Source organism: Bacillus sp. FJAT-27445 (assembly GCF_001510665.1).
Taxonomy (GTDB): Bacteria; Bacillota; Bacilli; order Bacillales; family Cytobacillaceae; genus Bacillus_D.
Map to the genome: position 1 here is coordinate 156328 of NZ_LMTI01000002.1, position 56871 is coordinate 213198.

The following is a 56871-nucleotide window of genomic DNA, read 5'->3' on the forward strand; positions in this document are numbered from 1 at the left end:
GATTTTCGAGGAGTCGCCACCCTCCATTTCAATCAACTGAAATTTCCTTAATATAAAGGACACTATATATGGGGTGACCTGCCATGATGACCAAAAATCAAGCCAATGATGTGAACAATTGGAAGTAATTCTTAGGTTTAATTTAACCTGGTTCTTCACCATAAGCGCTGGTTTATAATTAATATGCCTAACTTTTATGTTGATTGGAGCGGAGGGCACCGACTCCAGCGGGATGCAGCGGCAAGGTGGAGACCCCGCGAAAAGCGAAAGCGCCTTGGTCAGCCCCGACAAGCGCTGGAGGGCCTGAAGGCGAAGTCGGTCTTTGACTTCACCTGAAGGACCGAAGTGACCTCGAGGGGCTAGGCGCTGTAGCTGGACAAACAGGCGCTAGCGCCGAGGAGGCTCCACTGATGCCCCGCGGAAAGCCTGTGCCCGCAGCGCAAATCAACACATTCGCTAAAACCACTTTTGTGAGGAAGAACCTTTAACTTTCGTAATTTCCATATAAATTACAAAAGACAGCGAGTGGGTAACCTCTCGCTGTCTTTTGTCGACAATCCTAAACCATGCGGATTCAAAGATCCATATGGTTTTTCATTTGCTGCAATATTTTCTTTTCAAGCCTGGAAACTTGTACCTGAGATATTCCCAGCCTCTGGGCTACCTCTGATTGGGTTTGATCCTTGTAATACCTCAAATAAACAATCAGCTTCTCCCTCTCATCAAGTTCACCAATAGCTTCTTTAAGAGCTATTTTATCAAACCACTTTCCATCATTGCCGTCATCTATCTGGTCCAGAAGGGTGATCGGGTCACCATCGTTTTCATATACGGTCTCATGGATTGATGCCGGGGCGCGGGAAGCCTCCTGGGCCATGATAATTTCCTCAGGGGCCAACCCTAGGTGGGCGGATAATTCATTTACAGTAGGCACCCGTCCGTAGGATTTGGATAACTCATCCTTCGCCCTTCGGATTTTATTCCCTGTTTCCTTAAGTGAGCGGCTGACTTTAACTGTTCCGTCATCCCTAATAAACCTTTGGATTTCACCGATAATCATCGGTACGGCATAGGTCGAAAACTTTACATCGTAGGAGAGGTCGAACTTGTCGACCGATTTTAACAGCCCTATGCACCCAATCTGAAAAAGATCATCCGGGTCATATCCACGGTTTAAGAACCTCTGGACAACCGACCAGACAAGCCTCATATTTTTTTCAACAATGATATCACGGGCCTGTTCATCGCCCTCATGGCTTCGTTTTATTAATTCCTTTACCTCATGGTCTTTAAGAAACGGCTGGGTACTTTCTTTCTTGACCTCGACGTCCATAGGCGCTCTCCTTAATTGCAAAGCATCTTGCTTCGGGATAAATTCTTCCTTAACCTGATCTCAGTGCCTTTTCCACGTTCGGAATGAATATCAACTTCATCCATGAAGTTTTCCATGATTGTGAATCCCATTCCGGATCGTTCTAGCTCCGGCTTGGTGGTGAATAGCGGCTGGCGTGCTTCCTCTACATCGGCAATTCCATTCCCCTTATCCTTAATTGTGATTTCAACTATTTCGGCTTCAATGGCCACATCGATATACACAATTCCAATTGGATCATTGTCGTAGCCGTGGATAATCGCATTTGTAACAGCTTCGGATACAACCGTTTTTATTTCCGTCAGCTGATCCATTGTGGGGTCAAGCTGGGCGATGAAGGCGGCGACCGTTACCCTGGCAAACGATTCATTTTGGCTTAGAGCGCGGAATTGAAGGCTCATTTCGTTCCTCATCAGGCAACCCCCAGTCGCTGTAGCGCATAAGCCTCGGTCGGTTCCATCCTGATAATTTTGAATAAACCTGACATATCCAACAAACGTTCAACTGCGGGGGAGACTGAGCAAACGACCAGTTCTCCGTGAAGTTGCTTTAGCTGTTTATATCGTCCCAAAATAACCCCCAGGCCGGAACTATCCATAAATGTCAGACCCTCAAGGTTCATGACGATATGGCGTATTCCATTCATTTCAATAGCATCTGTTGCCTGGGATCGCAGCCCGTCAGCGGTGTGGTGGTCGAGCTCACCGCTTAAGCGGATGCATAATACTTCGCTTATTACTTCCATGTCGATGTTCAGACTCACTGTCTCCGGCCTCCTAAATTGTTTCTCGGGCAATTGGCCGATTAACGGACCAATTAAGCCCGCCTTTTCAGGCGGGCTGCCTTACATTGAGTTGAATTCGATATCTGTAACAGCAATTCCTTCAACAAGTACAAAACTAGTGGGGATTCGCTAAAGGTAGTGGAAAAGCTTTTTATTTCGACAGTCTCTTATTTGCCTGACCTTGTAAACATTCCCATCGATCTTTTATATAACGTCCACCAGCCGGCCTCGCCTACATTCCTGTTGGCGACAAGATCCCTTTCCTGGAGGAGCAGGCCGTTTTTCATCAGCTTGATCGTTCCTACTTTATCCCCTTTTTGAATGGGGGCTTTCAGGTTTTTACTAATCGTAACCACCTTTTTGATATCGTCGATTTTCTCTCCCCTTTTAGTCAGGAGTGAAATTGGCTCACTTGTAACGGCTTCGATTTTTTTCAAGCTGCCCTTGCTGATTTCCGCTTCCCCGACTGCAATATTCCTTTGGTAGAGCGGATGGGTCTGGTATTGGCTGAACGCATAATCAAGCATTTTTGAAATCTGGGCATTTCTCACCTTCGATGTAGGCGCTCCAAATACAACGGCAATGACCCTCATTCCATCCTTTTGTGCTGTAGCGGTCAGACAATATTTCGCCTCGGCCGTGAATCCCGTTTTCAATCCATCCACCCCGGGATAAAAACGGACAAGTTTGTTTGTATTGACAAGCCAAAACTTTTTGTCCGTATTTTCCCTTAAGTAGGCTTCATACATGCCTGTATATTTCGTAATATCCTCGTATTTTAATAGTTCCTTTGCCATGATTGCCATATCTGCAGCTGTACTAACATGGCCATCTTCCGGCAGACCGGTCGTATTTTTAAAAACAGTATGTTTAAGGCCGAGTTCCTTTCCCTTATTGTTCATCCTATCAACAAATGCTTCCTCCGACCCCGCGATTCTTTCGGCCATCGCGACTGAAGCGTCATTTCCTGAGCCGATTGCAATTCCTTTCAGCATTTCTCTGGTAGTCATCTCTTCCCCAGCCTCGAGGAAAATCTGTGACCCTCCCATGGATGCAGCATACTCGCTTGCTCGAATCTTTTCATTAATGTCAAGCTTGCCTTCATCAAGGGCTTCCATAATCAGGAGCATGGTCATAACCTTTGTCATACTTGCTGGGGGAAGCGGTTCGTGGCTATTTTTTTCGTAAAGGACCGTTCCAGTATCCCTCTCAATCAGAATGGCCGATTTAACCTCCTGCGCCAGATCGGCAGTCTTGGCTTCCTGAGCGGATACCTCCGGTAAAACAAGGGTAAAAACAAGCAATCCAGCCAGTATAAGTGAACTCAATCGTTTCATATGCATAACCCTCCATTCTTTATAGCTTCCATTTTTTCCAAAAATGGTTTTTTTATACAGGCAATTGCGGTTGGCTGTTTTTTTCTTTGATCCGATTGAGCATGAAATAATTAAAAAAGAGACAATCCAGTTTACACTGGTTTGCCTCTTCGATTATTTCGTTATTTTGTTATTTCCTCGTAGATAAGGACGGGACTTTTCACTTCTGATGCTGAAATTTTGATGCTGCTATAAAGCATTTCCCTTACTTTGTCAATTGAATCAAAGTTGCTGTGGATAGCAGCAAGGGATTCTCCTTTTTTGACCTGGTCGCCAATCTTTTTCTTTAAAATGAGTCCGACTGCCAGATCAATTTCCGATTCCTTTGTAGCGCGGCCCGCGCCAAGGAGCATTGCTGCAGTCCCCACTTCATCGGCGATAATTTCCGAGATATAGCCATCTTCTTTGGCTTCAAGTTCAAAGATGTATTTTGCCTGCGGGAGCATTGAAGGGTCATCGACAATTGAAGCATCTCCTCCCTGCGCGCTGAGGAATACTTTCATTTTTTCAAGAGCTGTGCCATCTTCTATTGCTTTTTCAAGCAAGCGGCGAGCTTCTTCAAACGAACCAGCCTTGCCCGCTAGGAGAACCATATGGCTTCCAAGCGTCAGGCTCAATTCCGTTAAATCCTCCGGTCCTTCACCTTTCAATGTATCAATTGCTTCCTTTACTTCAAGAGCATTACCGATTGCATATCCGAGAGGCTGGCTCATATCGGAAATAACCGCCATTGTCTTTCTTCCAACATTGTTTCCGATGCCGACCATGGCTTTTGCCAGCTCCCGTGAATCATCAAGCGTTTTCATAAATGCCCCTGCACCTGTTTTAACATCCAGGACAATCGCATCGGCTCCGGCAGCAATTTTCTTGCTCATAATTGAGCTGGCAATAAGTGGAATGCTATTCACTGTAGCAGTTACATCTCGCAGTGCATAAAGGTTCTTGTCTGCTGGAGTCAAGTTGCCGCTCTGGCCAATGACAGCGATTTTATTTTTATTTACAAGGTTGATAAATTCGGAATTCTCAATTTCCACATGGAAACCGGCGACCGATTCAAGTTTATCGACTGTTCCGCCAGTATGGCCAAGGCCGCGCCCGGACATTTTTGCGACAGGAACGCCAACTGCTGCAACAAGAGGACCTAGGACGAGTGTGGTTGTGTCCCCAACGCCTCCTGTTGAATGCTTGTCGACTTTTATGCCTTCAATTTCCGATAAGTTAATTTGGTCGCCTGACTCCGCCATCGCCATTGTTAAATCGGCCCGTTCCTTTTCGGTCATCCCTTTAAAGTAAATCGCCATTGTAAGCGCGCTCATTTGATAGTCGGGTATAGAACCATTCGTATATCCTTTAATAATATGGTTAATTTCTTCCGTCGATAATTCCTGTCCGTCCCGCTTTTTTTCAATTAAATCTACCATTCTCATCGCAATCACCACTTATAATTTATTTTAGAAAACATTGAACAAAAAGGGGAAAGCTTTCAGAATCGAAAGCATTCCCTAAATCTTTATGAAAGACAGTCCAGCTACTTAAGCTCTCCGAGGAAGCTTTTGCCATGTTCAGGCATTGTAACGCCAAAGTTTTCGGCAACCGTTGCTCCGATATCAGCAAAAGTTTCGCGGATTGGCAATTCCTTGCCTCTGTCCATCCTTTTAGAATAAACGAGAAGAGGAACAAATTCACGGGTATGGTCCGTTCCAGGATGGACTGGGTCGTTCCCATGGTCAGCTGTAATAATCAGCAAGTCATCTTCCTTCATCTTCTCAAACACCTCTGAAAGCCGTACATCATATTCCTCAAGGGCTTTTCCATAGCCTATCGGGTCGCGGCGGTGGCCATAAAGAGCATCAAAATCGACAAGGTTCAAAAAGCTTAGGCCAGTGAAATCCATCTCGAGCGTTTCGGCAAGCTTATCCATTCCATCCATATTGGAGACAGTTCTAAGAGATTGGGTTACGCCTTCTCCATCGTAAATATCGGAAATTTTCCCTATCGCCAGAACGTCGTAGCCGGCATCCTTCAGTTCATTCATTACTGTGCGGCCAAATGGTTTTAGAGCATAATCGTGGCGGTTGGCAGTTCGTTTGAAATTACCTGGTTCACCCAAAAACGGCCTGGCAATAATCCGTCCAACCATATATTTTTCATCAAGGGTCAGTTCCCTTGCAATTTCGCAAATCCTATATAATTCATCAAGCGGGACAATTTCCTCATGGGCTGCGATTTGTAAAACCGAATCCGCCGAAGTATAAACGATCAACGCGCCTGTTTCCATATGCTCTTTCCCTAATTCATCAAGAATTTCAGTACCGCTTGCCGGCTTGTTCCCGATGATTTTCCTGCCGGTCCGTGCTTCAAGGTCAGCTAGTAATTCATCTGGGAATCCTTCAGGAAATACACGGAATGGGGTTTGGATATTCAGCCCCATAATCTCCCAATGGCCGGTCATTGTATCCTTTCCATTTGACGCTTCTTGCATTTTCGTGAAGTAAGCCAATGGCTGTTTCTGCTTTTCAATCCCTTTTATTTCACGGATATTGCTGAGGCCAAGCTTTTCCATGTTCGGCATGTCCAGGCCGTTCATCGCTTCGGCAATATGCCCGAAGGTGTCTGACCCTTTATCGCCGAATTTGTCCGCATCAGGAGCCTCGCCAATCCCAACGGAATCCATTACTACTAAAAAGATCCTTTTAAACGCATCAGTCTTACCCATTTCAATTTCCTCCTTCTTTATGGAGACAACAATAGCACTGCTAGTTTACCCTATTGATAAATCCTTTAATCACAGGGTAAATGTCAGAAGTCTGACATCTATATTTTACTAAATGAATGAGAAATTACAAGCAGAATAACGAAAAAACAATCATTCCCAATATAAAAACCGGGCTTTAATGCCCGGCTCTCTCATTCAATTATTCTTTTAAGCTCTTGGATGGAATTGACTGTACACATCCCTTAGCCGTACCTTTGTTACATGGGTATAGATTTGTGTGGTCGAGATATCTGAATGGCCAAGCATTTCCTGAACAGCCCTTAGATCCGCTCCATTTTCGAGCAGATGGGTTGCAAATGAATGACGGAGTGTATGCGGGGTTAAGTCTTTTTCAATTCCTGCCCCAGCAGCTAGCTTCTTGAGAATTTTCCAGAAGCCCTGGCGCGTCAGCCTTTTTCCTTGATGGTTCAGGAATAATGCTTCTTCCCTTGATTTCTTTTCCGCGAACTTTGGCCTTCCTGATTCCAAATATCGCTGAAGGACCTCAGCTGCGGTACGGCCAACCGGAATAATCCGCTCCTTGTTGCCTTTTCCAATGCATCTCAGGAATCCCATATTGAGGTGAAGGTCGTCCAAATTCAGGCCGATAAGCTCGCTTACCCGTATGCCAGTCGCATACAGAATTTCAAGCATCGCCTTATCCCTCAACCCGAAATGATCCTTTGCCACCGGTGCTTCCAGAAGGATTTCAACTTCTTCCATACTTAGCACCTTTGGCAGGTTCTTTTCGAGCTTTGGGGTTTCAATGTGGACCGTCGGGTCATGGCTTGTAGCTCGGTCCCTCAGCAAAAACTGGTGGAAAGAACGAATCGAGGCGATATGCCTTGCAATCGTCTTTGACGATTTCCCCTCATTTTTTAAGGCACCGGTAAAGTGCAGAATGTGCGCTCGCTGGATGTCATCAATCGCCTCAATACCCTGGACTGATTTCAGATGGCGTAAATAATTTTTCAGGTCCCGCTCATAGGATATCATTGTATTGTGTGATAACCCTTTTTCCACCATCAAAAAGTGGATGAAATCTTTCAAATGATCTTCTATCATGCTGCATTACTCCCCGCTCATATAAAACAATAACAGCCGGTCGAGCCAATCGGGGTTTCCGGAATCCGCTGATTTCGAAACCTTGACGGCAGTCCCTTGTGGCTTATCATACCGGTGGTAATTCTGATATTCTTCATGTATCCACATCATACCATAATAGAAGAGAAACGTGCAGGCAATGAAAAGGATCAGGACCTTTAACGCATTGTATACCGCCCGGCAAAATAAAAACATATAAGCTCCCCCATATCCGCAGGTTTTTAGTACAGGGTATGCCCAAATTGGACGATAATATACATGAAAAAGCAAAAAACCCTTCATTAATAGAAGGGTGGGTTTTATGAATGCTTCATTTCCTTTAAAGGATATCCGGCAGCCGGTCTATTCTTCAGACGTTTCTTCCTTGTCCTGGCATCGATGGCATATTCCATGAAACGTAAGCCTGTGGTCTTTAATGATAAAATTCCAGCGCTTTTCAACAATTTCTTCAACATCTTCGAGAAGGTCTTCCTGGATTTCATCAACCGCTCCACATTCAATGCAGACGAGATGATGGTGGAAATGGGCTGCCCCTTCCTGGCGCAGATCATATCTTGAAACGCCGTCCCCGAAGTTTATTTTATCAACAATTTTAAGTTCAGTCAGCAATTCCAAAGTCCGGTAAACAGTTGCCAATCCAATTTCCGGAGATTTTTCTTTTACAAGGAGATAGACATCTTCAGCACTCAAATGGTCTTCTTCATTTTCCAATAACACCCGAACGGTAGCTTCACGTTGTGGAGTAAGCTTGTAGCTCGATGAATGCAATTGTTTTTTTATTCTCTCAATCCTGGTTTCCATCCGTTCGTCCTCCCTCGCAACTGTCCTTTCTCATTATATCAGATAGGTTGCAAGAAGAAAACTGAAATAATTATAAATAACAGTTTATAATTATTATTAACTGGGATTGATTATCAATTGATTTTGTTGGCAATTGCCTTCATGAATCCCGGAGATAAATACGCTTCCATTCCTGATGCGAGCGCAAGTAAAACGACTGCGGCAGCCAAGAATAATACATAGCGCCAAAAAATGGGTACGATTGGCTGGCTATATTTTTTCGTAAATTGCCTGCTGATCATTTTGAACGAAAATACAATTGAAACGGCAGCCATCACGATAAATACGGGAATAATGATGATATTTTGCGGAAGGATTGATACAAATGCGAACGCAAATCCTTTCCAGCCCATTTGGCTGACAAGGAAACCCACTGTAAATCCGACGACCATCCCTTTAATAAAGAGCAGAATCAGGATGACCGGCAATCCGATTATCGAAATGCCAAGTACCCACATCAGCGCGATGAATTTGCTGTTATGCAGGAGGCTCTGTAGGAAGAGTTCACTTGATGATTCGGTTTTTCCATTGGCAACTTGGCTGAAAAATTGTGACAAATAATAAAACAAAGCTTCTTTTTGCCCTAAGCTCATGCTATTGACAATTATGGCCCCAAAAATGACCCCCATCATAAAAAGGATCGAGACGAACAGAAAAACTGAGGAGTGCTCGCCCAAATATGCTGCTGCGACGGACTGGTTCATACGTTTTTTCATGGCATTTCCCCCTAAAAACCGGTTTATACCATTGTATGCCTGTCCATTTTTGATATGCCTTAAAGAGCCTTCATTCTACCTTTCCCTATGCTCTACCTTTCCCTATGCTCTACTTTTCCGTATTTCCCTCCTCCACCGGCTTTAAGGAGCAATTTCCCTTCCCTTGCCTGAATAATCAGGCCCGCAATACGTGCGGGAATGACTTTTTCCATTACTTTTTGCGGGACCTCATGGAGGATGGCCATTTCTGTGCCGAAGTGCCACAGCAATTTTTCGAGCAGTTTCGGGCCCAATCCGGGAATAAACTCCAAAGGCACCTGATGAACGTATGGCGGCCGGTTTTCCGGTCCCTTGTCCGCGCTTGCCAGTTCGGATATCCGCTCAGAAACTCCCTTTACCGTTTTAACCGAGCCGCATTCCAGGCAAGGCTCCCCTTCTGCTTGCGCTGGGACCAGGCATTCCGCGCAAACCGTTCCATGGTATTTTCCAAGGAAGGGATCCAACCCGAAGTTAGCTGCTATTTTTCGGCCGCCTTCCCGTTTTAAAGCAAGGCCCAACTCTGTAAAGGATGGTTCGACCATTTCGATCACTTGGTACTCACGTGCAATTTTGGCCAGTGAATGGGCATCTGAATTTGTCAAAAACGGATAGCGGTGCAATTCCGCCAACCCATCTGCCATTGAAGTATTTGAGCTTAATCCAAGTTCGATGCCGTCAATTAACTCAGGATCGAACACTTCGGAAAGCGATTGACGGACTCCTTTGCCGTAAAGGCTTTTGAACGGTGTAAAAACATGGGCGGGTATGAATAGACCTTGAAGCTCTTTTACCTTTTGCTGAAGCTCAAGTCCACCCACGTAAATTCGCTGGGAACTGAGAGTAATATTTTTCATCCGTACCGAAAGCCAGGCGGAAAATTCCTTCATTACCTCAAGGCTCGGCATGAAACAAAGAACATGGATGGGGCCTTTGCACTTCTCATCGTAAATTTCAAGCTCAGAGCCCGGAATGACCGCCATTCCGCCATAAAGCAGTCCGCCGCCGGCCTGTTCGGCCATTTCCCCTTCAGCAATTAAGCTTTCCATTTCCGCAATCACTTCAGGTGAATGGCAGTCGATGATGCCAATCATATCAAGGCCTTTTTCATTCCTGGCATGGCTGATGATGTTTGAAAAGGTCAGCGATTTTGCCCCAGTAATTTTAACAGGCCTTCCGCTTCTTGTCCGGCCGATGTGGATATGCAAATCCGTGAAGTAGCGTGCCATTATTTCTTCAAGGCCTCCTGCAGCTGTAGGTATTGAATGGCATAAGCCGTCTTTGCGTCATAAATTTTCTTTTCTTTCACATATTTGAGCGCTTCATCAAGGGAAATCTCCTCAACGTTCACAAACTCATCTTCATCGAGGCCGGCCGCCCCCTGCTTTTGTGAAAGCCCTTTTGCCAAATAAAGATGAATGATTTCATCCGCAAATCCTGGCGAGGTATAGAAGGAAATAAGCCATTCCAGTTCCTTGCACTCGTACCCCGTTTCCTCTTCCAGCTCACGGCGCGCGCATTCAGCAGGGTCTTCACCTTTCTCAAGCTTTCCCGCAGGTATTTCCACAATCGTCCTTTCCATGGCTTTCCGATACTGCTCTACAAGGACGATTTTATTCTCATCTGTTACCGCAAGGACCGCAACCGCCCCAGGATGCTTGACGATTTCCCGTTTTGACGTTTTGCCATTAGGCAACTCTACATCATCGACCCGTAAAGAGATGATTTTGCCGTTAAAAATTTCTTTGCTGCTGATTGTTTTTTCCTCAAGTCCGCCCATCCAAAGCACTCCTGTTCTATTCCCATTTTATTGTTCATACATTTTATCATACTTTAACAGGGGGAGTTTACTCATGAAAGCTTACATATATGCGAATGGATTTGTCCTTACAGGGAAGGCTTCCGAAATCCGCTATATTTTAAAGGAGTGCGGAACAGTACACATGACTGTAGCCGACTTGGTTAAATCTCAGTTGGAGAAGCACGCGAGTTGCCGTTGATTCCCCCCTTTGGGTAGAATAGGACCCATAAAGGAGTGGATGGCAATGAGGATGAAGAATCTTGGTAACTCCGATTTGTCTGTAAGTGTGCTCGGGCTCGGCTGTATGTCGCTCGGTACAGATTTGGACAAGGCCCGTTCAATCATCGACGCGGCATTGGATGAAGGCATTAATTACTTTGATACAGCGGACCTTTACGATTTTGGAGAAAATGAAAAAATCGTCGGTGAATGCCTGAAGGGGCGCCGCGATAAAGTTATCCTCGCCACAAAAGCGGGCAACCGCTGGAGCGAAGATAAAACCGGGTGGAGCTGGGATCCGTCTAAAAAGCATATTAAAGAAGCTGTCAAAGGGAGCCTTAAGCGGTTGCAGACTGATTATCTTGATTTGTACCAGCTGCACGGGGGGACGATTGACGACCCAATCGACGAGACGATTGAAGCGTTCGAGGAATTGAAAGCGGAAGGCTTGATTCGTTATTACGGCATTTCCTCCATCCGGCCAAACGTGATCCAGGAATATGTGAAAAAGTCGGGGATTGTTTCCGTAATGGTGCAATACAGCATGCTCGACAGGCGTCCTGAAGAAGATATCCTCCCCGTCCTGGAAAGGGAGGGAATCAGCGCCGTCACCAGGGGGCCGGTTGCCAAGGGGCTTTTATCCGAAAAAATGCTCGAAAAGGCATCCTCGAAAGGTTACCTCGATTACAGCTATAATGAACTTGTGAGGATTCTGCCTCATTTAAAAGAACTATTTGCTTCCCGCCCGCTAGAGGAAGCCGCAGTCCAATACAACCTGGCGCACCCGGCAGTAGCCGCGGTGGTTGCTGGCGCAAGCAGCATCGAGCAGGTCCGGAAAAACGCCCAGGCTGCTAGGAGACAGGCATTGTCGGATGAAGAAATCGGTTTGATCAGAGAATTAACAAAAGCGAATGTGTATTCGGAGCACAGATAAACGGGGAGGCCTCCCTTATGGGGATGGCCTCTTTTTAGGTGTTTTGGCTGCAAAGGCAGTGCGGGTCCCGGATGCCGGCCCAGTCCAATGATTCCTTTTCAATTGCAAATACTGTTTGTTCTTTATAGGCGATGTATGAGCTGATGTCTTCCGGGAACATCACCGCTGCCATCTCCTTTACCTTTCCATACTCCGCGGCCCTTAAAGGATGCCGGCGCAAATATTCACGGAACACGAGGTGCCTCCTGATTTCCGGGCTGCCTTTTTCAAAAGCATGAAGGTGTACTAGCCTGTCCCCATTCGAATCATACTTAATGAAATAGCGGCGGCCGGAGATTCCTTTTTCGCCCCTCGCCTCATAGCCTGCCAAACGAAATATCTCTATTGCCCTATCAAAAATACTTAGCGATTCGGCCTCTGCCAAAATATCTATGATTGGCTTGGCGCTCAGCCCCGGCACCGAGGTGCTGCCGATATGATGAAATACCACATCGTCCGGCGCCATTGCTTCTATTAAAATTTCCGTTTCGCCCGAAAACCTTCTTGGCCATTCATTCGAATAGGGGACCACTTTGACTTTGCGTGGCGGCTTCACTGTTTAAATTCCTTCCAGTTCATGCCGCTTTCGTTCAAAAGCTCTTCAAAGCTTTTATTTTTTTCCTTTAGCCTGCGCTCCTCGCGTTTGCGTTTTTCTTCCTCTTCCGCTTTCCGCGCCTCCTCGGCTTTCAGTTCCTGTTGGCGGTTCTTCAGCTTGTTCACCAAATCCTGGTTAAGCATATCCCCAAGTGTTAGCGGTTTGTCCTCTTTCGTTTGCTTCGCCTTTTGCGGCTGTTTTTTCTTTGCCATCGATCATCTCTCCTCTAAGCAGATAGTCCCATTATACTACATTTTTTAGGAACAAAATGCGCAAGCGCCTTGGTCAGCCCCGACCAGATTAAGACGGGGCCCGCAGGATGGGCCTGCCCTCCGGAGGGAACCGGCTTAAGACCTCGAGGGGCTAGGCGCTCCTCGAAAAAGCTAACGCTTTTTCTTCGTGCGAGGCTTATGCTTCCGAAGCTTATTCTAGTGGAGCTGGATTACAAAAACTTATTTCGAGTTCTCCACAATGTTCTATTTTATAGTTTTGTTAGCAGACACAAAAAGGCGGAAGCGCCCTCAACCTCGCCTCCGCCAGTCTTTATTAAAATGAGTTAAGCACAACATCCCCGCTTGTATCAAGGTTTGCCTCAGTGGAATTAACCACATCTTCAATGCTGTAGCCCTCGGCCACTTCAACAAGCTTCAGGCCTGAATCGGTCACGTCCATGACAGCCCGTTCGGTAATGATCCGGGTAACAACCCCTTTACCAGTCAGAGGCAGGGTACATTCCTTAAGGACCTTGGACTCGCCTTTTTTATTTGTGTGTTCCATAATGACGATGATTTTCCTTGCTCCGTGGACAAGGTCCATCGCTCCGCCCATACCCTTGATCATTTTGCCGGGAATCATCCAGTTGGCAAGGTCCCCATTTTCGGAAACCTCCATCCCGCCGAGAATTGCGATATCGACATGGCCCCCTCGAATCATTGCGAATGACTCGGCGCTGTCAAAATAGGCGGCACCGGAAATCGCCGTTACCGTTTCCTTGCCTGCATTGATCAGGTCGGCGTCCGCTTCTCCTTCAATCGGATAAGGCCCAATGCCCAGCAGCCCGTTTTCTGACTGGAGGACAACCTGCTTATTATCAGAAATATAGTTTGCTACAAGCGTTGGCATCCCAATTCCTAGATTCACATAGAAGCCATCCTGAATTTCGCGCTCTGCCCTTATTGCAATCGTTTCGCGTACATTTGCTTTATCGTTGGACATACGTGTCTCTCCTTCCCTTATTTCCTGACTGTCAGCCGCTCAATCCGCTTTTCCTGGTCACCCTGGATAATCGCCTGCACATAAATGCTTGGCGTGTGGATCGAATTCGGGTCAAGTTCCCCGATTTCGACCAGGTTCTCGACTTCCGCAATTGTCACCTTTCCAGCCGCGGCAATCATCGGATTGAAGTTCCTGGCTGTTTTCCTGTAAACAAGGTTCCCCATTTTATCGCCCTTCCAGGCCCTGACCAGGCTGAAATCGGCAACAAGTGCTTCCTCAAGCAAATATTCCTTGCCATTGAATACCCGTATTTCCTTGCCATCCGCAATCGGGGTTCCAACCCCCGCAGGCGTATAAAACGCGGGAATCCCCGCTCCCCCTGCCCGGATTTTCTCCGCAAGTGACCCCTGCGGCAGCAATTCCACTTCCAGCTCGCCAGCCAGTACCTGCCGCTCAAATTCCTTGTTTTCACCGACATACGAGCCGACCATTTTTTTGATTTGCCTGTTTTGTAAAAGAAGGCCAAGGCCCCATTCGTCAATTCCGCAATTGTTGGAGATAACCGTTAAATCTTTTACACCCTTGTCTACGAGTGCGAGAATCAGGTTTTCCGGTATTCCGCAAAGCCCGAACCCGCCAACCATCAGAGTGGCTCCATCCTGGATATCCGCTACAGCTTCCTGAAACGAATTACAAATCCTTTTCATAAAAATTCTCCTTTCCTCCGGCAAAAATTAAACAAGTTCTACTACGGTCGCTACGCCCTGGCCCCCGCCAATGCATAGCGTCGCCAGGCCTTTCTTCGCGCCGCGGCGTTTCATTTCATGGATGAGAGTTACAAGGATCCTTGCTCCGCTCGCGCCAATCGGATGGCCGAGCGCAATCGCCCCGCCGTTCACATTGACCTTTGCGGAATCGAATTCCAGATCGCGGCTGACGGCCAGCGACTGAGCGGCAAACGCTTCATTCGCCTCAATCAGATCGATTTCTTCCATGGAGATATCCGCTTTTCTTAGCGCCTTCCTCACCGCCTCGACAGGGCCGATTCCCATCACGCTCGGATCGACGCCGGCAGTGCCGTTCCCTTTAATCGCCACAAGCGGCTTGATGCCCAGTTCCTCCGCCTTCGCCCTGTTCATCACGATCACAACCGCTGCCCCGTCATTGATTCCCGATGCATTTCCCGCTGTCACGCTGCCTTCTTTTTTAAAAGCTGCGCGGAGACCGCCGAGTTTTTCCGCTGTTGTCCCTTTTTTCGGGTATTCATCCGTATCAAAAATAATCGGCTCGCCCTTCCTCTGCGGAATATGTATCGGAACTATCTCGTCCTTGAACTTTCCTTCCTCAATCGCGTGGGCCGCTTTTTCCTGGCTTGCTGCGGCAAACGAATCTTGTTCCTGGCGGGTCAATCCGTACCGGTCGCAAAGGTTCTCTGCGGTAATGCCCATATGATAATCATTGAATGCGCACCAGAGCCCGTCGCTGACCATGCTGTCAACGAGTTTTTGGTCGCCCATTTTGAAGCCGTCCCTAGCATTTTTCAAAAGATAGGGTGCCTGGCTCATATTTTCCATCCCGCCGGCCACGACGATTTCTGCATCGCCAGCAATAATTGCCTGTGCGGCAAGTTGAACCGCCTTTAATCCGGAGCCACATACCTTGTTAATCGTCATAGAGGAAGCGCTTTCAGAAATACCTGCCTTAATGGCTGCCTGGCGCGCCGGATTTTGGCCAAGACCTGCCTGCAGAACATTGCCGAGTATAACTTCATCTACCTGCTCCGGCTTTAGCCCTGCCTGCAAAAGCGCGCCTTTAATGGCTTGCGCCCCAAGTTCGGGAGCCGGAATCCCTTTTAGGGTTCCATTAAAGCTTCCGATTGCCGTTCTAGCGGCTGCAACGATGACTACTTCTGTCCGTTCCATTTCATTGCCCCTTCCCACAATGTTTTCATTACCTATTTCTCGTTGAGTGTGCGAAAATCCTTTCAATTTGTCAAAATTAATCCGCAACTTGCATTTTTTAAAAAATTCCACTTACAATGAGTATGAATGGAGGGGGAGTTTTATGGCAATTAAATTGCCTCAAAACGCAACAATTATTGAAGTTGGCCCAAGAGATGGGCTGCAGAACGAAAAAGGCTTTGTACCGACAGAAATCAAGATGCAATTCATCCAAGCGCTACGTGCCGCCGGAATCCGTGAAATGGAGCTAACCTCGTTCGTTTCGCCGAAATGGGTGCCGCAAATGGCCGATGCGGTTGAAATTGTAAGCGCTTGCGCTGATACGCCTGGGCGCTCTATTGTCCTCGCGCCGAATAAAAAAGGAATTGACCGCGCCCAGGAAACCAGGTGCAAAGCGGTGGCCGTTTTCGTCGGCGTCAGCAATACGTTCAACAAGAAAAATATTAATAAGACTACAGCCGAAAGCATGGAGGAACTTCGCCCGCTTATCGCTGATTTAAAGGCGAAAGGCTATTTTATAAGGGCCTGCATTTCGACTGCTTGGCATTGCCCTTATGAAGGTAAAATTTCCGAGGCGGATACACTTAGGCTGTGCACCGATTTTGCAGAAGCTGGCGTTGACGAACTGAGTGTCGCCGATACAATCGGCATGGCCGTGCCAACGGAGGCCTATTCCCTTTTTTTACAACTGAAAGCGGCCCTTCCAGGAATCTTGCTTACCGGTCATTTCCATGACACCCGGAAGCTTGCTCTTGCCAATATCCTTGCTTCCATGCAGGCCGGGATCGACCGTTTTGATACTTCAGCAGGCGGTTTGGGCGGCTGTCCTTTCGCACCAGGGGCGACAGGAAACGTTGCCACTGAGGATGTTGTGTACATGCTTGAACGGATGGGCATTGAAACCGGCATTTCGCTTAAACATTTGATGGATGCGGTTGAAATCGTCCGCCCGCACATAAGCAGGCCGATTGAGAGCACATTCTACAAAATGCATACCGGTGCATAAGTTTCCTTTCCGTGTTCATCTTATTACTAATAGGATTGAAGGGAGTTATGCACAATGAGCCAGAAGCGCGACAAAGGATACAGCCAGAAAGGCCAGCCCTCCGCAAAGGATGGAAGGCAAATAATCGCCCGTGAGGATTTGGAAAAAGAAACCCACCCAACAAACAGGCAAAACTCAAAACAATAGCGTAAAGCCGTTCCTATCGAACGGCTTTTTTCATGCAGCCGTGTTTTAAACGAGCCTGAATGGTAAAATAATGAAAGGGTAAGACATTAAAGGCCGGAGGGATTCTTTTGCGAAAGGCACTGCGTTTTTTATTCTCGCTGCTTGGGATTGTTTCAGCAGTTGGGATTTATTTTACAAATCGGCTTATGTATATGAAGAAAAAAGAGGACGAGTTCATCCTAAAGCGCGAACGCGAGGCTGGCAGAGTCATCGAGGAGGAATATGAGGCTCTGAAAAAAAGGGACGTGCTTATCCCTTCCCCGTTCGGGTACGAACTGAAGGCGATTTTAGCCGAGCCCAATGAAACAAACCGGTACATGATCATTAGCCACGGTGTAACCGAAAACAAGTTCAATTCAATCAAATATATGAATTTGTTTCTTGACCGGGGCTTCAATGTGCTCATTTTCGACCATCGCCGACATGGTGAATCTGGCGGAAAAACAACCAGCTATGGACATTACGAAAAGTTCGATCTGAAGGCGGTTGTCGATTGGCTGAGAAATGAGAAAGGGCCGGACTTAGTGGTGGGAATCCACGGCGAATCGATGGGTGCCGCAACCATGCTCCTATATGCCGGCATGCTTGAGGATGGGGCGGATTTTTATATCGCCGACTGCCCGTTTTCCGATTTCAAGGAGCAGCTTGCCTACCGGCTAAAGGAAGAGATGAACCTTCCCGCCGGGGTGGTTCTCCCGCTAGCGGATGTTTTCCTTCGCTTTCGGGAGAAATATTCACTCCGCGAGGTTTCCCCTATTTCCGTCATTGATAATATCAGGAATCCTGTCCTGTTCATCCATAGCGTTAAAGACGATTTTATCCTCCCGTCCATGACGGAAGCGCTGTACGAGAAGAAAAAAGGCCCAAAAATGCTTTTTATGGCCGAGAGCGGCCTTCACGCACAGTCATTCAATGATAATCGGGAAGAGTATGAAAAAGCGGTTGATGAATTTCTTGAAACCTTCGTCAGGCTGCCGCAAATGGATTTGCCTGATTCCCAACATTCAGTTTAAAACTTTCTAAAAATTTGCGTTTTTCTTCCATAGCATCTACCATCATAAGAGAATAGTTTTTATAGGGGGTATAATGATGTCAAAAGTACAAATAAAAGTAAATGACAATGGTTCAATAAGGATTACCGGGGATGTTGAACTTCTCGATGGCCAGGGTAATGCCTATCCGTCCAAGCCGGCATTTTCGCTGTGCCGCTGCGGACTTTCCTCAAACAAACCGTTTTGCGATGGCACCCATAAGGGACAATTCGAATCCCAGGTGCGTGTACCGGAAGAAACAGCCGGGCAATAATAACTGCAAATAATACTTCGAGGCACCATCCCATGTTGGGATGGTGCCTTGTGTTTTGCTTGCCGAAAGTAGATACTAACACGTTTCATCTTTTTTCCTGGAGGTATAAGCCCAGTGAAGCCAATAGATTGAGGTGACAGCATGTTTTCCTGGAATGATATGATTACGTTTTTTTGGGCCTTCTTTATTGTTCTGCCTTTAACATCCTTCGTTCACGCCGTGGGGCATACTTTCTTTCTTGTCCTTTTTGGGGGCAAGCCAGTATTAACAATGGGCAGGGGGAGGAAACTTTTCTCGGTCGGCACTTTTCACGTTCATAGCATGTACTTTATCGATGCTTCCTGCCAATATACCGAAATAAAAGATGATTCCCGCTGGAAATACGCGCTTATTTATGGGGGAGGCATCATTTTTAATGTCATCTCCATTTTACTCGTTAACTCGCTCATCCATCTCGGCATCTGGCCGAAACACTTATTTTTTTATCAGTTTGTCTATTTCTCAGTATATTTTATTTTTTTTGCTTCACTGCCCATTGACTATGGGAAAGACAACCCCAGTGATGGCAAAGCGATTTACACCGTCCTTAAATACGGGGAAACAATAAAGGAAATCGACTGACCGTTACGCATGAGGCTTAATTGAACCACCTTAAAAAACAAAAAAGCCGGAAGCCGCCATTATTCCAGTGGGGCTCCGGCTATTTTTTTCTGAAGGTTACCTTTAAAACCATCAGCCTTGCCGCCCGGTTCCGCTCCGCTTCCTACTTAAAACAAAGATCGCCGCTATAATTGCAAATGGCACGAGTGCAACCATTTTCCATCCGTTATTCGCCCCGAAAAAGTAATAGGCGATTGGCAGTGAGGTGATTAAACTTATTAAAAGAAGAGTTTTTGATTTTACCAAAAGGCCGTAGATAAGGGTTACTATTGCCACTCCCATCGACAGCTGCCACAGGAAAACAATCCAGTTAAACGTTGCGATCTTTATCCCCCGCTTTCATCTATTTTGTTCGCTGTTTTTCAAAACGCGCCACGGCAAGGGTTCCGGCAATTATGTCTATCCCTGTTTTCAGAAAACCATTTTGCTCATAAAAACGAACGGCAGGGGTGTTCCTGGCACCGGTTGATACAATCAATCTATCTTCCTCCCGATTGTTTTGTTCCAGCCAGTGCAGGAGCTTCCGGGCAATCCCTTTCCGGAAATGATCTGGATGGACCATTAACCGGTGTATATCAATGACCCCGTTTTCTTTTTTAAACGAAATCGCCCCACATAGTCTGCCATTTTCATAATAGCCGTAAAATGTTTCGCCAGACTTCATTAACGTCTCCGCTGTATCGTACAAAGCAGGGATGCCATGAAAATCAATCAGTTCCGCCTCCATCTGATAGGACGGAAGCTGGATCCGAAGCACGTCGAGCGCCTCTTTTTGATTCGTAATGTCGATTGGCCTGATCATGTTTTTTCTCCTTGCTAGACAGCTTCTTCCATTTGCTTCTTTTGCAAATGTGCAAAGTCTTCCTTTAGGATGGCATATATTTTTAAATCTCGGTGCTTTCCTTTGATTAATGCGGCTTTCCTGTTGATCCCTTCAAATAACATGCCCACTTTTTCCATAACCCTTGCTGATCCGATGTTTTCCGTGAAGCATCGCGCCTGGATACGGACAAGCTCCATATTTTCAAAGCCAAATTTAATGAGCGCAGTGGCGGCCTCCGTCGTGATTCCTTTTCCCCACTGGTCCTGGGCGATGACATACCCAATTTCCGCGCTGTTGTGCCTTGGCTGCCATGATACAAAATCAATTGTTCCAATCATCTTTCCTGTTTCTTTTGACTCAATCGCCCATGGAGAAAGCTGCTTGTTTTCATATTTGCCAAGTACGAAATCAATAAAGGCACGGGTATCTTCGATGGTTTCATGCTTATCCCATGTTACGTACCTCGCAACCTCTTCATCGGAGCCGTAGGCGAACATGTCCTCGGCATCCTCAATTGTTACTTTCCGCAAAATGAGCCTTTCCGTTTCCAGCTTTGGCACGTTCCCGTAAATCGTTTCAATTTCCATCAAGCACCCCACCCTTTGCCTTTTGTTAAAATTATCCTAACAGAGTTTTTGTGAATTTCAAGATAATTTTTAAATGCGGGCGATTCTTTAAATAGGGTTTTTTAGTGCACTGGACATATCAGCTTGCTTCCAATTATGAATTTATATTTTTCAAGCGCTTCCTCATAATACTGGAGGATTTTCTTTTCTTTGAATATCACTTTTTCTTCAACAAACAGCCCTCTTCCAAATCGGAATAACCCTTCCTGTTCTTCATGATGGACTCTATTTATTTCTTTTGGATCCGGGAAAAATTCTCTCCCGATTGGAAATGGAGTATGAAAGCTGAAACGGGTATTTCCATTTTCCACCGTTAAATAATATAGTGAATAATAATCCTTCTTGGTTTCATAATTACAGTTCTGGCAACAGTCAATTTCCTTTTTGTTTATCCAAAAGTAATCCCATTTGCTTACATACTCAAACTCCCGTTCCGCACACCATTTTTCATAATGCAGCTCGCAATACTCTAATCTGGAAATCCTGTCCGGAAAATCAGGAATATAAAAATATAGTTTGCTTATCGGGGATTTCTGCAGCTGAGCAATTGCTTCATTTTTCAGCCTATAAAACATTTCCTTCCTTTCCATGTACTCCACTTGCTTTTTACGTGCCCGCTTCTCTTTAGCTTGCATTTCCTTTGCATACCTGTTCACCCACATGGCCCAAAAGGCAAGCTGAAGGGTTGCGCCGATTACAGCATCTTCCTTATACCATTGAGCCAATAAGCTTCCCCATTCTTCTTCATAGAACTTCTTTGCGATACTTTCGTTGGCTTTTCTCGTCCCAACCGCTATTTTAGTGGCACGTCTCCTCTTTTTTTTCAGTTTGGCTATACGGTTGTTTCTCCATTTGGCGACTTTTCCATCACGCTTTACCCGGAATGCTTCGTAATAGTCATACATTGGATAGTGAAGTGTTCTCCCCCACTTACTGAATGATTCATAATGCGTTATCTTTAGCTTTGATTCATCCGTCCAACGCAACCTTTCAGTACGTGTTATTTCCAGGAACTCCTCCAATTTGGAAGGATGGAGGGCAAATGCTTCGGGGTATTTTTTTAATATCCTCATTTCCGCCACCTCATTGGCCGCTATTTTCTCAAGGAACCTTTCAATTAGTTGCGGTTTCTTCAATTTTGATAGAGAAGAATTCTTCACATCAAGTTCTTCAATTAGCTGGGCCACCAATAACTTTTTAACATTTTCTTCGTTAATCAGCATTTGCGCCACTCCTTGTTTTGTTTTTTGGGGAAATGAGTCTGGAAATTTTACAATAGTAAGAGATGGGCTGGTTAACAGCTTTACTTTTAGTGGGATGAGTGCAGGTTTTCAACAGCCAGGCAGGCTCTTGTCGCGAACCTGCTTGTCTTTGCCTGCGGCGGCTATTTGTCAGCGAGCCGGATGTCGGCGATGTTTTCGATGGGGATAAAGTGGGCTGTGCCCGAAGAGTCGACGATGTGGAGCTTGTGGGCGAGTTCGTCCCAGTAGTGGATGTTTCCGATGCAAATTTCGTAGTTGTGCCCGCGGTAGTGGGTAATCGCCACCGCCTGGTTGAATTCCATCGCTTCTGCAAGCGTTTCGTTCATCAATTCGAGCTTCTGCTCGTCGAGTTCTGTTTTTTGCTCGTACGAATCCTCCTTCACCCAGTCTCGGAGCATTTTCACGTGCTCGGGAAGCATCATGGATGTCCATTTTATCCTGCCGCGGTCGCGAATCATGTTCTTCCCCTCTTTCCCGATTACTTTTTATGGCCGCCGAGCAGCGATGCGCGGTGCTTGGCGGTTCCCGCTGTGGTGTAGGAAACGGCCCGGAGCAGCGCCCCTGACCCGAAACGGCTGCGGATGCGGTCCACTACATAGCCGAGATCCCTTCTTTTTCCCGCGCCCATGTCAAAAAGGCTCAGCTGCAGTTCCGCGTCATCAATGATATTTCCAAGCGAAATGGAAATCTGGCGGACGGTTTTTCCCGTATAATGCCGGCGGAACAGCTCCAGGCAAATCCGGTAAATATCCATCGTCACATTTGTCGGCTCGCCAACTGTCTTTGCGCGGTGGAAACCGCCCCCGAATTCATCCTGGCTGTAGCCGATTCCAAGCGTGACCGTCCTTCCCGCTTTCCGGCACGTGCGAGCCCTGCGCGCCACTTCCTCGCACATCTCAAGGATGACATGCTTGATTTCCTCTTCATTTTTGTAATCCCTGAGGAGGATTTGGCTCTTGCCAAAACTGACTTGTCCCTCGATGATGGGCGCGCCCATTTCTGACAAGTCCACCCCCCAGGCATGGTAATAGAGCTGATTGCCCATGATGCCGAATTTCTTCTCAAGCGTCTCAAGGTCATAGCGTGCAAGCTGGCCGACCGTGAAAATCCCCATCCCGTTCAGTGTTCTTTCAACCCGCCGGCCGATTCCCCACATTTCCCTTAGGGGCGAGACGTTCCAAAGTTTTTTCTGGACATCCTCGTACGTCCATTCGGCAATCCCGTGCTTCTTGGCTTCAAGGTCAAGGCAAAGCTTTGACAGGAGCATATTCGGGCCAATGCCGATTGCGCATGGAAGCTGGAATTCCCGTTCGATGTCATCGCGGATTTTTCTTGCGATTGTTTTCGCGTCTCCCCAAAGATTTTCGGCCCCGTCCACTTTGATGAAGCTTTCATCGACACTGTATGTATGGATGGCTTCCTTCGGGACGTAGCGGTGGAAAACGCGGCTAATTTCGGTCGAAATCCTCAGGAACATGCCCATCTTCGGCTCGACGACCCTAATTTTCGGATCTTTTGGAATTTCAAATTTGCGCGATCCCGTTTTGATGCCGAATTCTTTTTTTAAAAGCGGCGAGGCGGCAAGAACGACGCTTCCTTCCCTGTCTGTGTCGCCGACTACAGCAAGATAGCAGCCAAGCGGGTCAAGCCCTTCTATGACTGCCGCACAGCTGGCGTAAAAGCTCTTCATATCGACGCAAAGAATTTTATGCCGGGGCAATGCACTGTAATCGACCAAAGAATTTCCCTCCTTTCTTAAAACAAGAACATCTGTTCCGTATCATTATACCCATATCATAAGCGAATATGCGTTCGTATTCAATGGAAATTTCTCGACAGCTTTTATAAAAAAAGGGTTTGTTTCCATTTCAGGCTGCCTTCAAAAAGAGATATAATAGGGCATGAGGTGCTTTCAATGGACGAAAAACTGGTGAAAAAAATGATAAAAAACTGCCTGAAGCAATATTACGGGGACGAAAGCCAGCCGATTGGCGAACGTGATTTACATGAAATTTGCGGACGGGTCTATAGGCTGAAGGAAGCAGAACCGGAGGCGCAAATGCGCGACATCGTAAATGACGTCGTCTACGAATTTTTAACAGGATGAAAAAAACGGAGGCTGAAAAGATGGAAAATTTCGTCGTACAATCACTTTATGAAAAATTAATCGACGCCTGGGACAACCGGGATGCGGAGGGAATGGCATGCCTGTTCGCCGGGAATGGCGTAATGATCGGCTTTGATGGGAGTGTGGCAACCGGGCCTCAGGAAGTCCTCGCCCATACAAGTCCTGTGTTCGCCAGCCACCCTACCCCGCCTTTTATAAAAAAGGTCAAGGAAGTCCGGATGATTGGTGCGGATGCGGCCATGCTGCGGGCAATCGCAGGCATGGTCCCTCCCGGAAAAGAAGAGCTCGCGCCCGAACTCAACGCCCACCAGACATTGGTCGCTGCAAAACAGGATGGCGAATGGAAAATCGAACTGTTCCAAAATACGCCCGCCCAGTTCCACGGGCGCCCGGAGCTTGTCGAGGAAATGACGGAAGAACTGATCCGGATTATGAAGGAAGCCTAAAAGTTTAAGGGGGAGAACGATTGTGAATATTGAAGAAGGTTTTGTGGACGTAACGGGCGGGAAGGTATGGTATCGCCGGGTAAAAGGCGCAGCCAACGCCGTTCCATTATTGGTTTTGCACGGAGGGCCAGGCTCATCATGCTATGCTTTGCAGCGGTTGGACAAACTTGCCGAAAATGCAGGCCGGACTGTCGTCTACTACGATCAGCTTGGTGCCGGGCGTTCAAAGGGCCCGACGGATAAAGCGCTGTGGAACCTGGACCGCTATGTCGAAGAGCTTGGGCAGGTGCGCGAACAATTGGGGCTCGATGAAGTACATATTCTCGGGCATTCATGGGGAACGACATTGCTCGCGGCTTATTTGCTGACAAAGCCGCGCGGCGTGAAAAGCGCCATTTTCTCAAGCCCCTGCCTGGACGCGCCTCGCTGGGCAAAGGACCAGGAACGCCTTTTAAAAGAGCTGCCGGAAGAAATCCAGGCAGTCATCGCCCGGTGTGAAGGGGACGGCACGACCGATTCCGACGAATACAAGCAGGCCATGAAGGAGTTCGCCAAAAACTTCGTCTGCAGGATTGAAATCAGTCCGGAGGAAAGGGAAATGACATCGAAGCTTACCAATCTGGACGTCTACAACACCATGTGGGGCCCATCTGAATTTTGCGTAACCGGAAACCTGAAGGAGTTCGACTGCACGCCAAGGCTCCATGAACTGCAGGTACCATCGCTTTTCCTGTGCGGCCGTTTTGATGAAGCAACCCCGGAATCAACCAGCTATTTCAGCAGTCTTGTACCGGGCTCAAAGTTGCATATTTTTGAAAAAAGCGCGCATTCGCCTTATCGGGAACAGCCCGAGGAGTATAGGGAAACCGTTGCCAAGTTCCTTGATGAGGCTGAGTTTGCATCCAGCTAAACTAAAAGAGTATCGGGCTGCCGATACTCTCTTTATGTTTCGAAAATTTCACTCAAAAAAAACTGACCAAACTGTCTTCATAAACCGGATGAAGACAGTTTCATTCCCTGCTGAACGAAAGAATGCCTTTATAATCCATTTTGAGCTATAATCTTGATTCGCTAAAAGTAAAGGAAATCCCTTTCTCTCTTGATATGAGTTTTTTCCAAAATGACAAAGTGAGGAGAAAAAAATGGACCTGAATTATGTATTGAACCGGTTTATCATATTTGCCGAGAAAGAATGCAAGGGGTCAAGCGCGCTGTACGAACATCTTTCGAAGGAAATTGCCCAAGATCTCGACCTCCTTGAACTAAGTTCGCATGCCCGAAAAGGACAGCCGGTTCCCAACCTTTTATTTGGTGCCGTTCATTATTTGCTACTTAAGGGAGCGGACCATCCATTAAGAGGCTTCTATGCGAGCATTGAACAGGTATCGCGGTCGGCCGAAGCGTCTTTCCCCCATTTTAAAAACTTTTGCCTTGAGAACCGGTTGCAAATAATCGGACTTCTTGAAAGCAAGCTGGTTCAGACAAACGAAGTAAGGCGCTGCGCCTACCTCTTCCCCGTATTCAACTACATTCACGAACAGGCAGCCAGGCCGCTAACCTTAATTGAAATTGGCACAAGCGCCGGTTTCCAGCTGCTATGGGACCATTACAGCTATTCCTATGGGGATGGCATCGTGTATGGCAGCGAAGACGCCCAAGTGAATATCCACGCCTCGGTGAAAGGGGATGGGCAGCCGGTTTTCAATAAGCGAATTGCCCCGGTAACCGCCCGCTACGGACTGGATTTGCATATCAATGATGTGACAAAGGACGAGGACTCCCTTTGGATGAAGGCGCTCATTTGGCCGGAGCACCATGAGAGGAGGGAATTATTCGAAGGCGCCGTACGATGCATGAAAACCAACCGGGAAAAAATCACCTTTATCGAGGGCGATGGCGTGGAGCTTCTTCCGCAGCTTGCTGATCAAATTCCCGATGAGTCAACTATTGTGGTGTTCCATACACATGTGGCCAATCAAATGCCTATGGAAAAAAAGCTGAAGCTTTTTGATAATATAGAAGAAATTGCAAAAGGGCGTGATGTTTTCCACCTCTATAACAATATGAATGATGGATACCTTCATTTGGATTCCTTCCTGGAAGGCCAAAAAAGCCATCAGCTTGTTGCTGAAACGGATGGCCATGGAAGATGGTTTGAGTGGAAGCTAGAAACAGTATTGGAAGCCAGCAGAAATTAAGTTGCTCAGTCATTATTGAATACGTCAAAATAACGGCAAATAAACGCCCACTTCAGCGCTATGAAATGGGCGTTCTTTTTTCCATCTGTGGGACGCGTTATTTTTGGTTAAAAGCCTTTTTCCCAAGACGTTCGAACAACTTCGGAAACAGCGCGTAGAAGATGCTGCCTGCGTTCATCCAGCCGGGGAGGTTGATCTCGCGGACCGGATTCACCATGTTGCCGACGACCTTTTCGGCAACATATTCGGGCTTCAGCATCCAGCGCTTTACATTTTTCACATAGGACCCGCTTTCATCGGCGATGGTGAAGAAGTTCGTTTCAATCGGCCCAGGATTCACCGAGGTCACATGAACATTGAAATCGGACAGCTCCATCCTCAGGCTGTTCGTATAACCGAGAACGGCATGCTTTGTTGCCGAGTACACACTCGATTTTGGAGTCGCGATTTTCCCAGCCTGGGAAGCGATATTGATGATATGTCCCGACCGGTGGGCCCTCATTTTTGGCAAAACAGCCCCGGTGCAGGCCATCAGGCCAATGACATTGACATCGAACATTGCCTTGATTTCTGCGATATCCGCTTCATGCGCCATTCGGAAAATGCCGAATCCGGCATTATTGACAAGGATGTCGATGTCGCCCATCTCTTCAAAAATACGTGCGAATGCGGTTCCGACCTCATCTGTGTCGGATACATCAAGCCTGTAGACCAGCACCTTGCTATTATAGGCGGACTCAAGTTCTGCCTTCAACCGTTCAAGCTTATCAACGCTTCTCGCAAGCAGGGCAAGGTTCGCTCCCTTGGCAGCTGCCTGTTTGGCGATTTCAGCTCCGATTCCTCCCGAAGCGCCTGTAATGACTATATTCTTTCCTGTCAAATGCCCCATGGCAGTTCACCTCACCTAAACTTGTAATACTTTATTTTACCATTCAAAACCGGCTCGATTTCACCAAGGGAAAGCAAATAATCGACCTGGCCGGCCGTTTCGGACAAGGTGAGTCCAAGTTCGCGTTCATAGGCTGCTGGGAAAAGCCGCCTGCATAAATCAAATACCGTTTTCGGCCCTTCTTTAAGCATATCCCTCACATTCATTGCACGATCATGCTGGCGAGCAAGCCTTCTCTCAATCAGTTCGGGCAATCTCGAGACGTTTGCCCCGTGCCCTGTGTAGACCATCCCAATCGGATAGTTGCGCAGCTTTAAAAGCGATTGATTGTATTGGAGCTGCGGGCGCGGGCGCTCTATTCCTTTGGCAATCGGCGGTTCGAGCAAAGGGTTGGGTGAAATATGAGCCAGCACATGGTCGCCGGCAAGAAGCACCCCATCCTGTTCCCTATACAGCGCGATATGGCTTTGCGCATGGCCAGGCGTCTCGATTACCTGCCAGTCCGGCAATCCAGGAAGCTTATCTCCTTCTAAAAGTTCTCCAGAAAGCGATCGATTGCAGGAGTATTTTAGCGATTTTTTAAGCTGCCCAGCTAGCCTGAAATAGCTATCCGGAATCCCGAACTCAGTAAACAGGCCAAGGTAGAAACGGTCATGCCATGCCATGAATTCGTCCGTCCGGTTGATCCATCTTTCATTCAAAGGATGCCCATAAACCTCAAGTGATTTTGGAAAGTAATCGAGGAGCCCGGCATGGTCAGGGTGGTCATGGGTCAGCACAACCATCTCAATATCTTCCGGGGCAAGGCCGAGCTCTGACAGCTGGTGCTTCAATGAAGCCCAAGCCTCATCCGTTTTCGGTCCCACATCGACAAGGGCGAGCCTGTCGCCTTTAACAGCGTATACATTAACATCCCCAACCGCAAACGGGGTTGGAAGCGTGATTTTAGCGATAGTTTTCTTCCATTCAGCCATGTTTTTTCCCTCGCAACATTATTTTCAAATAAGGAGTCGTCAATTTGGCGGACGCCTTTTCTCTCAGTTTACAGATTCAGGCACATATTGTCATTATTTCCGCATAATTACATAGGTTATGAAAAAAGCGGTTTTCCTAAAATAGTTGGTCAAAGTGAAGCAAAGGATACGTCCCCTGCTTCACTTTGATACAATGGAGAAAAAGCCAACGGAGATTATTCGATGCTGACATTTTTATTATCTCTTAGTTTGTTTATTTGGATTGTTTTCCTTATCGATGCGATGATAGGGTTTAAAACTCTTGATCGGCTTGAGACAGAACCTCCTCTTCGAGACGGGCCCCTCCTTTCGGTCGTTGTAGCGGCGAAAAATGAAGAAGGTCATATAAAGAAGAGCGTCCTTAGCCAATTGCGGCAAACGTATCTGAATGTTGAATGGATTCTTGTCAATGACAGGTCAACCGACAGGACCGGCGAGGCAATGGAAGAGCTGAAAGCCCTCGACAACAGGGTGAGAGTGATTCATATTGCCGACTTGCCTGACGGCTGGCTTGGGAAAAACCATGCCCTCTACAAAGGATACCTTGCCGCAAAGGGCGACCGGATTTTATTCACGGATGCGGATGTAGAGTACCGGGAAGATGCTTTTGCCAAGGCGCTCGGTTATTTTGAAAGGAACAGACTTGACCATATGACAGCTGCGCCAAATATGAAAGCAAAAGGGTTCTGGCTGAAATCATTTGTTGCCTTTTTCCTGTTCGGCTTTTCGTATTACAAGCGGCCATGGACGGCAAACAACCCGAAATCAAAAAATGGGATTGGCATTGGGGCCTTCAATCTTGTTTCAAAAGAAGGTTACGAATCGTTCGGAACCCACGAAGCGATTAAAATGAGGCCTGACGATGACCTTCAGCTGGGCATGAAAATCAAGGAGGCCGGGCGGAAACAGCGGATTGTCAGCGCCCTGGACCTAATGGAGGTTGAGTGGTACGGAACACTTGGCGAGGCATTGGCGGGGCTCGAGAAAAACACCTTCGCCGGCCTGCATTACCGCCTGTCGATGGTAGTCTTCGCGGTGCTCGGCACGTTTGCGTCACAGGTGCTGCCGTTTTTCACGTTGTTTGTGCCCGATAGGCAAATTTTTCTGTTAAGCATAGGAAATATCTTCGGGATTGTGGCGCTTTACCTGCTTGTTTTGAAAAAAATGACCCGGTTCTCGCCCATCTTGTTCATAGCATTCCCATTGACGGCATCCATCTTCATTTACAGCATCATCCGGGCAAGCTACCTGACATTCAGGCGCGGCGGAATCATTTGGCGAGGAACAAAGTACAGCCTGAAAGAATTGCGTAAGCGATAAATTTCATAAAGAGGGAAAAGCTTTGCTATACTAAAATTAGCATTTCAAGATAAAAAGGAATTGGGGAAGCAGCAGATCCGTCCCCTGTTTCACTAAGGAGGCTACATAATGGGAGCGAAATTGTTTACCCCTTATTCGGTCAAGGGAGTTACGTTTAAAAACAGGATTGTGATGTCACCGATGTGCATGTATTCATGTCATAATGAGGACGGTATTGTTGAAAACTGGCACCGTACGCACTATGCAAGCAGGGCTGTCGGACAGACCGGCCTGATCATCGTCGAGGCAACCGCAGTTACGCCGCAGGGTAGAATTTCGCCGAATGACCTCGGCATTTGGAGCGATGATCATATCCCTGGACTGACAGAATTGACAAGCCTAATGAAGGAGCACGGGACTGCGGCAGGGATCCAGCTTGCCCATGCGGGAAGAAAGGCTGTTCTTGAAGGGGATATTCTAGCTCCTTCCGCCCTCGCATTCAATGAAAAGTCTAAAACCCCGAAAGAGATGACGAAAGCCGATATCGAGGAAACAATCGAAGCGTTTAAAAAAGGAGCCGAACGTTCACGAAAAGCCGGCTTTGATGTAATAGAGCTGCACGGGGCCCATGGCTACCTGATCAATGAATTCCTTTCTCCTCTTTCGAACAGGCGAACAGATGAGTATGGCGGCTCTGCGGAAAACCGCTATCGCTTCCTCCGTAAGATCATTGAAGCAGTCAACACGGTTTGGGATGGCCCGCTATTCGTCAGGGTTTCTGCCCACGATTACGATGAAGAAGGACTGACTCCAGAGGATTATGTCCAGTTTGCAAAATGGATGAAGGAACAAGGAGTCGATTTAATCGACGTAAGTTCCGGCGCTGTTGTTCCAGCCCGAATCAATGCCTACCCGGGATACCAGGTGAAATACTCGGAAACAATCCGGGAAGGGGCCGAAATCGCAACCGGTGCGGTCGGCCTGATTACATCTGGCATCCAGGCAGAGGAAATCCTTCAAAATGAACGCGCGGACCTGATCCTCATCGCACGTGAGTTCCTGCGGGATCCATACTGGCCGCGAACAGCTGCAAAAGAGCTAGGAGTCGAAATTGAAGCTCCAAAGCAATACGAACGCGGCTGGAATTAAATTAAAAAACGGCAAAGGCGCCCTTCCGACAAGGAAAGGCGCCTTTTTCAATTAAAATAAACTGTCCGCTTCAAGCTCTGCTTTTGATTTTAAATAAAGGCTGTATTTCGCCAGCCCAATGGCAATAGCAGAAAGAAAAACATTTAGGATTACCGCAAGGAAGACAAGCCCCCCAAGTTCATAAAGATAGGCAAACCCGGCTCCCGTAATGGCGCTTCCGCCAAGTATGTACATAAAATGGACCTTTGGGAAAAAGAAACTAATAATGCCGCTAACCAATAAAATAAGCGATCCCATAATAAACATAAACGTGCTGATAAGGATAAACGCCTCCATGATGGTCCCTCCAAGAAGTTGATTTCCACATACTTCTACCCTGTTCACCAAAATCTAAGCAGCAAAGGCCGCATTTTTTTTGAAAAGGGGAAAAATAAGCAAGAATACTTATGGAACCTAATCTTTTGGTTGGCCGGCATCCAAAAAGACCACACTAAGGGTAAGACACTTCCACGGAGGTTGATGGATTTGAACTTCCCTGTCATACATACGAACTTTTGGGATGTTGTCATTGCGGTTCCGGCCATAATGGCAATCACACAAATCCTGAAGCTCTATTTCAACATTCCAAAAAAGTTTGTTCCAACAGTGGCTATCTTTATGGGATTTCTTTTATCTGTTCTGGTCAGCCATCAATACAGCCTGCTTGCGGGATTGTTCATGGGCTGGTTTTATGGCTATGCGGCGATTGGCAATTACGCCGCTCTTAAAACAGCCTGGAGGGCTTTTAGGAAAAAATAGCCCCACACATGGAACTTAAGCAGCTCGCCCTTGTAAACTTAAAATTTGTATAGTCTTCAAATAGGAAGAGCTATTGATGTAATGGAATATTAATTTCTTTAAAATCCTCGGCTATCTCTGTATTTTCGAAAAAACCTTGTGCCTCCTTAAGCAGTTCCCTTGATGCCTGCCGGTCATAGCGGGAGCTAATATGGGTCAGGCACAGCTTTTTGGCATTTGCCTTAATTGCAACATCCGCTGCCTGGGCAGTTGTTGAATGGAAATACTCATGCGCCATCTTTTCCTCGCCCGCGGCGAATGTCGCTTCATGGACAAGGAGATCGGCGTTCCTGGCAAGCTCTATCGCGTTCGCACAAAAGCGGGTATCACCGAGGATCGTGACGATTCTCCCTCTTTGTCTCGGCCCCAGAAAATCGGCGGGGTCTATAACCGTGCCATCTTCAAGTGCAACAGGTTCGCCAGCCTTGATTTTTCTATATATTGGCCCTGGCGGAATGCCCGCCTCCTCGAGTTTATCGGCCATAAGTGTGCCTGGGCGGTCCGCTTCGGTAACGCGATACCCGTAAGAAGCAATTCCGTGGTCTAGGAGAAGCGCTTCAACCTTGAATTGCCCGTCAGCGAAAACGGTTCCCTCGTTAACCTCCGTGATTTTTAGCGGGTATTTTAAGTATGAACCGCTCACTGACAGGCTTATTTTTAAAAAAGTTTCAATCCCTGGCGGCCCTACAATTTCAACCTCCGACTCCCCTCCCTGGAACGAGCGGCTTGATAATAGCCCGGGAAGGCCGTATATGTGGTCACCATGGAGGTGGGTAATGAAAATTTTTTCAATCCGGCGCGGCTTGAGCGAGGTATGAAGGATTTGATGCTGTGTCGCTTCCCCGCAATCAAAAAGCCACACACTCCCTCGTTCATCAAGAAGCTTCAATGCCATTGATGTAACATTCCGCAATTTCGCGGGAACACCCGCGCCTGTTCCCAGGAATAATAATTCCAACGTAAAAACCTCTTTCTTTTGCAAAAGTCATTAGCCAGGCCCTCGCCCAGTTCAGCAGGCTTGGACCCATATACCATTTTTTCTTACTATACCATACTTAACCCTTCCCGCCCTTTTAATACGATGGCGCCTTTTTCGTTCCATGATAAGGTACATGGATTGCTAATCAGTTGCTAAATATAGAAGAAACAGCTAAAATTTTGTATTTGTATAGATAAATTATTAAATTCGGAAATTTCTTTCGCAAAGGAGCTATCATCCTTGTCACAGACTAGAGAACAAAAATCGCTAATTATGATTTTCGGGGCCACTGGTGACCTTGCAAACCGGAAACTATATCCCTCCCTGTACAGGCTCTTCCGAAAAGGCCTCTTATCGGAATGTTTTGCTGTCATCGGAGTTGCAAGGAGGCCGCTGACGAATGAGCAGTTCCAGGAAAATGTAAAGAAATCGGTAATCGAAGCAGATGAATACGGAACCGGCATCGATGAATTCGCTTCCCACTTCTATTATCATTCCCATGATGTTACCGACTCAGGTTCCTATGCCATTTTAAAAAAGATGGCGGAAGAACTGGACAATCACTATGATCTAGGGGGAAACAGGATTTTTTACCTGGCGATGGCCCCTGAATTCTTCGGCCCCATTGCACTCCACCTTAAGTCTGACGGCCTTACCGATGTACCGGGCTTTAAACGGCTTGTCATTGAAAAACCATTCGGCCATGATCTTAAATCGGCGGTTGAGCTAAACGAGCAAATCCGTACCGCCTTCAGCGAGAAAGAAGTTTATCGTATTGACCACTATCTCGGCAAGCAGATGGTTCAGAATATTGAAGTCATCCGTTTTGCCAATGCTCTCTTTGAGCCGCTCTGGAACAACCGCTATATCTCAAATATACAGATTACATCAAGTGAAACACTTGGGGTCGAGGAGCGCGGCAGATATTATGAAACAAGCGGCGCCCTTAGGGATATGGTTCAGAACCATATGCTCCAAATGGTTGCCCTTTTGGCAATGGAACCGCCAATCAAGCTGACCACCGATGAAATCCGCTCGGAAAAAATCAGGGTCTTCCGTTCGCTTCGAACAATTGAAGGCAATGAAGTATCCAATTATTTTGTCCGAGGCCAGTATGGAGCAGGCACTTTGGATGGCAAGGACGTTCCCGCTTACAGGGATGAACCAATGGTCGATAAAAATTCCAACACCGAAACGTATGTGGCCGGAAAACTGATGATTGATAATCAGCGCTGGGCAGGAGTTCCATTCTATATCCGGACGGGCAAAAGGCTTGGGGCCAAATCAACAAAAATCATTGTCCAGTTCAAGGACATCCCAATGAACCTGTATTACCAGCCCGACAAGCCGTTGAATCCTAATCTGCTCGTTATCCATATCCAGCCGGAGGAAGGAATCACCCTTCACCTGAACGCAAAGAAGGCCGGCCAGGGAATGGATGCCACAGAGGTGAAATTGAGCTTTGCCAATAATGGGGTAAATGAAATGAATACCCCTGAAGCGTATGAACTGCTTCTCTATGACTGCTTGCGCGGCGATGCAACCAACTTCGCGCATTGGGATGAGGTTGCCCTTTCTTGGAGCTTTGTGGACAAAATTTCTGATGAATGGGAAAGCACGAAGGAAGAGAGTTTTCCTAATTATGAACCAGGATTAAGAGGTCCTGCTGCTGCAGAGGAGCTATTAGAGAGGGACGGCTTCTTCTGGTGGCGTGTTCGGGATCTCAATGTAGAAAGATGCTAACCGGAGGGGAAATAAATGAAAATCCATGACATCACCGCACCGATTTTTGAAGGAATGCCCGTTTATAAAAACAAGCCAGAAAAGCAGCCGAAGCTTGAAACCGCCACAAATGCCCATGTGACAGAATCGAGGCTCAGCCTTGATCTTCATACAGGAACACATATAGACGCACCGCTCCATATGATCAACGAAGGAAAAACGTTTGAAATGATTGCCATTGAGGAACTGGTCCGTCAGTGCAAGGTGTTTGAGCTGACACAAGTTACCGACAGGATTACCGCTAATGATTTGGTTGGCCTTGATATTGTAAAAGATGATTTCGTCCTATTCAAAACAAAAAACTCCTTTGATGAAGAGTTCAATTTTGAATTCATTTTCGTCGCCAAGGACGCGGCCGAACAGCTGGCGGAAATCGGTATTGCCGGCGTGGGGATCGATGCGCTTGGCATTGAACGCGCCCAGGAAGGGCATCCAACCCACAAGGCTCTGATGGGAAGGGATATCATCATCATTGAAGGTCTGCGCCTCAAGGACGTGGAAGCAGGCGAGTATATAATGGTTGCGGCTCCACTGAAGCTGCAGGGAACCGATGCCGCACCGGCAAGGATTTTGCTGCTTGAAGGCTTAAGCTGAGTTATTGCGCGATTTCAGTATAAGGATTAAATGCCGTCCATAGTGGACGGCATTTTTAATAGAAAAGCGTTATTCCGATTCGTTTTCTTTCCCTTTCTGCCCGGGCCTAAACCCTCGCAGGAAATCCTTGTTAAAGCTTGTTTGCGTTCCTTTATTGGCATCAATCTCTTTTAATGATCCCGCATTTGAAATAATGTTTTTGCCGTATTTTTCTTTTAAAATGGACATAGTTTTGTAGAGTGGCTCCTTTTTCGCTTCCTTTTCATAGGAAAATAGGTCAAGCTGTTTAACAGATTCTTCCGCTCCAGCCAAATCGGAACCGGTAATGCCGAGGAGCCTGACAGGGTCGCCGTTCCAGTTGCTTACAAACAACTGCTTGGCTAATTGGGCAATTTCTTCCTTGCCACCAACAGGGTTCCTGAGCTTTCTTCCGCGGTTAAACGTTTTTCGATCCTTGTAACGGATTGTGATGGAGAGTGAATTTGCTAGGACATTCTTCCTTTTCAGTCTCGTCGCGACTTTATCTGCCAGCCCATCAAGGACAGTGAAAAGCTCATGCTGATTGGCAATATCCCTTGGAAGGGTTGTTGAATTGCCGATGCTTTTAAAATCGGATATGGAATCAGGATCGACATGCCTCGGATCAATTCCGTTCGCCCTGTCCTTAAGTTTAATTCCATTAATCCCCAGGATCATCTTTAGCTGTACTTCATTTGCGGATGCAAGGCCGCCAATCGTTTCAATTCCTATCCCCTTTAATTTTTCGGCTGTTTTTGAACCTACCCCATGCATATCGCCGACTGGCCTCGGCCAAAGAACAGACGGAATATCCCGTTTCCGGAGTACGGTAATCCCCAATGGTTTTTTCATATCTGATGCCGTTTTTGCAAGGAACTTATTTGGGGCAATTCCGATGCTGCATGGCAGATCAAGCTGGGCGAGGATCCGCTTCTGAATTGTCCGGGCAATATCCAGTGGGCTGCCAAGGTCATAGCTTTCTGTTATATCCAAATAGCCTTCATCAATTGAAACCGGCTCAACCAACTGGGTGAACTGCGCTAAAATTTCAAACATGGCTTTTGACGCGGCGCGGTATCTGTCAAAATTCGGCCTCATTATAATCAAGTGGGGGCAAAGCTTTTTAGCCTCCCAAAGGGGCATAGTCGTCTTGACGCCCAATTTCCTTGCTTCATAGCTGCAAGTGACAATGATTCCGCGCCGCTCCTCTGGATTGCCAGCGATGGCCAGAGGCTTGCCTTTCAGGGAAGAGTCATGGGCTGCTTCCACAGAGGCATAGAAACTATTCATATCGACATGCAAAATGACCCTTCCCTTTTTAGGATACATCTCCTTCATGGCCATCACCTCCATCCGTATCTTCTTCCTTTAGTTTAGCAAAAACAATGGATTGCCGCATCCCTTCCATGCGGATATACTTGTCCGGATGAATTTGTGATTTGGCCGCCAATTTAGTACTATTAACGAAACATATTAGCATAGAATACGTCAAATAGTTATAGCAGTATATTTTGTCAAGGATGTGATAGGTATGAGAAAACTGCTGGTACTAATTACTGCCTTATTCATTGTGGGCGGCTGCAGTGCGGGGGATCATTCCAAACCAGCTAAAGATACAAATTTGGAGCAATCCAACAAGGGCGGAAATGGAAAGGACCATACGGAAAAAAAGGAAGTGCCAAACAAACCTGGACCGACTACTGGCAATGGCAGCAGCACTGATTCAGCGGATGGCGGCAATGGAACCAATATAGGAACGGGAACCCCCATCCAAACAGGAGCATATATGCCTGCGCCTAATCAACTGAAGAAGTTCAAAGGAACCGGAAATGAATATGCTGCGGAGGTTGAAAGGGTATTTTCTAAGGAAAATGCTTATCTAGCAGCGGTTGCTGAAAACGGCGGTACGAGCATACTCAGAATTTATCAGTTGGATAAAAACGGGATTTCCATCGTATATGAGGAACCTGAATACTACTCCGAAGATGCTCCAGATATCAATGCCTACAAGCGGACTTTCAAACCCAGGCTGATTTTGCCCAATCCTCTTAAACCCAATCAACAGTTTGATGGATGGACAGTCAAAGAAACGGATGCGACCGTAAAGGTGCCTTATAGGACACTATCCAATGCAATTATTCTCGAGAAAATTGGGGAGGATGGAAGCGTCGTACAAAACATCTGGGCACCGGGACTCGGGATTGTAAAAAAGTCATTTTATCTTAAGGACTCTTCCGGTAATGAAACGATTGTTACAACCGAGCTGGAGGAAGTGGAGCCGCTGGACAGGTAAAGCAGAATGATATTTTTTTTAAAAAAACGCCGACTATTTCGTTAAACTAAAAGGGGATCCCAAGCGGGTCCCCTTTTAGAACAAAAATTATTGGTTCGCTACTTCCTCGACAATCGCAATCGTCATTTCAGCCAGCTTTCCCAGCTCTTCAATCGGCATACGCTCATTCGTTGTATGGATTTCCTCGTAGCCCACCGCGAGGTTAACCGTCGGAATCCCGAAACCGGCAATTACATTGGCATCGCTTCCCCCGCCGCTTTGCTGGAGTTCGCAGCTGCGGCCAATTTTCGCGGCCGCTTTCCTTGCTACCTCAACAACATGGTCGCCTTCACCAAACTTGAAGCCAGGATACATGACTTTGACCTCTACTTCAGCACTACCGCCCATCTGTTCAGCAACCGATTCAAATGCTTCCTTCATCTTCGCCACCTGAGCTTCCATTTTTTCAGGAATAAGCGATCTTGCTTCGGCAAGAATATCAACACGGTCAGCTACAATATTCGTCGCCTGTCCGCCTGCAAATCGGCCGATATTTGCCGTAGTTTCGCTGTCAATTCTGCCAAGAGGCATTTTTGCAATCGCTTTTGCGGCGATTGTAATCGCAGAAACGCCTTTTTCAGGAGCAACTCCCGCGTGGGCAGTCTTTCCGTAAATGACGGCATCGATTCGCGCCTGTGTAGGTGCGGCAACAATTACATTGCCAACCTTCCCGTCGCTGTCAAGCGCATAACCATACTTGGCGGTTATTTTTGCCGGATCCAGCGCTTTGGCTCCCATAAGTCCCGATTCTTCGCCGACTGTAATAACAAACTGGATTTCTCCGTGCGGAATCGATTTTTCCTTAAGAACGCGGATTAGCTCGAACATCGCAGCAAGGCCAGCTTTGTCATCCGCCCCGAGGATTGTCGTGCCATCCGTCACGACATAACCGTCCTTAATGGAGGGCTTGACACCATTTCCCGGGGTGACTGTGTCCATATGGCTCGTAAAATAAATTGGGTCCACCCCGTCTTTTGTGGCTGCCAACGTACAAATAAGATTCCCTGCCCCGTGTCCGGTAATGGAGGTCGTGTCATCCTCAAATACATCCAATCCAAGCGCGGAAAACTTTTCCTTCAATACCTTTGCAATCGCTGCCTCATACTTGGTTTCAGAATCGATCTGGACCAGCTCAATAAATTCATTCAATAACCGTTCACTATCAATCATCTGCTAAACCTCCATCAGAAAATGTATGTACTCACTATTTTAGTATACCTTTCCAGTTGCCCTATCATCAACATCCCCGATTAGAGCGGGATGTTTCCGTGTTTTTTCGGAGGCCGGGTTTCGTGTTTGTTTTTGAGCATTTCCAGAGCCTGTACAAGTTTGATTCTTGTTTCCCTAGGATCGATAACATCGTCGACCATTCCCCGGGCCGCCGCCACATAAGGATTCGCGAATTTTTCGCGGTATTCCTCAATTTTCTGTTGTCGAACCTTTTCCGGGTCCGGGCTGTTTTCGATTTCTTTTGAAAAAATGATATTTGCGGCACCTTGTGGTCCCATAACGGCGATTTCCGCATTCGGCCAGGCGAATACGAGGTCCGCGCCGATTGATTTGCTGTTCAGGGCAACGTACGCGCCGCCGTATGCCTTTCGTAAAATAACGGTTAGCTTTGGCACTGTCGCTTCAGAGTAAGCATACAAAATCTTTGCTCCGTGGCGGATAATTCCGCCATGTTCTTGTTTAATCCCCGGGAAAAATCCAGTTACATCCTCAAAGGTGATGATTGGGATATTAAAGGAGTCACAAAATCGGATGAACCTTGAAGCTTTATCGGAAGAATCGATATCAAGGCCGCCAGCCATCACTTTCGGCTGGTTGCAGACAAGCCCCACCGTGTCCCCTTTTATCCTGGCAAGCCCAACGACGATGTTTTTCGCGAAATCACGGTGGATTTCCATAAAACTTCCCTCATCAACGACATGGCCAATAACAACTCTGACATCATACGGCCTGACTGGGTCAAAAGGGATACAGTCTACGAGGTCTGACCTGTAGTCATCCCCAGTGTCTCCATTATCAACATGCGGCGGTTTCTCCTGGGAATTCTGTGGAAGATAGCTTAGCAGTGTTCTCACAGACTCCAGTACTTCTTCCTCCGTTTTCCCCATGAAATGGGCATTCCCTGATATAGAGTTATGGACCTTTGCCCCGCCAAGGTCCTCCGGCGAAATTTTCTCACCCGTCACAGTTTCGATTACCTTCGGCCCGGTAATGAACATTTGGCTTGTGCCTTCCACCATGAAGACAAAATCCGTAATCGCTGGTGAATAGACAGCACCCCCGGCGCATGGTCCGAGAATGACGGAGATTTGCGGCACAACGCCGGAATAGATGGCGTTCCTATAAAAGATGTGCCCATAGCCATCAAGGGAAACAACGCCCTCTTGAATCCGTGCTCCCCCTGAGTCGTTAAGCCCAATGACCGGGGCTCCGGTATTGGCGGCCAGGTCCATCACATGGGCGATTTTCTTTGCATGCATTTCACCAAGAGCACCGCCAAATACGGTAAAATCCTGGGAAAAGACAAAGACAGGGCGTCCGTTGATTTTTCCATAGCCTGTCACAACCCCGTCACCAGGCCCTTTCTGCCTATCCATACCAAAATCGGTCGTCCTGTGTTCGATAAACGGATTCAACTCAACGAACGTGCCTGCATCTACCAGGAGGGTAATGCGTTCCCTCGCTGTCAGCTTCCCCTTCGCATGCTGCCTCGCTATTTTTTCATCGCCGCCTCCCATTTCGATTTCCCGGCGTTTATCATAAAGTTCATTGATTTTCTCAAAAATGTCAGCCATCTAGCTCTCCATTCCTTTCTTCTCGCAAAACTCATATAGTACCCCGCCAGTTGATTTTGGGTGCATGAATGCAACTTTCGCCCCGCCAGCACCAGGTTTCGGTTTATCCTGAAGCATTTTGATCCCATTTTCCTTCATGTCGTTTATCCTGTCTTGGATGGAAGTAACGCCGAACGCGACATGGTGGATGCCTTCTCCCCTTTTCTCAATATGCTTTGCTATCGCGCTCTCGGGCGAGGAAGGTTCAAGAAGTTCGAGCTTTGTGCCCCCCGCATCCAGAAAAGCGACAGTCACTTTCTCGCTCTCCACTTCTTCAACGCCCAAAAGCTGAAGCTTAAGGACATCTGTATAAAAAGGAAGCGCTTCCTCGAGAGATTTGACGGCAATCCCGATATGGTCCACTTTCTTAATCATTTTATCATCCCCTTTTGTGCAATCCCGTATGGATGGTTATTCCATTTTCGCGAACAATCATCCATTTCCCCTAAAAATTCGACAATTATTGTATTCTCTAAAAAGTGTCATAAATCCTTCCCAATTTGAAAGGTTGTCCGCAGACTCTTTTCCCGGTACAATAATAGTATCCCATAACTCATTCAGGGAGGAGAATTAATATGAATAACCGCAAGTCCAGAAAAATCATTGTTTATCTGATGCTATTCGCGATGCTAGCTTCCACACTCCTGCTCGGATTATCATCATTTCTATAAAGAGAGCGAAAGGGACTGCCCGGATGGACAGTCCCTTTTCCTATTGGATGGCTCCATATTCACTTCCCAATTCGGTGAAGGGCCGATTGGACGTGGTAATCAATATTTTTGTGCCGAGCGGTATGAAGGGATAAAGAGACTCGATTCCTTCATTTTGAAGCCTGACGCAGCCCTCCGATACATATTTTCCAATTGAAGAAGGATTGTTTGTCCCATGGAGGCCGTACGTCCTGCCATCCGTCCCATCAGCATCAAAGCCTATCCATCTGGTGCCAAGCGGGTTTGCCGGATCATTGCCCGGAATATCCTTTTTCCGATAATACGGATTTTCTGCTTTAACAGTGACAGTGAACAATCCTTCAGGAGTCAGCCCGGGACTTTTTCCTGTACCGACAGATAGAACCGTCTGCACCCGGTTATCATCAATAAAGGCCATCTCGTTTGTCTTTTTATTGATAATGATAAAAGTATCACCCGGCAGCGGATTGGGACCCAGAGGCCAGATTGGCGAAACAAACAGAACGGACAACAGCACAGCCAGCAAATTTGCCATTCAAACCACCCTTGCCATTTTTCCCTAGTTTGCGCCAACCACCCTGCTTCGATTCTCTGTTTCCTCCCCTTTAATTCCTTTAAAGGAACTTTTTATGAGCAGGTAATCCTCCAGTTCATTGACCATTTGAACAAGGGCCGCCCTAGCTTCAAATTCCTTCCTTGTTTTGGGCAGAGCCATCCTTTCGAACTCCTTATTTAAATGCCTCAATTTATCAAGATAAATATACGCAGTATTCCCCGGATGGATATTCTCGCAAAGCTCTTCAATAAAATCGGCCATCATCCTTCCCTGTTCAACCGTATGGGTAAGCGTTGCGGAAATCGGCAGTATGCGCTCAATAATTTCAAATTGCTTTTTTCTCATCGTAAAATAGTGATAGTACAGGCTTTCTTCACGGAGAAGATGGTTCTCGACATCACGGAAAGCTAGTGATTTCGCTTCATTCAAAAGCTTCGCGGTTTCGGAAATTTCCTTCCCATCCCAGCTGCTTTCATTCGTCCGCAGGTATTTGGCCATTTCCATAAAAATTTTCCTGAAGTTGTCCTCTATCCGGCTGCCATATTCATCTAGCTTTTTTTCAAGGCTTGGCATATACAGATTCATCAGGAGCGCTACCCCTATCCCGACCAAAATCACAATGAGTTCATTCAAAATAATGCCTTTTGTAATATGGCCCTCTGAATAAATATGAAGGATGATAACCGAACTTGTCACAACTCCATCCCTAGCTTTCAGCATCACAATAGTGGGGATAAAGAAAATTAGCATTAAACCTATGACAAGCGGATGGTAGGCAATCGCCTCAAAAAAGAGCGCGGAAAACGGCATTGCCAAAAGGCATGCGAGAAACCTGTCCCATGCCGCCCTGAGCGACTTTCTTTTGGTCGGTTTGATGCAGAGAATTGTCAGGATCGCAGCCGAGGCGAAGTTATGTGCCCCCAGCTGCTGCGCGATGATAATGGATGCAGCTGTGCCAATCGCGGTTTTGGCCGTCCTGTAGCCAATCCTGTATTTCATAGGCGTGTCCCTCCCTGCCACAAAAGCAAATGAAAAAGATGATCATCGCGACCATCTTTTCCTAGCATATCCTCATTAAAGCATTTTTTGCAAGAATTCCTGAGCCCTTTTGCTTTTTGGGTTTGAGAAAAATTGCTCTGGCGCTGCATCCTCGACCAAGACCCCGCCATCCAAAAACAGCACCCTGTCGGCAACCTCCCTGGCAAAGCCCATTTCATGGGTAACAATGGCCATGGTCATTCCAGTGTGAGCGAGGGACTTCATGACATCAAGAACCTCCTTGACCATTTCAGGATCGAGTGCCGATGTCGGTTCGTCAAACAGCATGACTTCTGGCTTCATCGCCAGTGCCCTGGCAATCGCGACCCTCTGCTTCTGCCCGCCGGAAAGACGGCCGGGATACTCGCTAGCTTTTTCAAACAAGCCGACCCTCTCAAGCAGCTCATACCCGATTTTTTCCGCTTCGGCTTTTGATAGCCCTTTTACCCTCATCGGGCCGTAAGTTAAATTTTGCAGAACTGTTTTATGCGGGAACAAATGAAAGTGCTGGAAAACCATTCCGACATTTTCCCGTACTTTCATAATATTAGTCTTCTTGTTTGTTATTTCGTCCGATCCTATCCAAACTCGGCCGCTTGTTGGAACTTCAAGCAAGTTCATGCATCGGAGGAAGGTTGATTTCCCGGACCCTGAAGGCCCGATAATCGCGACTACCTCCCTTTCCTGTATCGAGGTTGAAATGCCTTTTAAAACCTCAAGCTTGCCGAAGTTTTTACGCAATTCTTCAATTTTAATCACCGCGCCTCATCCTCCTTTCGACCAGCTTGCCAAGTAATGTCAGTATGATAACCATGAGGTAATAAATAATACCAGCAACAATCAACGGCTCGAAATATGAATAATACTTAGCCCCAACCTGGTAGGAGCGGCGCATGATATCCATAACCCCGATTGTCGTTACAATCGCTGATTCCTTGGTCAATGTAATAAATTCGTTCATAAGTGCTGGAAGAATATTTTTCAATGCCTGAGGGAGAATGATATCCCACATCATTTGTCTGTAAGGAACCCCTAGAGCGAGGGCAGCTTCCCTTTGCCCTTTGTCTACCGCAAGGATTCCAGCCCTGATGATTTCGGAAATATAAGCAGCCGAGTTAAGAGCAAACGAAATGATGGCGGCTGTATAAGGCTCGATTTGAAATCCAAGAATCTGGGGCGAACCAAAATAGATGATCATAAGCTGAAGCACTAGCGGAGTTCCCCTGAAAATGCTTGTATAGGCATCCGCAAGCCAACCCAGCGGCTTAATCGTGCTAATTTTAAAAAGTGATAAAATAATCCCAAATGCAAATCCGAGTACACCCGCAATTAACACGATACGGAGTGTAACCCATATTCCTTCTAATATATACGGAATAGAAGGGACAATTTGCCCAAAATCCAATTCCATCCTTAAAACCATTCCTCTCTGCATTAACTGTAAAAACGTTCAGAGAGGACAAGCCTCCTGAACGTTCACATGCTTCCCTTTATTGTTCCCCGCCAAACCATTTAACAACCAATTTTTCGAGTTCACCATTTTCTTTCATTTTCTTCAACTCGTCGTTGAATTTATCTGTCAACTCGCTGTTCTTAGGAAATGCGATTGCGGAGCCCGCTTCTTCAGGATCATCTGAAATGGTGAAGCCTTCAAGGTCACTTTCATGTTCAAAGAAGCCCTTGGCAACTGTATCCTCGATGATTGCAGCATCAAATCGACCCGATTTGAGTTCCTGAATCAAATCAGGAATCCTGTTTCTGTCTTCAATTTTGATTTTAACTTCTTTTTGGATTTCCTCTGCTTTTCCCTGCTGGATTGAGCCAAGCTGGACGCCGACTGTCTTGCCTTCAAGGTCCTCAAGTGTCTTAATGCCGCTGTCCTTTTTTGTCACAAACATATGGGAAGAAGTGTAATAAATATCGCTAAAGTCCACATTTTTCTTCCGGTCTTTAGTTGGAGTCATACCTGCAAGCACAAAGTCAGCCTGGCCGGATTTAAGCGCCTGGACAAGGCCGTTGAAATCCATGTCCTTCACTTGGACCTCATAGCCCAGTTTTCCGGCAATAGCTTTTGCCAAGTCTACGTCAAAACCGATGATTTCGTCACTTTTGTCCGTTTCAATGTATTCGAATGGCGGATAATCCGCAGAAGTGGCCATGATAAGAGTCTTCTTGTCCTCTCCACCGTCCCCTGTTTTCGCATCGTCATCCTTTTTTGTCCCGCATGCAGAAAGGATGCCCGCAAGCAAGATGGCAGTTAAAAACAAAATAACACTTTTTTTCATAAAAATTATCCTCCCTAATTTACTTAAATTTACATCTCTTCATTTCTTACTACCCATTTTAAACAGGATGATTCCTTCTTTACAAGGAAAATACCCTGTTAATAATTATTCACATTAATGAATTTTAACACGTATTAATAATTATGCAATACTATTTTTAAAAATAGCATTTCCAAATTTAAGATAGGCCGTTGAGACAGCTTTTTTGTATTTCTATGGATGCCAAGGAGTAGTTGCATGAGCGAAAAAAAAGGCCCGCCATGCATCAGCATAACGGGCCGTTTTTGTTTTTTACGACTAAAACATGTTCATCCTATGCGGCGTTACAGCTCTTCGCAGTACTGGTCAAAGCTTTGTTGCAGCTTCTGGATAACATTCATTGGGTCAAATCCTTCAATATCATGGCGCTCAATCATCGTGCAGATTTTTCCGTCCTTCAAAAGCGCAAACGAAGGAGAGGATGGCGGATAGCCGGTGAAATAGTGCCGCGCCTTTTCGGTGGCTTCCTTATCCTGGCCCGCAAAAACCGTCACAAGGTAATCAGGCCGCTTGTCATAATGAACGGCATGGGCTGCAGCTGGCCTGGCGATACCGCCTGCGCACCCGCACACAGAATTAATCATTACGAGAGTAGTTCCTTCACGGCCAAGCGCTTCATCCACCTCTTCAGGGGATTTCAGCTCCGTATAGCCGGCAGCGGAAATTTCCTGGCGCGCCTGGCGGACAACATCATTCATAAACAAATTAAAATCCATATTCAATGGAATCACTCCCTGTTAAAAATGTCTATTTCTATCATACAGGGAGGGACCTCCGTTTTCAATCAAAGAGAAAATTTTGGTAGATAGGTTTATTTACTTTCTATACGGGGAATTGTAGAACTACAGCTAGATCCATACCCCTAAACTCCCTAATTTTTTGGATAGCACTTATGGTGCTATCCGCTTTTTTTTTGTTTTGGGGTTATATGGCGGGTTTAAATTTCAATAAGACAGACAGCTTCTGACTCATTTCTGCTTTTCAGCTGCAATCCTGTCAAAAGACGGGAGTACTTCTGACTCATTTCCACTTTTTATCCGCCAACCTGTCAGAAGACGGGGCTACTTCTGACTCATTTCCGCTTTTTATCCGCCAACCTGTCAGAAGACGAGGGTACTTCTGACTCATTTCCACTTTTTATCCGCCAACCTGTCAGAAGACGAGGCTACTTCTGACTCATTTCCGCTTTTTAACCGCAATCTTGTCAGAAGACAGTAAAATAAGAATACCGCTGCTCCTTCCGATTTTGCTTAAACTATATTGCATCCAGGGGTTTACTCATAATATACATCACTAGTACAACCAATCATCTTATAATGCTTTTTTAATGTTCTAGAAAAAGTCCTTCCTATTAAATCTGCTTTACACCACTCCTGAATAGCAGCGGTGGTAATCTTGCGTTCAGGAAACAACAGTTTAAATTCCTCTGTATTCCGCAAAATAGCGGATTCAATTTTTTCGCGTTGACCGCAATTTCCGCATACTAAATTATGATGTTCAATAATTGAGAGTAGACATCCGCACTTTTTACAAAACATCCCTTTCTTCAGCTGTTCAAACCGATATTCAGGCAGCTTCTGGAATCGGTTTTTGGTTAAATGCAGGGATAGCAGCGTTTGCGCGAGTTTCTTATCGCTATCATTGAGCCGGGATGGCGTTTCGTTCAGTTCCCGTATAAAACGGTTAGCCTGGGTTGGAAGTATGATGGGGTGATCCATTGGGGCCTGGTACAAGGTAAATTCAGGATTAATGAAGATGACATATGCTTCGATGAGGAAATTGAGGTTGTAGTAATTGAGAATCTGGCGGAGGAGCAGCACACTTCTTTTTAACTGGTCAAGAGGGTTTTTGTATTCCTCCCCTGTTTTAACCGAAATAAATTTGTCGCCTTTCATGTAAAAATCGCCAAAGAAATTTTTCACATCCAACAGGTACAGAATGCCCCGCGAAATGATAAGTGAATCAATTTGAAATTCCGAATTGTTCACTTCCAGCCGCAAGTCATTCAGTATGTAGCGCTCTTCTTGAATATTTTTGGCGAGGAGGTCAAATTGCACTTCCCCTTCAAATCCTCTTTCCATATTGGAAAGTCGCTGCCTATCCTTGCCCGTAAGCTCCATCCGTTTGTTCAAACTCCTCAAAACTAATAGTTCCTCAGGCTCCGATCTGTGTTTTAAAAACATATGCCACTTCCTTTCTTGTTCTTTAAGCCCATTTTATTAAAAATAACATCCGAATACGGTGAACATTCTGTTAACATTTTCCATATGACTAAAAAAAGAAGCGGGCAACACGCCCCGCTTCCAAACAATCTATCAATTTTCAGAACAGTTCAAGCGTCCACTCTACTCTCCCAGCCCGTTAAAAACCGCAAAAAGCTCCTCAGCCGCACTGGCCGCTGTCTTTTTCCCACTAAGTATATCGCTCTCCAGCCCCGGCAAAAGTCTTTTAACGCCTTCATTTTGATAAAAGCTGTAGTGGAGCTGGTCGGAAATAACGGTATGGAACCAGTCGCGCATTTGCGACAATCGCCTTTCCGTAAACACGCCGTACTGTTCGGTCACTTGCTTGAATTCCTTGATAACCGACCATATTTCAGGAATACCTTTAAGGGTCAAGGCTGAGCAGGAAAGCGCCCTAGTGTCCCAGCCGGGGGTCGCCTGCTGAAGGAAATGGAGGATCCGCATGTATTCCATCCGTGTCTGTTCGGCGAGCGGCTCATTCTTACCGTCCGCCTTGTTAACCGCAATGACATCGGCAAGCTCCATGATCCCTTTTTTCATACCCTGGAGTTCATCGCCCGCGCCAGTTAGGACAAGAAGGATGAAAAAATCGACCATCCCCCTGACCGCCACTTCACTTTGTCCGACCCCGACCGTTTCAATAAGGATGACATCAAACCCGGCCGCCTCGCACAATAGCATCGACTCCCTCGTTTTCCGATGCACTCCGCCAAGCTTTCCGCCGGTAGGAGAGGGACGGATAAATGCGTTTGGCTCGCGTGAAAGGTTTTCCATTCTCGTTTTATCGCCGAGGATGCTGCCGCCGCTTACCGTTGAGCTTGGATCTACAGCGAGGACGGCCACTTTATGGCCCAGTCCGCAGAGAAATGATCCAAACGCCTCAATAAACGTGCTTTTCCCCGCACCCGGGACTCCCGTAATGCCAATCCTGATGGACTTGCCGCTGTACGGGAGCAATATTTGCAAAAGATCCTGTGCTTCCTTAAAATGATGGCCCGCATTGCTTTCGACAAGCGTGATGCCGCGTGCCAGAGAGCTTCTTTCCCCAGTAAGGATCCCCCCAGCAAGGCTATCGATCGACACCTTAGACCCGGCTTTTTTACGAAAGGCCTTCCCGCTGCCCTTTTTACCAGAATCAATCCCCATCAAAGCTCTACTTCCTCATAGCCGAGTGCTTCGTATATGGACTTGATGACTTTTTGAGCGGCAACCGGGATGACCGTGCCAGGGCCGAAAACTGCAGTGGCACCTTGGTCATAAAGATATTGGTAGTCCTGGGCGGGTATCACTCCGCCGATAACAACGAGAATATCCGAACGGCCGAGTTTCCTCAGCTCCTCGACTAGCTGTGGCAATAGGGTCTTATGGCCAGCGGCAAGGGAGCTGAAGCCAACGACATGGACGTCGTTCTCCACCGCCTGCATCGCCGTTTCGGCGGGGGTTTGGAACAACGGCCCGATATCAACATCAAACCCAAGATCGGCAAAAGCGGTTGAAATGACTTTCGCGCCGCGGTCATGGCCGTCCTGGCCCATTTTCGCAATCAGAATCCTCGGCCTTCTTCCCTCATTTTCAAGGAAATCATCAGCCATTTCCTTGACTCTGGAAATCTCTTCGTCATTTGAAAACGCCGAGCTGTAAATACCGCTTACGGAGCGAATAACCGCGCGATGGCGGCCGGCCGCTTTTTCGATTGAATCCGAAATCTCACCAAGTGTGGCTCTGGCACGCGCGGCTTCAACGGCGAATTCCAGCAGGTTCCCTTCGCCAGAACGAGCCGCTTCCTCAAGGGCGGATAGTGCCGCTTCAACGGCCCGCACATCCCGGTTTGCCTTTAATTGATTCAATCTCTCAATCTGCTTGATCCGGACAGCCGTGTTATCGATATCGAGGATTTCCAACGGGTCCTCTTGATCGAGCCTATATTTGTTAACGCCGACGATTGTTTCTTTTCCGGAATCGATTTGCGCCTGTCTCCTTGCCGCAGCCTCTTCGATTTTCACTTTTGGCAGCCCGGTTTCAATCGCCTTTGCCATGCCGCCGAGCGCATCAACCTCATCAATATGGGCGGTTGCCCGTTTAATCAGCTCAGCCGTCAACGCCTCGACATAGTAGGAGCCTCCCCACGGGTCGATAACTTTTGTAATCCCGGTTTCCTCCTGAAGGAAAAGCTGGGTGTTGCGGGCAATGCGCGCCGAAAAGTCTGTCGGCAAGGCAATCGCTTCATCAAGTGCGTTCGTGTGCAGCGACTGGGTATGGCCCATTGCCGCTGCATGCGCTTCGAGGAGCGTCCTCATTACATTATTGAACGGATCCTGCTCGGTCAGGCTCCAGCCGGATGTTTGCGAATGGGTTCTGAGCGCCAGCGATTTTTCATTTTTCGGGTTGAAATCCTTCATCATTTTCGCCCAAATGAAGCGGGCCGCCCGCATCTTCGCTACTTCCATGAAGTAATTCATGCCGATTCCCCAGAAAAAGCTGAGCCTGGGAGCGAACGAGTCAATATCAATTCCGGCCTTCAAACCGGTCTTGACGTATTCCAGACCATCCGCAAGTGTATAGGCGAGTTCGATATCCGCCGGCGCCCCCGCTTCCTGCATATGGTAGCCGGAAATCGAAATAGAATTGAACTTCGGCATATACTTGGATGTATACGCAAAAATATCAGCGATAATCTTCATCGACATCTCAGGCGGATAAATATACGTGTTCCGGACCATGTATTCTTTTAAAATATCATTCTGGATCGTACCCGACAATTGCTCCCTGCTGACGCCCTGTTCTTCAGCCGTAACGATGTAGAAAGCCAAAACAGGGAGCACCGCCCCGTTCATCGTCATCGAGACAGACATTTGGTCTAGCGGAATTCCGTCGAAGAGGATTTTCATATCGAGGACGGAATCGATTGCAACCCCGGCCTTGCCGACATCGCCGACAACCCTTGGATGGTCGGAATCATAACCGCGGTGGGTCGCGAGGTCAAAGGCAACCGACAGACCCTTTTGCCCCATCGCCAGATTCCGCCGGTAAAAGGCATTGCTTTCCTCCGCTGTTGAAAAGCCGGCATACTGGCGCACGGTCCACGGCCTATTTACGTACATCGTCGGATATGGTCCGCGGGTAAACGGGGGCAGTCCCGGCTTCCCATCCAGGTGTTCAAGGCCGGAAATGTCGTCCTCGGAATAAACAGGCTTCAGGCTAATCCCTTCATTCGTTTCAAACAGAAGGCGGTCAAATTGTTCCCCCGCAAGCTTTTCACATTCAGCCTTCCATTCTTCCTTTTTGGAAGGGCGTTCTGACCCGAATAGGGCTGTATTTTGAAAATCGGGCTTTTTACTCATTTCCTGCCGCCTCCATTTCGCCAATCACATTCGCCAAAAATTCTTGGCAATTGCTTCTAATATGGATAAATTCCTTGAGTCCGGCTTCAAGCCATTCATTTTTTTCCTCAGGCTGCCCTGCAAGGTAAAAGAAAAACTCTGGGTTCCTCCGCTTCAATTCGGTTAAAATCCCAAGCCCCATTTCCCTGTATCGTTCATCCGTGGAGCAGAAGCAATAACGGGATAGACCTGTTTCGGCTATAAACGCTTCTGCATCCGCCACAGAGAGAACCATTCCGCTCCGAACCGCCATTATGCCGCCTGGAGTTAAAAAGCCTTCAACAAAATCCGCACGCGGCTTGCTCTCTTTCAGGCTGCCCAGGCAAATTAGGCCAATCGAAGCTTTTTGCCCCGATTTTTCAAGAGCGGCCGATTTCAACCGCAGTTCCTCAAAAGGGATCGAGAGCCTCGTATGAGGAATGCCAGTTACCGATCTCTGCCACTCCGGAATTACTTTTGCGGTCTCAGCAAGATTGGCATATACGTTTGTGCCGACGATGCTTTGCTTTCTCGCTTTCGCATCGGCCACCCTTTGATCAAGCGTTGTAGCAATTTCCTTTTCCAGCCATCCTGACTTAAGGACAGCTGGCATTCCTCCGAGTGCATCTATTTTTCCAAAAAGCTCCCATCCCTTTTCCGCCAATTGCTCGGTTAGCTCTTCTATATACCAGGAACCGCCGGCTGGGTCGGCCACTTTATCCAAAAGAGCCTCTTCCTGGAGGATTAGCTGGATATTCCGAGCAATCCTTTCCGATATCGGGGTAGCTCCTCCAAGGGAATCGAACGGCTCCACTTGCACATATTGAACGCCGCCCAGCACCGCGGCAAACGCTTCATTTCCGGACCGCAACAGGTTTACATGCGGGTCAAATAGTGTTTTAGTAAAAGGGGACGTTTCGGCTGCGATTTCCATTCCCCGGACAAGTTCAACAGCACCATACAACTCTCCTATTTTGTCCCAGATGATACGCGCCGCACGAAGCTTGGCAATTTCCATAAAGAAATTGGACCCAACAGCGAATTTAAATACCATTTTTGAAAAAATCGTACTAATGTCCATTCCCGCTTTTAATAACTGCTCAATATAGAAAACTCCGGCGGCAGCGGAAACAGCCAGCTCCTGGACGGCATTGGCTCCTCCGTTGTGGTAGACGCCTGTATCGATTAGGACTATCCTGAGATTCGGATGCTTATTGGCTGTTTGGGCAATGGTTTTGCTCCACTCCTCAAAGCTGGCAGGTGCACTACTATTTTTTTTTGCAGTTAAAGACAGGGGATCATATCCGATATAGCCTGTGATGTCGCCCGCTTCAATCGCACCTTCAAGTGCCGAAATAAAGGCATTCTGGCTGCTTCCCGCATCAACCGCAAATGGCCTGCCAGCCGAAAATGGTGCAGCCGCAATAGCAGCTTCTTTTTCAAGGCCAGGCTTTAAGCCGAATGAAATGGCTGTCTGGCCTTTTGAAAAGGCATCTGAAAGCTTTTTTGTTAATTCATCCGGAGATTCCCAGAAAACCTTTTGGGCAATATTCCATTTCCTTGCCCGGTAACCGAGTGGATTGATACCGCGTCGGAAATCCGGTTTGCCCGGAAAGCCGGCACTTTTTCTATTTTCCAGGGTGTAAAGCGGTTTCAAAATAATTGATTCGTATGTACTATTTTTCAAGGTATCGATTGATTTTCCTTTTAGCGATTGTTCGGCTTTTTCTTTCCAATCTTCCATGGTTTTTTCAGGAAAGCGATATCCCATCATTTTGTCAATCCCCATACATGCCTGTCCCCACCTACGGAGACAGTCCCCCCTTTCGCTTCCGTTCAAAAATTCAAAAAAGTACTTCTTTAATTGTAGTATAGCGGCTTAGTTGAAGCAACGGAGAACAAATCCCTTCTTCTTTCCCCAGGTGAAAAAGCCCGCCTCCAACGGGAAGCGGGCCTTCATTTTCAATTAATAAACAGAGGTATTCGATTTCGAAGTGTTTTCGATAATCTCCTTCACCCTCTGGAGGAATCTGCCGCAAATGAGGCCGTCAAGGACGCGGTGGTCAAGCGACAAGCAGAGGTTCACCATATCACGGACAGCAATCATGCCGTTATTCATCACAACAGGGCGTTTTACAATCGACTCGACTTGGAGGATTGCCGCCTGAGGGTAATTAATGATGCCCATCGACTGTACGGAGCCAAATGAGCCTGTGTTGTTAACCGTAAAGGTTCCACCCTGCATTTCATCCATTGTCAATTTGCCATTGCGTGCTTTTCCAGCAAGCTCGGTAATTTCACGGGCTATGCCTTTGATCGTCTTTTCATCTGCATGCTTGATGACCGGAACGAACAATGCATTCTCGGTTGCAACCGCGATGGAAATATTGATGTCCTTTTTCTGGATAATCTTATCCCCAGCCCACATTGAATTAATTTCCGGGAATTCCTTCAGAGCCTGGGCAACTGCTTTTACAAAGAATGCAAAGAACGTAAGGTTGAAGCCTTCCTTCTGTTTGAAATCATCCTTGATCGAATTCCGGTATTCAACTAGTCCGGTGGCGTCCACCTCCACCATTGTCCAGGCATGCGGGGCTTCATGCTTGCTTCTAAGCATATTGGCCGCGATTGCTTTTCTCACGCCTGTCACCGGTATTTCGATATCTCCAGGCATGGCAGCAACATTTACCGGCGCAGCAGCGGCTGCTGCAGGCTTTGCTGGCTCGGAATCCTGTTCCGCATTCCGCTGGCTGTTAACCGGTTCGCCTTTTTGTTCAGCCGCTGCAGGAATGTTTCCTGATTCGATTAGCTGCAAAAGATCCTTGCGGGTAATACGGCCGCCCGCTCCGGACCCTTTTACCTGTGCAAGGTCAATCCCGTGTTCCTGGGAAATTTTTAGGACCGCAGGTGAATAGCGCTGCCTATTTCCTTTTTCTACGCTTACTGTTTGGGATGCTGATACCGTCCCTTTTTCAGTATCCTTTTTCGCTCCGCTTTCGGATTTAGGAACCTCGTTGGAAACGGAGGTTGCTCCCTCAGCCCCGCCAGCGTCAATCGTGCAGATAATTTCTCCTACAGCGAGGGTGTCCCCCTCACCCGCAATCAATTCTTTGATTGTACCAGCAAAAGACGACGGGATTTCTGCATTTACCTTATCTGTCATGACCTCTGCTAGCGGATCATACTTATTTACTTTGTCACCAGGGGATACAAGCCATTTGCTGATGGTGCCTTCTGTCACGCTTTCTCCCAACTGCGGCATTTTAATTTGTTCAACAGCCAAGTGAGGTCACTCCTTCACACATATTCAGTCGCCCCGGCATTAAAATGCCGCGAGCTCCCGCATAGCCTTTTCAACTTTCTCAGGATTCATCATGAAAAACTTCTCCATGGTAGGTGCATACGGCATCGCAGGCACATCTGGCCCAGCCAGCCTTTTGATTGGCGCATCAAGCTCAAATAGGCAGTGCTCGGCAATAATGGCCGCCACTTCGCTCATAATGCTTCCTTCCTTGTTGTCTTCAGTAACTAGAAGGACTTTACCTGTTTTGGACGCAGCCTCAATGATGGCCTCCTTATCAAGCGGATAAACGGTCCTCAAATCAAGGATATGGGCAGAGATGCCATCCTTGGCTAGCTTTTCCGCGGCCTGGAGGGCGAAATGGACACAAAGGCCATAGGTAATGACCGTGATGTCTTCCCCTTCCCTCTTTACATCAGCCTTGCCGATTGGCAGTGTGTAATCATCCTCTGGAACCTCGCCTTTGATGAGGCGGTATGCCCGTTTGTGCTCAAAGAACAAAACAGGGTCCTCATCGCGGATTGCCGCCTTCAACAAACCTTTTACATCGTACGGTGTTGACGGCATGACAATTTTAAGGCCGGGTTGGTTCGCAAAAATAGCCTCAACCGACTGGGAATGGTACAAAGCGCCATGGACTCCTCCGCCATAAGGCGCGCGTATGACCATAGGGCAGCTCCAGTCATTATTGGAACGGTATCGGATCCTTGCAGCCTCCGAAATAATCTGGTTGACAGCCGGCATGATGAAATCGGCAAATTGCATCTCAGCAATCGGCCGCATCCCGTACATGGCAGCTCCGATCCCGACCCCCGCGATAGCGGATTCAGCTAGAGGGGTGTCAATGACCCGCTCCTCGCCAAACTTTTCATATAATCCGTGGGTGGCCTTAAAGACGCCGCCTTTTCGGCCCACATCCTCGCCCAGGACAAATACCCTTGGATCCCTTTCCATCTCTTCACGTATCGCCATTGTGACTGCATCGATATAAGAAATCACCGCCATTTATGCATCCCCCTGACTTTCCGCATAGACATATTTAAGCGCATCCTCCGGATTGGCATATGGCGCACTCTCGGCATAATCTGTCGCTTCATTTACTTGCTTCATAATCCGGTCGTTGATCTGTTTCTCCAGTTCATCATCCAAGACGCCAGTTTCCTTTAAATAGGCGCCAAACGTGATGATTGGGTCTTTGGTTTTTGCAGCTGCTACTTCATCCGGAGCCCGGTACACCCTATCATCGTCATCGGATGAGTGTGCGGTCAGACGATATGAAATAGTTTCTACGAGTGTCGGGCCTTCTCCGCGGCGTGCGCGTTCGGCCGCTTCTTTTACAACTTTATAGACTTCAAGTGGATCGTTTCCGTCAACGGTCACTCCCGGCATTCCGTAGCCAATTGCCCGATCGGACACGTTTTCGCAGGCTAGCTGCTTTTCTATTGGGACAGAAATGGCATACTTATTATTTTCACACATGAAAATAACGGGCAGTTTATGTACCCCGGCGAAGTTTGCTCCTTCGTGGAAGTCACCCTGGTTGGATGATCCTTCTCCAAAAGTTACAAAAGTCAAAAAGTCCTTTTTTTCCATCTTGCCGGCAAGGGCAATCCCAACGGCGTGCGGAACCTGTGTTGTAACAGGAGATGAACCGGTCACGATCCGGTTCTTCTTTTGCCCAAAATGGCCCGGCATCTGGCGGCCACCTGAATTGGGGTCTTCCGCTTTCGCAAACCCTGAAAGCATCAGTTCCCTTGGGGTCATCCCAAATGTAAGGACGACACCCATGTCCCTGTAATAGGGAAGAACATAATCCTTTTCCTTATCAAGCGCAAATGCGGCTCCTACCTGGGCAGCCTCCTGCCCCTGGCATGAAATAACAAATGGTATTTTTCCTGAACGGTTCAAAAGCCACATCCGTTCATCAAGTCGCCGGGACATAAGCATCATTTCGTACATTTCCAATACTGTATCGTCACTCAAGCCCAATGCATGGTGGCGGTTTTCTGCCATTAAACATAACCCTCCCAAATGTTCTTTTAAAAATGGTGCGAAGAATTTTTTAGGTTCTTCACCACAAAAAGTGGTTTTAGCAAATGTGTTGATTTCCGCTACGGGCACACGCTTTCCGCGGGGCGTCAGTGGAGCCTCCTCGGCGCAAGCGCCTGTGGGGTCTCCACCTTGCCGCTGCAACCCGCTGGAGTCGGTGCCCTCCGCTCCAATCAACATAAAAGTTAGGCATATTAATCCATAAAGTAGCACTTATGGTGAAGAACCATTTTCCATTCCAACCTCAAATAAAAGCATTTATGAATGAAGCGCCCTTCCATCAACAGCCAGTGCGGCTTCCCCTATCGCCTCTGACAAGGATGGATGAGGATGGATTGTATGGGCGATTTCCCAAGGTGTCGCATCCAGAACCTTGGCAAGCCCCGCTTCGGAAATCATATCCGTTACATGCGGCCCAATCATATGGACGCCAAGCAGGTCATTTGTTTCTTCATCGGCAACAATTTTGACGAACCCATCCGATTGGCCGAAGACGAGTGCTTTTCCGATTGCCCTGAATGAAAATTTCCCTATCTTAACCTTATGGCCAAGTTCCTTTGCCTGTTCCTCGGTAAGACCAACACTTGCTGCTTCTGGATGGCTGTATATGCATTTTGAAACGAGCGAATAATCAATCGGCTGCGGGTCTTTACCGGTAATATGCTCTACAGCGACAATCCCTTCATGTGAAGCGACATGGGCTAGCTGCAAGCCGCCAATGACATCCCCTACCGCATAGATATGGGATTCCTTCGTTTGGAAAAATTCATTCGTTTTAATATAGCCTTTTTCTATTTCGATTTCTGTATTCTCGAGTCCGATTCCTTCTATATTCGCCTGGCGTCCCACAGAGACAAGGATTTTATCAGCTTTGTATTCTTTCTCCGCGCCCTTGACCTCCGCGGATATCGCGATGCCTTCACCTTTTGAAAGAGTTTCAGGCAGAACCTTAGCGCCAGTAACAATCTTCACCCCGCGTTTTTTCATCAGGCGCTGCATTTCCTTCGAGACTTCATGGTCTTCAGTAGGGATAATGCGTGGAGCATACTCAAGGACAGTCACCTCAACCCCGAAATCGGAAAGCATCGAAGCCCACTCAATTCCGATAACCCCTCCGCCTACTATGATGATGGAAGATGGGAGTGAATCCA

At 47.2% G+C, this 56871-nt stretch carries 63 protein-coding genes (1 of these 63 only partly in view); 18 read left to right on the top strand and 45 right to left on the bottom strand.

All coding sequences use genetic code 11. The annotated features are described in order from the left end of the window. Positions 1–574: 574 nt before the first annotated feature. The 12 genes from sigF to AR337_RS05475 all read right to left on the bottom strand — a co-directional run bounded on the left by sigF (position 575) and on the right by AR337_RS05475 (position 10763). A complete protein-coding gene (gene sigF, locus AR337_RS05420; RefSeq protein ID WP_059171015.1) occupies positions 575–1333 on the bottom strand; it encodes an RNA polymerase sporulation sigma factor SigF in 759 nt (252 codons plus the stop codon). Positions 1334–1344: 11 nt separating this feature from the next. Continuing rightward, the gene (spoIIAB, locus tag AR337_RS05425; protein WP_059171016.1) at positions 1345–1785 is read right to left on the bottom strand and encodes an anti-sigma F factor; all 441 of its coding nucleotides are present in this window, start codon (positions 1783–1785) and stop codon (positions 1345–1347) included. Then, positions 1785–2135, bottom strand: coding sequence for an anti-sigma F factor antagonist (gene spoIIAA, locus AR337_RS05430; RefSeq protein ID WP_059171017.1), 351 nt, complete (start codon positions 2133–2135; stop codon positions 1785–1787). The genes spoIIAB and spoIIAA overlap by 1 nt, the downstream gene beginning before the upstream one ends. 188 nt (positions 2136–2323) lie before the next feature. Beyond that, positions 2324–3493, bottom strand: a complete 1170-nt coding sequence (locus tag AR337_RS05435) for a D-alanyl-D-alanine carboxypeptidase family protein (RefSeq protein WP_059171018.1) — start codon at positions 3491–3493, stop codon at positions 2324–2326. 161 nt (positions 3494–3654) lie between these two features. Further along, positions 3655–4959, bottom strand: a complete 1305-nt coding sequence (locus AR337_RS05440) for a pyrimidine-nucleoside phosphorylase (protein WP_059171019.1) — start codon at positions 4957–4959, stop codon at positions 3655–3657. Positions 4960–5060: 101 nt separating this feature from the next. Next, positions 5061–6248 (bottom strand): phosphopentomutase, encoded by a 1188-nt coding sequence (gene deoB, locus AR337_RS05445; protein WP_059171020.1) that lies wholly within the window; start codon positions 6246–6248, stop codon positions 5061–5063. Between the two features lie 207 nt (positions 6249–6455). Beyond that, on the bottom strand, positions 6456–7349 hold the full coding sequence (gene xerD / locus AR337_RS05450) for a site-specific tyrosine recombinase XerD (protein WP_059171554.1): 894 nt from the start codon (positions 7347–7349) through the stop codon (positions 6456–6458). Positions 7350–7358: 9 nt separating this feature from the next. Beyond that, the gene (locus AR337_RS05455; protein ID WP_059171021.1) at positions 7359–7586 is read right to left on the bottom strand and encodes a YqzK family protein; all 228 of its coding nucleotides are present in this window, start codon (positions 7584–7586) and stop codon (positions 7359–7361) included. Positions 7587–7733: 147 nt separating this feature from the next. Then, positions 7734–8192, bottom strand: coding sequence for a Fur family transcriptional regulator (locus AR337_RS05460; protein ID WP_059171022.1), 459 nt, complete (start codon positions 8190–8192; stop codon positions 7734–7736). A 113-nt stretch (positions 8193–8305) separates the two neighbouring features. Further along, positions 8306–8947, bottom strand: coding sequence for a stage II sporulation protein M (spoIIM, locus tag AR337_RS05465; RefSeq protein WP_059171023.1), 642 nt, complete (start codon positions 8945–8947; stop codon positions 8306–8308). A gap of 92 nt (positions 8948–9039) precedes the next feature. Beyond that, entirely contained in the window at positions 9040–10212 is a 1173-nt protein-coding gene (locus AR337_RS05470; RefSeq protein ID WP_059171024.1) for an endonuclease Q family protein, read from the bottom strand. Then, on the bottom strand, positions 10212–10763 hold the full coding sequence (locus AR337_RS05475; protein WP_059171025.1) for an NUDIX hydrolase: 552 nt from the start codon (positions 10761–10763) through the stop codon (positions 10212–10214). Before AR337_RS05475 ends, AR337_RS05470 begins: the two co-directional genes overlap by 1 nt. A 73-nt stretch (positions 10764–10836) precedes the next feature. Here AR337_RS05475 and mciZ point away from each other — a divergent pair, with 73 nt between their 5' ends. Both mciZ and AR337_RS05480 read left to right on the top strand, forming a co-directional pair. Next, the gene (gene mciZ, locus AR337_RS23460; RefSeq protein ID WP_172797512.1) at positions 10837–10983 is read left to right on the top strand and encodes a Z-ring formation inhibitor MciZ; all 147 of its coding nucleotides are present in this window, start codon (positions 10837–10839) and stop codon (positions 10981–10983) included. A gap of 45 nt (positions 10984–11028) precedes the next feature. Then, entirely contained in the window at positions 11029–11937 is a 909-nt protein-coding gene (locus AR337_RS05480) for an aldo/keto reductase (protein WP_059171026.1), read from the top strand. Positions 11938–11971: 34 nt separating this feature from the next. Here AR337_RS05480 and AR337_RS05485 read toward each other — a convergent pair whose 3' ends face one another. From AR337_RS05485 to AR337_RS05505, 5 genes are all read right to left on the bottom strand, one after another. Then, positions 11972–12532 (bottom strand): GrpB family protein, encoded by a 561-nt coding sequence (locus tag AR337_RS05485; protein ID WP_059171027.1) that lies wholly within the window; start codon positions 12530–12532, stop codon positions 11972–11974. Continuing rightward, the gene (locus AR337_RS05490) at positions 12529–12783 is read right to left on the bottom strand and encodes a YqkE family protein (RefSeq protein ID WP_059171028.1); all 255 of its coding nucleotides are present in this window, start codon (positions 12781–12783) and stop codon (positions 12529–12531) included. Before AR337_RS05490 ends, AR337_RS05485 begins: the two co-directional genes overlap by 4 nt. Before the next feature lie 334 nt (positions 12784–13117). Then, positions 13118–13786, bottom strand: coding sequence for a CoA transferase subunit B (locus AR337_RS05495; RefSeq protein ID WP_059171029.1), 669 nt, complete (start codon positions 13784–13786; stop codon positions 13118–13120). Positions 13787–13803: 17 nt separating this feature from the next. Beyond that, the gene (locus tag AR337_RS05500) at positions 13804–14493 is read right to left on the bottom strand and encodes a CoA transferase subunit A (RefSeq protein ID WP_059171030.1); all 690 of its coding nucleotides are present in this window, start codon (positions 14491–14493) and stop codon (positions 13804–13806) included. Positions 14494–14520: 27 nt separating this feature from the next. Continuing rightward, on the bottom strand, positions 14521–15708 hold the full coding sequence (locus AR337_RS05505; RefSeq protein ID WP_059171031.1) for an acetyl-CoA C-acetyltransferase: 1188 nt from the start codon (positions 15706–15708) through the stop codon (positions 14521–14523). 142 nt (positions 15709–15850) lie between these two features. On the opposite strand from AR337_RS05505, the gene AR337_RS05510 reads away from it, so the two are divergent. The 5 genes from AR337_RS05510 to AR337_RS05525 all read left to right on the top strand — a co-directional run bounded on the left by AR337_RS05510 (position 15851) and on the right by AR337_RS05525 (position 18904). Next, the gene (locus tag AR337_RS05510; protein ID WP_059171032.1) at positions 15851–16753 is read left to right on the top strand and encodes a hydroxymethylglutaryl-CoA lyase; all 903 of its coding nucleotides are present in this window, start codon (positions 15851–15853) and stop codon (positions 16751–16753) included. A 54-nt stretch (positions 16754–16807) separates the two neighbouring features. After that, on the top strand, positions 16808–16939 hold the full coding sequence (locus tag AR337_RS23915; RefSeq protein WP_301335709.1) for a hypothetical protein: 132 nt from the start codon (positions 16808–16810) through the stop codon (positions 16937–16939). A gap of 107 nt (positions 16940–17046) precedes the next feature. Continuing rightward, the gene (locus AR337_RS05515; RefSeq protein WP_059171033.1) at positions 17047–17991 is read left to right on the top strand and encodes an alpha/beta hydrolase; all 945 of its coding nucleotides are present in this window, start codon (positions 17047–17049) and stop codon (positions 17989–17991) included. 76 nt (positions 17992–18067) lie between these two features. Then, on the top strand, positions 18068–18283 hold the full coding sequence (locus tag AR337_RS05520; protein ID WP_059171034.1) for a CDGSH iron-sulfur domain-containing protein: 216 nt from the start codon (positions 18068–18070) through the stop codon (positions 18281–18283). Positions 18284–18424: 141 nt separating this feature from the next. Beyond that, positions 18425–18904, top strand: coding sequence for a hypothetical protein (locus tag AR337_RS05525; protein WP_059171035.1), 480 nt, complete (start codon positions 18425–18427; stop codon positions 18902–18904). 111 nt (positions 18905–19015) lie between these two features. On the opposite strand, the gene AR337_RS23585 is transcribed toward AR337_RS05525, so the two are convergent. From AR337_RS23585 to AR337_RS05550, 6 genes are all read right to left on the bottom strand, one after another. Continuing rightward, the gene (locus AR337_RS23585; RefSeq protein WP_216637365.1) at positions 19016–19225 is read right to left on the bottom strand and encodes a hypothetical protein; all 210 of its coding nucleotides are present in this window, start codon (positions 19223–19225) and stop codon (positions 19016–19018) included. 61 nt (positions 19226–19286) lie between these two features. Next, positions 19287–19745, bottom strand: coding sequence for a GNAT family N-acetyltransferase (locus AR337_RS05530; protein ID WP_059171036.1), 459 nt, complete (start codon positions 19743–19745; stop codon positions 19287–19289). Positions 19746–19759: 14 nt separating this feature from the next. After that, a complete protein-coding gene (locus AR337_RS05535) occupies positions 19760–20353 on the bottom strand; it encodes a GNAT family N-acetyltransferase (protein ID WP_059171037.1) in 594 nt (197 codons plus the stop codon). Positions 20354–20454: 101 nt separating this feature from the next. After that, entirely contained in the window at positions 20455–21615 is a 1161-nt protein-coding gene (locus AR337_RS05540) for a hypothetical protein (RefSeq protein ID WP_059171038.1), read from the bottom strand. A 161-nt stretch (positions 21616–21776) separates the two neighbouring features. Further along, entirely contained in the window at positions 21777–22112 is a 336-nt protein-coding gene (locus AR337_RS05545) for a YolD-like family protein (protein ID WP_059171039.1), read from the bottom strand. Positions 22113–22132: 20 nt separating this feature from the next. Beyond that, positions 22133–23392 (bottom strand): UV damage repair protein UvrX, encoded by a 1260-nt coding sequence (locus AR337_RS05550; protein ID WP_059171040.1) that lies wholly within the window; start codon positions 23390–23392, stop codon positions 22133–22135. A 177-nt stretch (positions 23393–23569) separates the two neighbouring features. Between AR337_RS05550 and AR337_RS05555 the strand changes: the two genes are divergently transcribed. The 4 genes from AR337_RS05555 (at position 23570) to AR337_RS05570 (ending at position 26426) form a co-directional block, all read left to right on the top strand. Continuing rightward, on the top strand, positions 23570–23761 hold the full coding sequence (locus AR337_RS05555; protein ID WP_059171041.1) for a YqzH family protein: 192 nt from the start codon (positions 23570–23572) through the stop codon (positions 23759–23761). A gap of 20 nt (positions 23762–23781) precedes the next feature. Further along, complete coding sequence (locus AR337_RS05560) at positions 23782–24228, top strand: SgcJ/EcaC family oxidoreductase (protein WP_156424320.1); 447 nt, start codon at positions 23782–23784, stop codon at positions 24226–24228. A 22-nt stretch (positions 24229–24250) separates the two neighbouring features. Then, entirely contained in the window at positions 24251–25138 is an 888-nt protein-coding gene (locus tag AR337_RS05565) for a proline iminopeptidase-family hydrolase (protein WP_059171043.1), read from the top strand. 232 nt (positions 25139–25370) lie between these two features. Further along, the gene (locus AR337_RS05570; protein ID WP_059171044.1) at positions 25371–26426 is read left to right on the top strand and encodes a DUF2332 domain-containing protein; all 1056 of its coding nucleotides are present in this window, start codon (positions 25371–25373) and stop codon (positions 26424–26426) included. Positions 26427–26523: 97 nt separating this feature from the next. On the opposite strand, the gene AR337_RS05575 is transcribed toward AR337_RS05570, so the two are convergent. Together AR337_RS05575 and AR337_RS05580 are read right to left on the bottom strand one after the other, a co-directional pair. Beyond that, positions 26524–27315 (bottom strand): SDR family oxidoreductase, encoded by a 792-nt coding sequence (locus AR337_RS05575; protein WP_059171045.1) that lies wholly within the window; start codon positions 27313–27315, stop codon positions 26524–26526. Positions 27316–27326: 11 nt separating this feature from the next. Then, on the bottom strand, positions 27327–28289 hold the full coding sequence (locus tag AR337_RS05580; RefSeq protein WP_059171046.1) for an MBL fold metallo-hydrolase: 963 nt from the start codon (positions 28287–28289) through the stop codon (positions 27327–27329). Positions 28290–28511: 222 nt separating this feature from the next. Here AR337_RS05580 and AR337_RS05585 point away from each other — a divergent pair, with 222 nt between their 5' ends. Both AR337_RS05585 and namA read left to right on the top strand, forming a co-directional pair. Beyond that, on the top strand, positions 28512–29648 hold the full coding sequence (locus AR337_RS05585) for a glycosyltransferase family 2 protein (RefSeq protein ID WP_059171047.1): 1137 nt from the start codon (positions 28512–28514) through the stop codon (positions 29646–29648). 108 nt (positions 29649–29756) lie between these two features. Next, the gene (gene namA / locus AR337_RS05590) at positions 29757–30776 is read left to right on the top strand and encodes an NADPH dehydrogenase NamA (RefSeq protein WP_059171048.1); all 1020 of its coding nucleotides are present in this window, start codon (positions 29757–29759) and stop codon (positions 30774–30776) included. Positions 30777–30827: 51 nt separating this feature from the next. Here the strand turns inward: namA and AR337_RS05595 are convergent, their stop codons facing one another. Then, the gene (locus AR337_RS05595; RefSeq protein ID WP_059171049.1) at positions 30828–31112 is read right to left on the bottom strand and encodes a hypothetical protein; all 285 of its coding nucleotides are present in this window, start codon (positions 31110–31112) and stop codon (positions 30828–30830) included. A 189-nt stretch (positions 31113–31301) separates the two neighbouring features. Here AR337_RS05595 and AR337_RS05600 point away from each other — a divergent pair, with 189 nt between their 5' ends. Then, entirely contained in the window at positions 31302–31574 is a 273-nt protein-coding gene (locus AR337_RS05600; RefSeq protein WP_059171555.1) for a hypothetical protein, read from the top strand. Positions 31575–31644: 70 nt separating this feature from the next. On the opposite strand, the gene rnz is transcribed toward AR337_RS05600, so the two are convergent. Then, positions 31645–32571, bottom strand: coding sequence for a ribonuclease Z (gene rnz, locus AR337_RS05605; RefSeq protein ID WP_059171050.1), 927 nt, complete (start codon positions 32569–32571; stop codon positions 31645–31647). 294 nt (positions 32572–32865) lie between these two features. Between rnz and zwf the strand changes: the two genes are divergently transcribed. After that, complete coding sequence (gene zwf, locus AR337_RS05610) at positions 32866–34335, top strand: glucose-6-phosphate dehydrogenase (protein ID WP_059171556.1); 1470 nt, start codon at positions 32866–32868, stop codon at positions 34333–34335. Between the two features lie 15 nt (positions 34336–34350). Next, a complete protein-coding gene (locus AR337_RS05615; protein ID WP_059171051.1) occupies positions 34351–34968 on the top strand; it encodes a cyclase family protein in 618 nt (205 codons plus the stop codon). A 69-nt stretch (positions 34969–35037) separates the two neighbouring features. On the opposite strand, the gene AR337_RS05620 is transcribed toward AR337_RS05615, so the two are convergent. Continuing rightward, the gene (locus AR337_RS05620) at positions 35038–36324 is read right to left on the bottom strand and encodes a DNA polymerase IV (RefSeq protein ID WP_059171052.1); all 1287 of its coding nucleotides are present in this window, start codon (positions 36322–36324) and stop codon (positions 35038–35040) included. Positions 36325–36517: 193 nt separating this feature from the next. Here AR337_RS05620 and AR337_RS05625 point away from each other — a divergent pair, with 193 nt between their 5' ends. After that, positions 36518–37279, top strand: coding sequence for a hypothetical protein (locus tag AR337_RS05625; protein ID WP_059171053.1), 762 nt, complete (start codon positions 36518–36520; stop codon positions 37277–37279). Between the two features lie 87 nt (positions 37280–37366). On the opposite strand, the gene AR337_RS05630 is transcribed toward AR337_RS05625, so the two are convergent. The 3 genes from AR337_RS05630 to mce all read right to left on the bottom strand — a co-directional run bounded on the left by AR337_RS05630 (position 37367) and on the right by mce (position 40536). Continuing rightward, positions 37367–38488: a M20/M25/M40 family metallo-hydrolase gene (locus tag AR337_RS05630; protein ID WP_059171054.1), complete on the bottom strand. Its 1122-nt coding sequence runs from the start codon at positions 38486–38488 to the stop codon at positions 37367–37369. Between the two features lie 80 nt (positions 38489–38568). Continuing rightward, entirely contained in the window at positions 38569–40122 is a 1554-nt protein-coding gene (locus AR337_RS05635) for an acyl-CoA carboxylase subunit beta (protein WP_059171055.1), read from the bottom strand. After that, positions 40123–40536: a methylmalonyl-CoA epimerase gene (mce, locus tag AR337_RS05640; protein WP_059171056.1), complete on the bottom strand. Its 414-nt coding sequence runs from the start codon at positions 40534–40536 to the stop codon at positions 40123–40125. Between the two features lie 200 nt (positions 40537–40736). Between mce and prli42 the strand changes: the two genes are divergently transcribed. Beyond that, a complete protein-coding gene (gene prli42, locus AR337_RS23060) occupies positions 40737–40832 on the top strand; it encodes a stressosome-associated protein Prli42 (protein ID WP_156129718.1) in 96 nt (31 codons plus the stop codon). Positions 40833–40872: 40 nt separating this feature from the next. On the opposite strand, the gene AR337_RS05645 is transcribed toward prli42, so the two are convergent. The 14 genes from AR337_RS05645 to lpdA all read right to left on the bottom strand — a co-directional run. After that, positions 40873–41385, bottom strand: a complete 513-nt coding sequence (locus tag AR337_RS05645) for a L,D-transpeptidase (protein ID WP_059171057.1) — start codon at positions 41383–41385, stop codon at positions 40873–40875. Positions 41386–41409: 24 nt separating this feature from the next. Continuing rightward, on the bottom strand, positions 41410–42405 hold the full coding sequence (locus AR337_RS05650) for an aromatic acid exporter family protein (RefSeq protein WP_059171058.1): 996 nt from the start codon (positions 42403–42405) through the stop codon (positions 41410–41412). A 75-nt stretch (positions 42406–42480) separates the two neighbouring features. Continuing rightward, positions 42481–43203 (bottom strand): amino acid ABC transporter ATP-binding protein, encoded by a 723-nt coding sequence (locus tag AR337_RS05655; protein ID WP_059171059.1) that lies wholly within the window; start codon positions 43201–43203, stop codon positions 42481–42483. Then, entirely contained in the window at positions 43196–43855 is a 660-nt protein-coding gene (locus AR337_RS05660) for an amino acid ABC transporter permease (protein ID WP_059171557.1), read from the bottom strand. Before AR337_RS05660 ends, AR337_RS05655 begins: the two co-directional genes overlap by 8 nt. 79 nt (positions 43856–43934) lie before the next feature. After that, positions 43935–44729 carry a transporter substrate-binding domain-containing protein gene (locus tag AR337_RS05665; protein WP_059171060.1) on the bottom strand — a complete coding sequence of 265 codons (795 nt, stop codon included), beginning with the start codon at positions 44727–44729 and terminating at the stop codon, positions 43935–43937. A 323-nt stretch (positions 44730–45052) separates the two neighbouring features. After that, entirely contained in the window at positions 45053–45490 is a 438-nt protein-coding gene (locus AR337_RS05670; protein ID WP_059171061.1) for a BrxA/BrxB family bacilliredoxin, read from the bottom strand. A gap of 552 nt (positions 45491–46042) precedes the next feature. Further along, positions 46043–46900, bottom strand: coding sequence for a nuclease-related domain-containing protein (locus tag AR337_RS05675; protein ID WP_367576250.1), 858 nt, complete (start codon positions 46898–46900; stop codon positions 46043–46045). Between the two features lie 213 nt (positions 46901–47113). Continuing rightward, complete coding sequence (gene meaB, locus AR337_RS05680; RefSeq protein ID WP_082686866.1) at positions 47114–48157, bottom strand: methylmalonyl Co-A mutase-associated GTPase MeaB; 1044 nt, start codon at positions 48155–48157, stop codon at positions 47114–47116. After that, the gene (gene scpA, locus AR337_RS05685) at positions 48157–50352 is read right to left on the bottom strand and encodes a methylmalonyl-CoA mutase (RefSeq protein WP_059171064.1); all 2196 of its coding nucleotides are present in this window, start codon (positions 50350–50352) and stop codon (positions 48157–48159) included. The genes meaB and scpA overlap by 1 nt, the downstream gene beginning before the upstream one ends. Further along, entirely contained in the window at positions 50345–52159 is a 1815-nt protein-coding gene (locus AR337_RS05690) for a methylmalonyl-CoA mutase family protein (RefSeq protein WP_253701530.1), read from the bottom strand. The genes scpA and AR337_RS05690 overlap by 8 nt, the downstream gene beginning before the upstream one ends. Positions 52160–52336: 177 nt before the next feature. Next, complete coding sequence (locus tag AR337_RS05695) at positions 52337–53653, bottom strand: dihydrolipoamide acetyltransferase family protein (protein ID WP_059171065.1); 1317 nt, start codon at positions 53651–53653, stop codon at positions 52337–52339. 39 nt (positions 53654–53692) lie between these two features. Beyond that, a complete protein-coding gene (locus AR337_RS05700) occupies positions 53693–54676 on the bottom strand; it encodes an alpha-ketoacid dehydrogenase subunit beta (RefSeq protein ID WP_059171066.1) in 984 nt (327 codons plus the stop codon). Further along, complete coding sequence (locus tag AR337_RS05705; RefSeq protein ID WP_059171067.1) at positions 54677–55684, bottom strand: thiamine pyrophosphate-dependent dehydrogenase E1 component subunit alpha; 1008 nt, start codon at positions 55682–55684, stop codon at positions 54677–54679. It lies immediately after the preceding gene. A 294-nt stretch (positions 55685–55978) separates the two neighbouring features. Beyond that, positions 55979–56871: the 3' portion of a dihydrolipoyl dehydrogenase gene (gene lpdA / locus AR337_RS05710; protein ID WP_059171068.1), read on the bottom strand. 529 nt of this gene lie beyond the right edge of the window; 893 of the gene's 1422 nt are visible here — the last part of the coding sequence; its start codon lies beyond the right edge, outside the window; it ends in the stop codon at positions 55979–55981.

Excerpts from the sequence above, each read along its gene's own strand:
- sigF (WP_059171015.1), bottom strand. The coding sequence starts at position 1,333 with ATGGACGTCGAGGTCAAGAAAGAAAGTACCCAGCCGTTTCTTAAAGAC.
- spoIIAB (WP_059171016.1), bottom strand. The coding sequence starts at position 1,785 with ATGAGGAACGAAATGAGCCTTCAATTCCGCGCTCTAAGCCAAAATGAA.
- AR337_RS05435 (WP_059171018.1), bottom strand. The coding sequence starts at position 3,493 with ATGAAACGATTGAGTTCACTTATACTGGCTGGATTGCTTGTTTTTACC.
- AR337_RS05440 (WP_059171019.1), bottom strand. The coding sequence starts at position 4,959 with ATGAGAATGGTAGATTTAATTGAAAAAAAGCGGGACGGACAGGAATTA.
- deoB (WP_059171020.1), bottom strand. The coding sequence starts at position 6,248 with ATGGGTAAGACTGATGCGTTTAAAAGGATCTTTTTAGTAGTAATGGAT.
- AR337_RS05455 (WP_059171021.1), bottom strand. The coding sequence starts at position 7,586 with ATGTTTTTATTTTGCCGGGCGGTATACAATGCGTTAAAGGTCCTGATC.
- AR337_RS05460 (WP_059171022.1), bottom strand. The coding sequence starts at position 8,192 with ATGGAAACCAGGATTGAGAGAATAAAAAAACAATTGCATTCATCGAGC.
- spoIIM (WP_059171023.1), bottom strand. The coding sequence starts at position 8,947 with ATGAAAAAACGTATGAACCAGTCCGTCGCAGCAGCATATTTGGGCGAG.
- AR337_RS05470 (WP_059171024.1), bottom strand. The coding sequence starts at position 10,212 with ATGGCACGCTACTTCACGGATTTGCATATCCACATCGGCCGGACAAGA.
- AR337_RS05475 (WP_059171025.1), bottom strand. The coding sequence starts at position 10,763 with ATGGGCGGACTTGAGGAAAAAACAATCAGCAGCAAAGAAATTTTTAAC.
- mciZ (WP_172797512.1), top strand. The coding sequence starts at position 10,837 with ATGAAAGCTTACATATATGCGAATGGATTTGTCCTTACAGGGAAGGCT.
- AR337_RS05480 (WP_059171026.1), top strand. The coding sequence starts at position 11,029 with ATGAGGATGAAGAATCTTGGTAACTCCGATTTGTCTGTAAGTGTGCTC.
- AR337_RS05490 (WP_059171028.1), bottom strand. The coding sequence starts at position 12,783 with ATGGCAAAGAAAAAACAGCCGCAAAAGGCGAAGCAAACGAAAGAGGAC.
- AR337_RS05495 (WP_059171029.1), bottom strand. The coding sequence starts at position 13,786 with ATGTCCAACGATAAAGCAAATGTACGCGAAACGATTGCAATAAGGGCA.
- AR337_RS05500 (WP_059171030.1), bottom strand. The coding sequence starts at position 14,493 with ATGAAAAGGATTTGTAATTCGTTTCAGGAAGCTGTAGCGGATATCCAG.
- AR337_RS05505 (WP_059171031.1), bottom strand. The coding sequence starts at position 15,708 with ATGGAACGGACAGAAGTAGTCATCGTTGCAGCCGCTAGAACGGCAATC.
- AR337_RS05510 (WP_059171032.1), top strand. The coding sequence starts at position 15,851 with ATGGCAATTAAATTGCCTCAAAACGCAACAATTATTGAAGTTGGCCCA.
- AR337_RS23915 (WP_301335709.1), top strand. The coding sequence starts at position 16,808 with ATGAGCCAGAAGCGCGACAAAGGATACAGCCAGAAAGGCCAGCCCTCC.
- AR337_RS05520 (WP_059171034.1), top strand. The coding sequence starts at position 18,068 with ATGTCAAAAGTACAAATAAAAGTAAATGACAATGGTTCAATAAGGATT.
- AR337_RS05525 (WP_059171035.1), top strand. The coding sequence starts at position 18,425 with ATGTTTTCCTGGAATGATATGATTACGTTTTTTTGGGCCTTCTTTATT.
- AR337_RS23585 (WP_216637365.1), bottom strand. The coding sequence starts at position 19,225 with ATGGGAGTGGCAATAGTAACCCTTATCTACGGCCTTTTGGTAAAATCA.
- AR337_RS05530 (WP_059171036.1), bottom strand. The coding sequence starts at position 19,745 with ATGATCAGGCCAATCGACATTACGAATCAAAAAGAGGCGCTCGACGTG.
- AR337_RS05535 (WP_059171037.1), bottom strand. The coding sequence starts at position 20,353 with ATGGAAATTGAAACGATTTACGGGAACGTGCCAAAGCTGGAAACGGAA.
- AR337_RS05540 (WP_059171038.1), bottom strand. The coding sequence starts at position 21,615 with ATGCTGATTAACGAAGAAAATGTTAAAAAGTTATTGGTGGCCCAGCTA.
- AR337_RS05545 (WP_059171039.1), bottom strand. The coding sequence starts at position 22,112 with ATGATTCGCGACCGCGGCAGGATAAAATGGACATCCATGATGCTTCCC.
- AR337_RS05555 (WP_059171041.1), top strand. The coding sequence starts at position 23,570 with ATGGACGAAAAACTGGTGAAAAAAATGATAAAAAACTGCCTGAAGCAA.
- AR337_RS05560 (WP_156424320.1), top strand. The coding sequence starts at position 23,782 with ATGGAAAATTTCGTCGTACAATCACTTTATGAAAAATTAATCGACGCC.
- AR337_RS05570 (WP_059171044.1), top strand. The coding sequence starts at position 25,371 with ATGGACCTGAATTATGTATTGAACCGGTTTATCATATTTGCCGAGAAA.
- AR337_RS05575 (WP_059171045.1), bottom strand. The coding sequence starts at position 27,315 with ATGGGGCATTTGACAGGAAAGAATATAGTCATTACAGGCGCTTCGGGA.
- AR337_RS05580 (WP_059171046.1), bottom strand. The coding sequence starts at position 28,289 with ATGGCTGAATGGAAGAAAACTATCGCTAAAATCACGCTTCCAACCCCG.
- AR337_RS05585 (WP_059171047.1), top strand. The coding sequence starts at position 28,512 with ATGCTGACATTTTTATTATCTCTTAGTTTGTTTATTTGGATTGTTTTC.
- namA (WP_059171048.1), top strand. The coding sequence starts at position 29,757 with ATGGGAGCGAAATTGTTTACCCCTTATTCGGTCAAGGGAGTTACGTTT.
- AR337_RS05595 (WP_059171049.1), bottom strand. The coding sequence starts at position 31,112 with ATGGAGGCGTTTATCCTTATCAGCACGTTTATGTTTATTATGGGATCG.
- zwf (WP_059171556.1), top strand. The coding sequence starts at position 32,866 with ATGATTTTCGGGGCCACTGGTGACCTTGCAAACCGGAAACTATATCCC.
- AR337_RS05615 (WP_059171051.1), top strand. The coding sequence starts at position 34,351 with ATGAAAATCCATGACATCACCGCACCGATTTTTGAAGGAATGCCCGTT.
- AR337_RS05620 (WP_059171052.1), bottom strand. The coding sequence starts at position 36,324 with ATGAAGGAGATGTATCCTAAAAAGGGAAGGGTCATTTTGCATGTCGAT.
- AR337_RS05625 (WP_059171053.1), top strand. The coding sequence starts at position 36,518 with ATGAGAAAACTGCTGGTACTAATTACTGCCTTATTCATTGTGGGCGGC.
- AR337_RS05630 (WP_059171054.1), bottom strand. The coding sequence starts at position 38,488 with ATGATTGATAGTGAACGGTTATTGAATGAATTTATTGAGCTGGTCCAG.
- AR337_RS05635 (WP_059171055.1), bottom strand. The coding sequence starts at position 40,122 with ATGGCTGACATTTTTGAGAAAATCAATGAACTTTATGATAAACGCCGG.
- mce (WP_059171056.1), bottom strand. The coding sequence starts at position 40,536 with ATGATTAAGAAAGTGGACCATATCGGGATTGCCGTCAAATCTCTCGAG.
- prli42 (WP_156129718.1), top strand. The coding sequence starts at position 40,737 with ATGAATAACCGCAAGTCCAGAAAAATCATTGTTTATCTGATGCTATTC.
- AR337_RS05645 (WP_059171057.1), bottom strand. The coding sequence starts at position 41,385 with ATGGCAAATTTGCTGGCTGTGCTGTTGTCCGTTCTGTTTGTTTCGCCA.
- AR337_RS05650 (WP_059171058.1), bottom strand. The coding sequence starts at position 42,405 with ATGAAATACAGGATTGGCTACAGGACGGCCAAAACCGCGATTGGCACA.
- AR337_RS05660 (WP_059171557.1), bottom strand. The coding sequence starts at position 43,855 with ATGGAATTGGATTTTGGGCAAATTGTCCCTTCTATTCCGTATATATTA.
- AR337_RS05665 (WP_059171060.1), bottom strand. The coding sequence starts at position 44,729 with ATGAAAAAAAGTGTTATTTTGTTTTTAACTGCCATCTTGCTTGCGGGC.
- meaB (WP_082686866.1), bottom strand. The coding sequence starts at position 48,157 with ATGGGGATTGATTCTGGTAAAAAGGGCAGCGGGAAGGCCTTTCGTAAA.
- scpA (WP_059171064.1), bottom strand. The coding sequence starts at position 50,352 with ATGAGTAAAAAGCCCGATTTTCAAAATACAGCCCTATTCGGGTCAGAA.
- AR337_RS05690 (WP_253701530.1), bottom strand. The coding sequence starts at position 52,159 with ATGGGGATTGACAAAATGATGGGATATCGCTTTCCTGAAAAAACCATG.
- AR337_RS05700 (WP_059171066.1), bottom strand. The coding sequence starts at position 54,676 with ATGGCGGTGATTTCTTATATCGATGCAGTCACAATGGCGATACGTGAA.
- AR337_RS05705 (WP_059171067.1), bottom strand. The coding sequence starts at position 55,684 with ATGGCAGAAAACCGCCACCATGCATTGGGCTTGAGTGACGATACAGTA.